Annotated in this window: 53 protein-coding genes, 1 other RNA gene and 1 pseudogene (2 of these 55 cut by a window edge); 45 read left to right on the top strand and 10 right to left on the bottom strand. The window is 65.2% G+C overall.

All coding sequences use genetic code 11. The features are described from left to right. The 11 genes in view from gspD to gspN are tightly spaced (at most 10 nt apart) and all read left to right on the top strand, a layout consistent with a single transcriptional unit that may run on beyond the window. Positions 1-1,356 carry the 3' portion of a type II secretion system secretin GspD gene (gene gspD / locus QZZ02_RS02055; RefSeq protein WP_291841912.1) on the top strand. Its footprint begins 606 nt before the window's first position, so 1,356 of the gene's 1,962 nt are visible here — the last part of the coding sequence; the start codon falls outside the window, past its left edge; it ends in the stop codon at positions 1,354-1,356. After that, complete coding sequence (gspE, locus tag QZZ02_RS02050; protein ID WP_291841911.1) at positions 1,349-2,884, top strand: type II secretion system ATPase GspE; 1,536 nt, start codon at positions 1,349-1,351, stop codon at positions 2,882-2,884. Before gspD ends, gspE begins: the two co-directional genes overlap by 8 nt. Next, positions 2,871-4,106 carry a type II secretion system F family protein gene (locus tag QZZ02_RS02045; protein WP_291841910.1) on the top strand — a complete coding sequence of 412 codons (1,236 nt, stop codon included), beginning with the start codon at positions 2,871-2,873 and terminating at the stop codon, positions 4,104-4,106. The genes gspE and QZZ02_RS02045 overlap by 14 nt, the downstream gene beginning before the upstream one ends. 10 nt (positions 4,107-4,116) lie before the next feature. Then, on the top strand, positions 4,117-4,575 hold the full coding sequence (gspG, locus tag QZZ02_RS02040; protein ID WP_291841909.1) for a type II secretion system major pseudopilin GspG: 459 nt from the start codon (positions 4,117-4,119) through the stop codon (positions 4,573-4,575). Further along, positions 4,575-5,075: a GspH/FimT family pseudopilin gene (locus QZZ02_RS02035; protein WP_291841908.1), complete on the top strand. Its 501-nt coding sequence runs from the start codon at positions 4,575-4,577 to the stop codon at positions 5,073-5,075. The genes gspG and QZZ02_RS02035 overlap by 1 nt, the downstream gene beginning before the upstream one ends. 2 nt (positions 5,076-5,077) lie before the next feature. Beyond that, positions 5,078-5,446 (top strand): type II secretion system minor pseudopilin GspI, encoded by a 369-nt coding sequence (gene gspI, locus QZZ02_RS02030; protein WP_291841907.1) that lies wholly within the window; start codon positions 5,078-5,080, stop codon positions 5,444-5,446. After that, positions 5,443-6,114, top strand: coding sequence for a type II secretion system protein GspJ (locus tag QZZ02_RS02025; protein ID WP_291841906.1), 672 nt, complete (start codon positions 5,443-5,445; stop codon positions 6,112-6,114). The genes gspI and QZZ02_RS02025 overlap by 4 nt, the downstream gene beginning before the upstream one ends. Next, positions 6,111-7,112, top strand: coding sequence for a type II secretion system minor pseudopilin GspK (gene gspK / locus QZZ02_RS02020; protein ID WP_291841905.1), 1,002 nt, complete (start codon positions 6,111-6,113; stop codon positions 7,110-7,112). The genes QZZ02_RS02025 and gspK overlap by 4 nt, the downstream gene beginning before the upstream one ends. Then, entirely contained in the window at positions 7,109-8,335 is a 1,227-nt protein-coding gene (gene gspL / locus QZZ02_RS02015; RefSeq protein ID WP_291841903.1) for a type II secretion system protein GspL, read from the top strand. Before gspK ends, gspL begins: the two co-directional genes overlap by 4 nt. Beyond that, entirely contained in the window at positions 8,332-8,829 is a 498-nt protein-coding gene (locus QZZ02_RS02010) for a type II secretion system protein M (protein WP_291841902.1), read from the top strand. The genes gspL and QZZ02_RS02010 overlap by 4 nt, the downstream gene beginning before the upstream one ends. Continuing rightward, complete coding sequence (gene gspN, locus QZZ02_RS02005) at positions 8,829-9,566, top strand: type II secretion system protein N (protein WP_291841901.1); 738 nt, start codon at positions 8,829-8,831, stop codon at positions 9,564-9,566. The genes QZZ02_RS02010 and gspN overlap by 1 nt, the downstream gene beginning before the upstream one ends. A gap of 10 nt (positions 9,567-9,576) precedes the next feature. On the opposite strand, the gene QZZ02_RS02000 is transcribed toward gspN, so the two are convergent. Beyond that, positions 9,577-10,059: an A24 family peptidase gene (locus tag QZZ02_RS02000; protein WP_291841899.1), complete on the bottom strand. Its 483-nt coding sequence runs from the start codon at positions 10,057-10,059 to the stop codon at positions 9,577-9,579. Between the two features lie 68 nt (positions 10,060-10,127). Between QZZ02_RS02000 and phnC the strand changes: the two genes are divergently transcribed. The 4 genes from phnC (at position 10,128) to QZZ02_RS01980 (ending at position 15,513) form a co-directional block, all read left to right on the top strand. Beyond that, entirely contained in the window at positions 10,128-10,922 is a 795-nt protein-coding gene (gene phnC / locus QZZ02_RS01995) for a phosphonate ABC transporter ATP-binding protein (RefSeq protein WP_291841898.1), read from the top strand. Next, positions 10,922-12,961 carry a phosphonate ABC transporter, permease protein PhnE gene (gene phnE / locus QZZ02_RS01990; RefSeq protein WP_291841896.1) on the top strand — a complete coding sequence of 680 codons (2,040 nt, stop codon included), beginning with the start codon at positions 10,922-10,924 and terminating at the stop codon, positions 12,959-12,961. Before phnC ends, phnE begins: the two co-directional genes overlap by 1 nt. A 239-nt stretch (positions 12,962-13,200) precedes the next feature. After that, positions 13,201-14,400 (top strand): porin, encoded by a 1,200-nt coding sequence (locus QZZ02_RS01985; protein ID WP_291841895.1) that lies wholly within the window; start codon positions 13,201-13,203, stop codon positions 14,398-14,400. A gap of 57 nt (positions 14,401-14,457) precedes the next feature. Then, on the top strand, positions 14,458-15,513 hold the full coding sequence (locus QZZ02_RS01980; RefSeq protein WP_291841894.1) for a substrate-binding domain-containing protein: 1,056 nt from the start codon (positions 14,458-14,460) through the stop codon (positions 15,511-15,513). A 118-nt stretch (positions 15,514-15,631) separates the two neighbouring features. On the opposite strand, the gene QZZ02_RS01975 is transcribed toward QZZ02_RS01980, so the two are convergent. Next, positions 15,632-16,699: a glycosyltransferase family 1 protein gene (locus tag QZZ02_RS01975; protein WP_366511483.1), complete on the bottom strand. Its 1,068-nt coding sequence runs from the start codon at positions 16,697-16,699 to the stop codon at positions 15,632-15,634. A 493-nt stretch (positions 16,700-17,192) separates the two neighbouring features. Between QZZ02_RS01975 and putA the strand changes: the two genes are divergently transcribed. From putA to QZZ02_RS01945, 6 genes and pseudogenes are all read left to right on the top strand, one after another. Beyond that, a complete protein-coding gene (putA, locus tag QZZ02_RS01970) occupies positions 17,193-20,318 on the top strand; it encodes a bifunctional proline dehydrogenase/L-glutamate gamma-semialdehyde dehydrogenase PutA (RefSeq protein WP_291841892.1) in 3,126 nt (1,041 codons plus the stop codon). A gap of 323 nt (positions 20,319-20,641) precedes the next feature. Next, a pseudogene (locus tag QZZ02_RS01965) lies at positions 20,642-22,515 on the top strand (ribonucleoside-diphosphate reductase subunit alpha). 219 nt (positions 22,516-22,734) lie between these two features. Continuing rightward, positions 22,735-23,562, top strand: coding sequence for a lipid A-modifier LpxR family protein (locus QZZ02_RS01960; protein WP_291841890.1), 828 nt, complete (start codon positions 22,735-22,737; stop codon positions 23,560-23,562). A gap of 71 nt (positions 23,563-23,633) precedes the next feature. Continuing rightward, positions 23,634-25,091, top strand: coding sequence for an amidohydrolase family protein (locus QZZ02_RS01955; protein ID WP_291841889.1), 1,458 nt, complete (start codon positions 23,634-23,636; stop codon positions 25,089-25,091). A 197-nt stretch (positions 25,092-25,288) separates the two neighbouring features. Next, entirely contained in the window at positions 25,289-26,323 is a 1,035-nt protein-coding gene (locus QZZ02_RS01950) for a ribonucleotide-diphosphate reductase subunit beta (protein WP_291841888.1), read from the top strand. Between the two features lie 275 nt (positions 26,324-26,598). Then, on the top strand, positions 26,599-27,072 hold the full coding sequence (locus tag QZZ02_RS01945) for a hypothetical protein (protein WP_291841887.1): 474 nt from the start codon (positions 26,599-26,601) through the stop codon (positions 27,070-27,072). Here QZZ02_RS01945 and QZZ02_RS01940 read toward each other — a convergent pair. Next, positions 27,069-29,642 (bottom strand): bifunctional aspartate kinase/diaminopimelate decarboxylase, encoded by a 2,574-nt coding sequence (locus QZZ02_RS01940; protein ID WP_291841886.1) that lies wholly within the window; start codon positions 29,640-29,642, stop codon positions 27,069-27,071. The genes QZZ02_RS01945 and QZZ02_RS01940 overlap by 4 nt on opposite strands. 167 nt (positions 29,643-29,809) lie before the next feature. On the opposite strand from QZZ02_RS01940, the gene QZZ02_RS01935 reads away from it, so the two are divergent. The 4 genes from QZZ02_RS01935 (at position 29,810) to QZZ02_RS01920 (ending at position 34,848) form a co-directional block, all read left to right on the top strand. Further along, entirely contained in the window at positions 29,810-31,276 is a 1,467-nt protein-coding gene (locus QZZ02_RS01935; RefSeq protein WP_291841885.1) for an AMP nucleosidase, read from the top strand. 697 nt (positions 31,277-31,973) lie between these two features. Continuing rightward, positions 31,974-32,744 carry a tyrosine-protein phosphatase gene (locus tag QZZ02_RS01930; protein WP_291841884.1) on the top strand — a complete coding sequence of 257 codons (771 nt, stop codon included), beginning with the start codon at positions 31,974-31,976 and terminating at the stop codon, positions 32,742-32,744. A gap of 14 nt (positions 32,745-32,758) precedes the next feature. Further along, positions 32,759-34,051, top strand: a complete 1,293-nt coding sequence (pabB, locus tag QZZ02_RS01925) for an aminodeoxychorismate synthase component I (protein WP_291841883.1) — start codon at positions 32,759-32,761, stop codon at positions 34,049-34,051. After that, positions 34,048-34,848 (top strand): aminotransferase class IV, encoded by an 801-nt coding sequence (locus tag QZZ02_RS01920; RefSeq protein ID WP_291841882.1) that lies wholly within the window; start codon positions 34,048-34,050, stop codon positions 34,846-34,848. The genes pabB and QZZ02_RS01920 overlap by 4 nt, the downstream gene beginning before the upstream one ends. A 3-nt stretch (positions 34,849-34,851) precedes the next feature. Here QZZ02_RS01920 and QZZ02_RS01915 read toward each other — a convergent pair whose 3' ends face one another. The 3 genes from QZZ02_RS01915 to QZZ02_RS01905 are packed head-to-tail and all read right to left on the bottom strand — an operon-like array spanning position 34,852 to position 36,445. Then, the gene (locus tag QZZ02_RS01915) at positions 34,852-35,394 is read right to left on the bottom strand and encodes a TadE/TadG family type IV pilus assembly protein (RefSeq protein WP_291841881.1); all 543 of its coding nucleotides are present in this window, start codon (positions 35,392-35,394) and stop codon (positions 34,852-34,854) included. Next, the gene (locus tag QZZ02_RS01910) at positions 35,384-35,941 is read right to left on the bottom strand and encodes a TadE/TadG family type IV pilus assembly protein (RefSeq protein ID WP_291841880.1); all 558 of its coding nucleotides are present in this window, start codon (positions 35,939-35,941) and stop codon (positions 35,384-35,386) included. The genes QZZ02_RS01915 and QZZ02_RS01910 overlap by 11 nt, the downstream gene beginning before the upstream one ends. A 45-nt stretch (positions 35,942-35,986) precedes the next feature. Then, entirely contained in the window at positions 35,987-36,445 is a 459-nt protein-coding gene (locus QZZ02_RS01905) for a pilus assembly protein N-terminal domain-containing protein (RefSeq protein ID WP_291841879.1), read from the bottom strand. Positions 36,446-36,716: 271 nt separating this feature from the next. Between QZZ02_RS01905 and QZZ02_RS01900 the strand changes: the two genes are divergently transcribed. From QZZ02_RS01900 to QZZ02_RS01850, 11 genes are all read left to right on the top strand, one after another. Continuing rightward, entirely contained in the window at positions 36,717-36,875 is a 159-nt protein-coding gene (locus QZZ02_RS01900; RefSeq protein ID WP_011642356.1) for a Flp family type IVb pilin, read from the top strand. A 127-nt stretch (positions 36,876-37,002) separates the two neighbouring features. Further along, positions 37,003-37,500 (top strand): prepilin peptidase, encoded by a 498-nt coding sequence (locus QZZ02_RS01895; RefSeq protein WP_291841877.1) that lies wholly within the window; start codon positions 37,003-37,005, stop codon positions 37,498-37,500. Positions 37,501-37,639: 139 nt separating this feature from the next. Then, positions 37,640-38,476, top strand: a complete 837-nt coding sequence (cpaB, locus tag QZZ02_RS01890; RefSeq protein WP_291841876.1) for a Flp pilus assembly protein CpaB — start codon at positions 37,640-37,642, stop codon at positions 38,474-38,476. An 11-nt stretch (positions 38,477-38,487) separates the two neighbouring features. Beyond that, a complete protein-coding gene (locus tag QZZ02_RS01885; protein WP_291841875.1) occupies positions 38,488-39,948 on the top strand; it encodes a type II and III secretion system protein family protein in 1,461 nt (486 codons plus the stop codon). An 11-nt stretch (positions 39,949-39,959) separates the two neighbouring features. Further along, positions 39,960-40,643, top strand: coding sequence for a CpaD family pilus assembly protein (locus tag QZZ02_RS01880; RefSeq protein ID WP_291841874.1), 684 nt, complete (start codon positions 39,960-39,962; stop codon positions 40,641-40,643). Between the two features lie 12 nt (positions 40,644-40,655). After that, on the top strand, positions 40,656-42,170 hold the full coding sequence (locus tag QZZ02_RS01875) for an AAA family ATPase (RefSeq protein WP_291841873.1): 1,515 nt from the start codon (positions 40,656-40,658) through the stop codon (positions 42,168-42,170). Between the two features lie 7 nt (positions 42,171-42,177). After that, positions 42,178-43,701: a CpaF family protein gene (locus QZZ02_RS01870; protein WP_291841872.1), complete on the top strand. Its 1,524-nt coding sequence runs from the start codon at positions 42,178-42,180 to the stop codon at positions 43,699-43,701. Positions 43,702-43,705: 4 nt separating this feature from the next. Further along, positions 43,706-44,701, top strand: coding sequence for a type II secretion system F family protein (locus QZZ02_RS01865; RefSeq protein ID WP_291841871.1), 996 nt, complete (start codon positions 43,706-43,708; stop codon positions 44,699-44,701). A 7-nt stretch (positions 44,702-44,708) separates the two neighbouring features. Then, positions 44,709-45,704 carry a type II secretion system F family protein gene (locus QZZ02_RS01860; RefSeq protein ID WP_291841870.1) on the top strand — a complete coding sequence of 332 codons (996 nt, stop codon included), beginning with the start codon at positions 44,709-44,711 and terminating at the stop codon, positions 45,702-45,704. 62 nt (positions 45,705-45,766) lie between these two features. Next, positions 45,767-46,276, top strand: a complete 510-nt coding sequence (locus tag QZZ02_RS01855; protein ID WP_291841869.1) for a hypothetical protein — start codon at positions 45,767-45,769, stop codon at positions 46,274-46,276. Between the two features lie 83 nt (positions 46,277-46,359). After that, entirely contained in the window at positions 46,360-46,794 is a 435-nt protein-coding gene (locus tag QZZ02_RS01850) for a hypothetical protein (RefSeq protein WP_291841868.1), read from the top strand. Here the strand turns inward: QZZ02_RS01850 and QZZ02_RS01845 are convergent. Then, positions 46,791-47,585: a tetratricopeptide repeat protein gene (locus QZZ02_RS01845; RefSeq protein WP_291841867.1), complete on the bottom strand. Its 795-nt coding sequence runs from the start codon at positions 47,583-47,585 to the stop codon at positions 46,791-46,793. The two genes, QZZ02_RS01850 and QZZ02_RS01845, sit on opposite strands and share 4 nt — an antisense overlap. A 136-nt stretch (positions 47,586-47,721) precedes the next feature. Here QZZ02_RS01845 and QZZ02_RS01840 point away from each other — a divergent pair, with 136 nt between their 5' ends. From QZZ02_RS01840 to QZZ02_RS01830, 3 genes are all read left to right on the top strand, one after another. Further along, positions 47,722-49,086: a leucyl aminopeptidase family protein gene (locus QZZ02_RS01840; RefSeq protein ID WP_291841866.1), complete on the top strand. Its 1,365-nt coding sequence runs from the start codon at positions 47,722-47,724 to the stop codon at positions 49,084-49,086. 63 nt (positions 49,087-49,149) lie between these two features. Continuing rightward, complete coding sequence (locus QZZ02_RS01835; protein ID WP_291841865.1) at positions 49,150-49,521, top strand: MarR family transcriptional regulator; 372 nt, start codon at positions 49,150-49,152, stop codon at positions 49,519-49,521. Further along, positions 49,461-50,312 (top strand): NlpC/P60 family protein, encoded by an 852-nt coding sequence (locus QZZ02_RS01830; protein ID WP_291841864.1) that lies wholly within the window; start codon positions 49,461-49,463, stop codon positions 50,310-50,312. The genes QZZ02_RS01835 and QZZ02_RS01830 overlap by 61 nt, the downstream gene beginning before the upstream one ends. A gap of 113 nt (positions 50,313-50,425) precedes the next feature. On the opposite strand, the gene QZZ02_RS01825 is transcribed toward QZZ02_RS01830, so the two are convergent. Beyond that, positions 50,426-51,100 carry a cytochrome c family protein gene (locus QZZ02_RS01825; RefSeq protein ID WP_291841862.1) on the bottom strand — a complete coding sequence of 225 codons (675 nt, stop codon included), beginning with the start codon at positions 51,098-51,100 and terminating at the stop codon, positions 50,426-50,428. Positions 51,101-51,384: 284 nt separating this feature from the next. Between QZZ02_RS01825 and QZZ02_RS01820 the strand changes: the two genes are divergently transcribed. The 3 genes from QZZ02_RS01820 to QZZ02_RS01810 all read left to right on the top strand — a co-directional run bounded on the left by QZZ02_RS01820 (position 51,385) and on the right by QZZ02_RS01810 (position 53,218). Further along, positions 51,385-51,909 carry a porin family protein gene (locus QZZ02_RS01820; RefSeq protein WP_291841861.1) on the top strand — a complete coding sequence of 175 codons (525 nt, stop codon included), beginning with the start codon at positions 51,385-51,387 and terminating at the stop codon, positions 51,907-51,909. A 216-nt stretch (positions 51,910-52,125) separates the two neighbouring features. Then, positions 52,126-52,338, top strand: coding sequence for a hypothetical protein (locus QZZ02_RS01815; RefSeq protein WP_291841860.1), 213 nt, complete (start codon positions 52,126-52,128; stop codon positions 52,336-52,338). A gap of 307 nt (positions 52,339-52,645) precedes the next feature. Beyond that, positions 52,646-53,218: a carboxymuconolactone decarboxylase family protein gene (locus QZZ02_RS01810; RefSeq protein ID WP_291841859.1), complete on the top strand. Its 573-nt coding sequence runs from the start codon at positions 52,646-52,648 to the stop codon at positions 53,216-53,218. Positions 53,219-53,301: 83 nt separating this feature from the next. Here QZZ02_RS01810 and nudC read toward each other — a convergent pair whose 3' ends face one another. Then, on the bottom strand, positions 53,302-54,222 hold the full coding sequence (gene nudC / locus QZZ02_RS01805) for an NAD(+) diphosphatase (RefSeq protein ID WP_291841857.1): 921 nt from the start codon (positions 54,220-54,222) through the stop codon (positions 53,302-53,304). Next, on the bottom strand, positions 54,219-54,602 hold the full coding sequence (locus QZZ02_RS01800; RefSeq protein ID WP_291841856.1) for a VOC family protein: 384 nt from the start codon (positions 54,600-54,602) through the stop codon (positions 54,219-54,221). Before QZZ02_RS01800 ends, nudC begins: the two co-directional genes overlap by 4 nt. A 122-nt stretch (positions 54,603-54,724) precedes the next feature. Here QZZ02_RS01800 and QZZ02_RS01795 point away from each other — a divergent pair, with 122 nt between their 5' ends. The 3 genes from QZZ02_RS01795 to QZZ02_RS01785 all read left to right on the top strand — a co-directional run. Further along, complete coding sequence (locus tag QZZ02_RS01795; RefSeq protein WP_291841855.1) at positions 54,725-54,973, top strand: hypothetical protein; 249 nt, start codon at positions 54,725-54,727, stop codon at positions 54,971-54,973. Between the two features lie 64 nt (positions 54,974-55,037). Then, positions 55,038-55,135, top strand: an RNA gene (gene ffs, locus QZZ02_RS01790) — signal recognition particle sRNA small type. 67 nt (positions 55,136-55,202) lie between these two features. Beyond that, positions 55,203-56,083: the 5' end (the start) of a DNA polymerase III subunit gamma/tau gene (locus tag QZZ02_RS01785; protein ID WP_291841854.1), read on the top strand. The gene runs 928 nt beyond the window's last position; only the first 881 of its 1,809 coding nucleotides appear in the window; it begins with the start codon at positions 55,203-55,205; the stop codon falls past the right edge of the window.

The raw sequence follows: 56,083 nt of genomic DNA, 5'->3' as shown, positions 1-56,083 counted from the left end.
ACCCGCATCCTGCAACAAATGCGCACCCGCTCCGGCGCGGGCGAGGACGAGACCCTGTTCAATGTCGCCATCGCGCCGATCCCGGCGTCCAACACCGTCCTTCTGCGCGGCAATCGCGAGGCGGTCGACCAGATGATGGCGCTGGTTCGCCGGGTCGACAGTGTCAGCCAGTCCAATCAGAGCTTCCGGGTGATCTATCTCAGCCATGCCGATGGCGAGGGCCTGCTGCCCATCCTGCAGCAAGTGGTCGACACCATGGCCTCGACCGATGGCGTCACCCGCTCGCCTTCCGTCTCGCACCACGCGCCGACCAATTCTCTGGTGATCAATGCCGAGCCCGACGTGCAGCGCCAGCTTGAACTGGTGATCCGCCAGCTCGACATCCGCCGTCCGCAGGTCCTCGTTGAAGGCATCATCGTCGAAATGTCCGACACCACGGCCCAGGAGCTTGGCGTCCAGATGCTGCTGGCGGGCGGCGAGGGTGACACGCCGCTGGCGATGACCCGTTTTTCCTCCAACAATCCGGACCTGCTGGCGCTGACCGGTGCCGTCACCTCGCCGGGTGATGATGACAGCGATCTCAACACCACGCTGCGCCAGGCCGCGATCAACTCCCTCCTCGGTGCGACCGGCGGCACGCTCGGGTTTGGCGGCCAGAACGGCAGCGGCAACCTGTTCGGCCTCGTCCTCAATGCCGTCCAGAGCGATGTGAATTCCAACGTGCTGGCAACGCCCTCCATCCTCGCCCTCGACAATGAGGAAGCCTCCTTCCTGTCGGGCCAGGAAATCCCGGTCACCACCGGCGAGGCGCTCGGCTCGAACAATGCCAACCCGTTCCGCACGGTCGATCGCCAGGAAGTGGGGGTGAAGCTCACCGTCCGGCCGCAGATCACCGAGGGCAATACGGTCCGCCTCTATATCCAGCAGGAAGTCTCCTCGGTCGCCGGTGTGGTCAACGCCGCCTCGACGGACCTGATTACCAACAAGCGTGAAATCGCGACCACGGTGCTGGCCGACAATGGCGAGATCATCGTGCTCGGCGGTCTGATCCGCCAGGAGGACGAGGAGTCCAATTCCGGCGTTCCGGGCCTGCGCCGCCTGCCCGGGGTCGGCCGTCTCTTCCGTTCGGAAGGTACCGAGGTCCGCCGCACCAATCTCATGGTCTTCATCCGTCCGACCATCATTCGTTCGGAAGCCGACATGCAGGCGCTGACCGACAACCGCTACGACTTCATCCGCAGCCAGCAGATCGCCGGCAGCGAAAACGGTACCAGTTCGCTGGAGTCGATCGTCGAGATGATGATGGTCGAGATGGGCCAGGCCGCGCCGGCCACAGCGGAGACCGCGGGTGACTGAGACCCTCGACAGCGCCCCTGACGCCACCGCTGACCGCAATCCGGTCACCTATTCTTTCGCGCGCCAGAAGGGCGTCGCCTACCAGCCGGCCGGTCCGGATGGCGCGGCGGCGGCTTTCCTGCTGCGCAGCGGGGCGGACCGGCGCGCACTTCTGGAGCTGCGCCGGGTTGTCGGGCGGACCTGTCCGGTGCGCGAGATCGCGGCCGATGTCTATGACCGCACCCTGTCCGACCTCTATGCCTATTCCGGGCTCGGGGCGGATGCGATTGACAGTGCAGGCGAGGGCGATGACAGCCTGACCCGCCTGATCGACGAGATGCCGCGCACCGAGGATCTGCTCGACAGTGACAGCGATGCGCCGATCATCCGCCTGATCAATGGCATGATTGCCGAGGCCGTGCGCACGGCCGCCTCCGACGTTCATGTCGAACCCTTCGAGGATCGTGTCTCGATCCGCTACCGGGTCGACGGGGTCATGCACGAGACCGCCTCTGTGCCGCCGCGTCTGGCGCCGCCCCTGGTTTCCCGCATCAAGGTGATGGCCCGGCTCGACATCGCCGAAAAGCGCATCCCCCAGGATGGTCGCCTGTCGATCACGCTGGGCGGGCAGTCCGTCGACGTGCGGGTCTCGACCCTGCCATCGCGGCATGGCGAGCGGGTCGTGTTGCGCCTTCTGGACAATTCGGCGGCGCGCTTCCGGCTTGGTGACCTGGGCATGCCGAGTGCCATGCTGGCCGATCTCACCAAGGCGCTGGCCCAGCCCAATGGCATCATCCTGGTGACCGGCCCGACCGGCGCCGGCAAGACGACGACGCTCTATGCGGGGCTCAACCTGCTCAATGAGCAAACCCGCAACATCCTGACCGTCGAGGACCCGGTCGAATACGCCATCGACGGCATCGGCCAGACCCAGGTCAACGCCAAGGTCGGCATGACGTTCGCGGCCGGGCTGCGCGCCATCCTGCGCCAGGATCCCGACATCGTCATGGTCGGCGAAATCCGCGATGCCGAGACTGCGCGCATCGCCGTGCAGGCCAGCCTGACCGGCCATCTCGTCCTGTCGACCGTCCACACAAATTCCGCCATCGCCGCGATTGCCCGCCTGCGCGACATGGGCGTGGAGAGCTATCTGCTGGCCTCGACCCTGACCGCCATTGTCGCCCAGCGCCTGGTACGCCGCCTGTGCGGGCATTGTCGTGAGGCCTGTGTGCCGGACGCCACCGAGCTGGACCTGCTCGGCCTGGCCGGGCGCAGCGATGTCACCCTTTACCGGCCTGTCGGCTGCAATCATTGCAAGCAGACCGGCTATGACGGCCGGACCGGGCTTTATGAACTGGTCATGGTCGATGACGGGTTGCGCAAGCAGATCCATGACGAGGCCCGCGAGTCCGAGATGGCGGCGCAGGCCTTCGCCAATCGGCCGACCCTGTTCCGCAACGGCGTCGAGCTGGCCCTGGCCGGAACGACCAGCCTGGCCGAGGTGCTGCGCGTCTGCCGCGAGGAGGGCGAGCGCCATGCCGGCGTTTGAGTATGAAGCCCTCGATGCCCGCGGCAAGAAGGCGCGTGGCCTGATCACCGCCGACAGCGAGCTGGCGGCCCGGCGCGCCCTGCGCGGCAGGGCGATGGCGCCGCTCGCGATCCGCCAGGCCGAAGCGCGGCGCACGCCGGGTTCCGGCGAGGCAAGCGGGCTGATGGACCGCCTGCGGCGGCAGGACCTGTCCTCGCGCGAACGCATGCTGGTGACCCGTCAGCTGGCCAGTCTTCTCGGCGCCGGCATGCCGGTCGCGGAAAGTCTTGGCCTGCTGGCCGAGCAGGGTGGTCGCCACCATATGCGCCGGGTGCTGATGGCCGTACGGGCGCGGGTCTCCGAAGGCGAGCGCCTGTCGGACGCCATGCAGGCTTTCCCGAAATCCTTCCCCGCCGTCTATCGCGCCATGGTCGCGGCCGGCGAGAGCGCCGGCGGGCTGGAGCATGTGCTCGCCCGGCTGGCCGATTATCTGGAGAAGGAAGAGGCCGTCGCCAACCGGATCACCGGGGCACTGGTCTATCCCGTTGTGCTTTCGACGGTCGCCATCGCGGTCATCGCCCTCTTGATGACCTTCGTTGTGCCGCGGATCGCCGAGCAGTTCACCGGCATGGGCATGGACCTGCCGGCCCTGACCCGTTTCATGATCGCCGCCTCCGGCGCGCTGACCGCCGGCTGGCCTTTCATTCTGGCCGGACTGGCCGCGCTGGTCATCGGGGGAGGCCTTGTGCTGCGGCAGCCCTCGGCGCGTCTGGCGCTCGATGGCGGGCTGGCCCGACTGCCGGGCCTGGGCGGTTTCCTGCGCAAGTCCGAAGCGGCCCGCTTTGCCCGTACCATGGGCATTCTGATCGAAAGCGGCGCCCTCCTGCCGGACGCGCTGCGGGCGGCCCGGCGGGCGGCGTCGAACCGCGCTTTCGCGATCCGGCTCGACCGGGTGCTGGGCGAGGTCGAGAGCGGCCGGGCGCTGACCGATGCGCTGCGGGCCCAGGCCTGGTTTCCGGTGCTGATGCTGTTCATGGTCGCCGCCGGGGAGCGCTCCGGGGCGCTGGGGGAAATGTTCCGCCGCGCTGCCGACCAGATGGACCAGGAAATTGACGGCGCCATCACCGTCGGCCTCAACCTGCTCGAACCCGGGATCATCCTGGTCCTGGGCGTCGTGGTGGTGGTGATCGTCCTGTCGATCCTGCTGCCCATCCTGCAACTCAACACTTTGGCTCTTGGCTAGGGAGGCGTCGATGACCGACCCACTCGCTCACACCCGACCGGACGATGATCGCGACAGCGAGGCCGGTTTCTCACTGCTCGAGATCATGATCGCCGTGGTCATCATCGGCATCATGGGCACGATCGTCCTGCTCAATGTCCTGCCGGCCCAGGACCAGGCGCTGCTGCAAAAGGCGCGCACCGATATCGCGACGCTGGAACAGGCGCTCGATGCCTATCGGCTCGACATGCGCGAATATCCCAACTCGGAGGCCGGCCTGCAGGCGCTCGTCACGCCGCCGCGCGGGGTTGATGCATCGCGCTATCGCAGCGGTGGCTATGTCCGCCGCCTTCAGGATGATCCCTGGGGCAATCCCTACCAGTACGCCTATCCCGGCCAGCACGGCATGATCGACATCTATTCGCTGGGCGCCGATGGCCGCGAGGGCGGCGAGGGCCTGGACGCTGATATCGGCAACTGGCAGGGCTGATGCGACAAGGCCGGACATATCGCGGCCGCGAAGCCGGACTGTCGCTGATCGAAATTCTCGTCGGGGTGTCGATCCTGGCGACGGTGGCCTTTGTCGTCTCGCTCTCCTTCCAGCCGACCCGCCCGCCGCTGGACGAGGCCGCCGACCGCCTCGCGGCACGGCTGCAGGTCGCCAGCGAGGAGGCGGTCACGTCAGGTGTGCCGGTCGGCCTGGTGATCGAGGAGTTCGGCGCCGGCTATGCCTTCCACCGCTATGTCGACCGGCGCTGGTGGCCACTGACCGATCATCCCGCCCTGCGGGCGCGGCAATTGCCGGACAGCGTCCGGCTGGTCGCCCGCGATGTCATGTTCGCGCGCGACGATGCGGCAGCCGTTCCGGTGATCTGGTTCGACCCGGCCGGTCTGACCGAACCCTTCCGACTGCGTCTTGAAACTGCCGAGGCCGCCATTGATCTCGACTGGCAGCCCGATGGCGGGCTGACCCGGCAGGCAGGACTCTGAGGATGGCCGGGCAGCACAATGACGGCGGCTTCTCGTTGATCGAGATGATGACCGCCCTGGCGATCGTCGCGATCGCCGGCCTCGCGCTGATCAACCTGACCCGCGCGACGACACAGAATACCGCTGCGGTCGAAACCCGCGCGCTGGCGGCCCTGGCGGCGGAAAACCTGCTCAACACCGAATGGTTGCGGGCCGGAGCACCGGAAGCCCGGTCAGGCCGCTACCAGCTCGGCGGAGTCACCTATGACTGGAGCACCCGCATCGCGGAGACCGGTGAGGCCGGTCTCGTGCGCGTCCACATCGAGCTTTCAGAAAGCGGGCAGGACCAGGTCCTCGCCGAGCTGGATACATTCCGGCGGGTGCCCTCATGAGCGTCCTGGTGCTTCCGGCTGACCGCCAGGGCGAGGCCGGATTCTCGCTCACAGAGGTCCTCGTCTCGGTCTTCATCTTCGCGGTGATCGGCACGATCTCGGTCGGCCTGATGTCGACCAGCCTGAATGCCCGCGAACAGAATTCCGATGTGCTCGTCCAGACCGGACAGATCGATCTCATGCGCACGCTGTTGCGCGAGGATCTGGGACAGGTCGTGCTGCGCCCCGTGCGGACGCGCGAGGGACGCCGCGAGACCTTCATTTTCGCGGGCGATGCCGACGGGCTGGCCGGCCCGTTCGCCGCTGGCGGTGATGGGGAACGGGTCCTGCTCAGCCTGACCCGGCGCGGGCGGGCCAATCCCGGCCTGTTGCGGCCACGCTCAAGCCTGGCCCGGGTCGATTATGTCCTGCGTGAAGGCGAGCTGGTTCGACGCGTCCTGCCCTATCCCGACGGCGCCAACCCGGCGGAGGCGTCGCAGACGGTGCTCGCGGCGGGCCTTGCCGATGTTGAACTCGAATTTCTCATTGGCGCCGCCTGGACCCGCCGCATCGGCTATCGGTCCGGCGCGGTCGAAAGCGCCCTGCCGCGCGCCGTCCGCCTGCGCTATGTCGCGCCGCGTCTCGGCGACATGGAACATGTCGTGCTGACCTCGGAGGCCGGGGGATGAGCCGTTCCGACTTGGCCTTCTCGTCGCGCCAGAGCGGTGCCTCGCTGGTCAGCGCCTTGCTGCTGGTCGCCGTGATGGCGTCGATGGCGATGATGCTGGCTGGCGAGCTGCGGGTCGCCATGCGGCGCTCGGTCAATATGGAAGGGCGTGACCAGGCCTATTGGTATGCGGTCGGCGCGCGCGAATATGCGGGCGGGCTGATCGCTACCGCGATGCGCGAGCCGGCCCGGGCGCTGCGGCCTGATGCTGACTGGCTGCGCTCTGCCCGCGAATTCCCGATCGAACGCGGCGCCCTTTCGGGCCGCATTTCGGACGGCAATAATTGTTTCAATCTGAACGCGCTGGTCGTTGCTGACGGACAGGGCGGGCTGATCGCCGATCCCGTCCAGCGTCGCCGTTTTGAACACCTGATGTCGGCGCTCGGCGTGCCGGGCGCCGAAGCCGGCCGGATCGCGGCGGAAGCCAGTGACTGGATCGACAGCGACAATCGTCCGCTGGCTGGCGGCGGCGAGGACGCGGTCTATGCCGATCGTTCCACGCCCTACCGCACGGGCAATACGCTGATGGCCGAGCGCGAGGAAATCCTCGCGCTTGCCTCGATGACACCGGCGATCTACCAGCGCCTCGCGCCGCATGTCTGCGCCCGCCCGGTCGCGGCGCCGCTGCCGCTCAACATCAACACGCTGACAACCGATGACTGGCCGCTGCTTTTCGCCGTTCTCGATGGTGAACTCGGCCGGGTCGCGGTTGAGGGGCTTCTGCTGGGCCGGCCCGCCACCGGCTTTGCCAGTGCTGCGGAGTTCTGGACGCTGGAGACCGTGGCAGCGCTGGCGCCCGATGTGACCCTGCGCGAAACGGTCGGGATCGAGACGCGCTATTTTGACGTCGCCGTCAATGTGCGCCATGACGGCCAGAGCTACCGCCTTGATGCGGTTTACGAATGGCGCGGCGGGACCACGCTCCACCGCCTGACCCAGAGATACGGATACGCTGAATGAGCTGCGACCTGATCCTCAAGCCCGGGCCGCTGGGCGCCGTTGCCTGGTCGGTTGTCGACCGGCGCGATGGCAAGCGTGTGCACGAGGGCCGGCTTGCGGCCGATGAAAGCCTCGATGGGGCGCTCACCGGCTCTGTTGACCGGACTCTCATCCTGTTGCCGGGCGAGCATGTGCATCTGGCCCGGCTGGCGATTCCGGCCCGCTCCGAGCGCGAGGCCCGGCAGGCGGCGCCCTTCCTGGTCGAAGACGAGATCGCCTCACGCCTGGCCGAGACGACGGTGTTGCCCGGTCCGCGTGGCGGCGATGAGCGGCGCTGGATCGCGGCCGTTGACTCGGCTCTGCTGATGCAATGGCGCGACCGGCTGGTGCCGCTGGCCATCCGTCCGGCCCATGTCATCCCCGACAGCCTGGTTGCGGCCGAACCCGGGGCGGCGCTGACACTCTATGATCGCGGCGACGCCGTCCTGTTTGCCCATGATCCGGACAGCGACAGCGGCAGCGGCGCCGGGCCGGTCGCCGGGGTGATGGACACCGCCCTGTTCGGGTCGGTCATCCAGCCGCTGGTGAAGGCCGCCGGATCCGGCGAGATCGCCGTGTCGCGCTCGCTTGGACTGACGGGCGCCAATTTCCGTGCCATCGGCCAGGGCGGGATCGACATGCGGGCGAGCGCCGTGCCAGCCGAGCGATTGGCGACGCTGCCGCGCCTTCTGGGTGATGCCCTGGTCTCGACCTTTGACGGGGCGGCCCTGATCCGCCCCTTGCGTCGCCCGGCGATGATGGCGGCTGGCCTCCTCCTCGCCTTCTGCCTGCTGATCGGTGGCGAAACCGCGTACTTCCGGCTTCAGGCCGATCGTTTCGAGGCGGCAACGATCGACCAGTTCAATCATGCCATCCCCGATTTCGGCCGTCCCGTTATCGCGGCCGAAGCCGAGCGTTTCCTGGCTGACCGGGTGGCGCGGCTGGAGGGGACAGGCCCGTCTGTCTTCCTGCAATTGCTGGCCGCGCTCGACGAGCTGACCGCCGAGAGCGAGCGCGTCCGCGTCGATCATGTCCGCTTTGACCCGGCGCGCGGCGCCCTGTCGGTCGGCGCGACCTATACCGATTTCTCCGATTTTGATGCCCTGAGTGCTCGCGCCGAACGGCTCGGGCTGCGGCTTGAGGATGGCGGCGCGCGCGAAGGCACGTCCGGCATTGAGGGCGAGTTTGTGGTGAGGCTGCCATGATGGCCCTGATGACACCCGTAACGGCCTGGTGGGACGGGCTGAGCCTGCGCGAGAAGATCATGCTTGGCATCGCAGCGGCCCTGGCGGTCGTGCTCGCGGTCACCGCGCTGATCGTCCAGCCGCTGCTGGGTCTGCACGACAGGGCCCGCCAGGATTATGCCGCCTCGATGCGGCTCTATCGGGCGGTTGAGGCGGATGCCGAGCGCTATCGTGTCCTGGCCGCCGAGCAGCCAGCTGGCGCAGCACCCACCCAGTCCCTGCGCGCTGTCGCTGGCGCAATGGCGCTGCGCCATGACATCGCGCTGGCCCGCATGGTGCCCGGCGAGGATGGCCGGCTGACGGTCAATATCGACCGCGCCGAAACCGCCGCTGTCCTGCGATGGCTGGTTGATCTGGAGGAGCGCTACGGCATCCGCCCGCAAGCCTCGACGATGGATCGTGATGCGGACGGCCATGTCTCGGCCGCCTTCGTCCTGAGCCGGGGTGGGTCGTGATGCTGGCGCGGACCGGACTTGTCCTGGCGCTTCTTGTCGTCTGGCTGATCGTGTTGCTGCCGCTCAAGGCCGTTGCGCTGGCCGCTGGTGGCAGTGCGGCACTGGGCTATCGCGATGTTTTCGGGACGATCTGGCAGGGCCGGGTCTATGGCCTCAACCTCAATGGCGTGCCGGTGCGCGAGCTGGAAGTCTCGCTTGACCCGTTCGCGCTGGCGACGGGTCGACTGAGCGGGGACTGGCGGATCGCCGATGCCAGCCTGCGCGGTGACGGCCGGGTCAGCCTGTCACCGGGCCGTCTCCACCTCATTGATACGGATCTCGATCTCAGCCTCGCGACGCTGGGGGTTCCTCTGCCTCCGGGCGTGCGGCCGACCGAACGGATCCGGACCCGGATTGTCGAGCTGGACATGCGTGACGGCGCCTGCATCGCGGCCAGCGGTTCAGCGAGTTCCGGCGCCCTGACCGGTCTTGCCCTGGTTGAGGGCCACACCCTGCCCGTGCTCCACGGCGACTGGCGCTGTGATGGCGACCGGCTGGTGCTCGACTGGTCCGGTGAGGTCGACGGGCTGACCGCCGGGGGCCAGGTCCGCTTTCGCGCGGACGGCTATGACTGGACCGCGCGCATCGAGACCGACTGGCCCGACATGGCCGACGCCCTGGCCCTTGCCGGCATGCGCCGTGACGGGTCCGCCTGGCAGGCCGAGGGGCAGGAAAGCTATGCCGGGGTTGGCGGGTAGGAACCGGTTGTCAGAACGCCGGATAGAGGCCGGGTCCGTAGGCGCGGTGAATCCAGCCGACCAGACATCCCAGCGCCAGCCAGGGCCCGAAGGCAAAGGGCTGACCCGAAGCCGGTGCCTGGCGCCGGATCAGCGCGATCGTGGCAATGAAAAGCAGGGCCGAGAGGGCCCCGACGAGGACGATGATCGGCAGCAACCAGCCGCCACACCAGGCCCCGGCTGCCGCCAGCAGCTTGGCATCGCCGCGCCCCAGCCCGTCGCGCCCGCGCAGTCGCCGATAGGCGATCTCGATGGCGACAAAAATGCCATATCCAAGCCCGGCACCGACCAGTGAGGCCCAGGGCGTGCCAAGAATGATAGCGTTGAGGAGGACTCCAGCGGCGATCAATGGCAGGGTCAACAGATCGGGCAGGCGGAAGCTGCGGGCGTCGATCCAGGCCAGTCCGCCGAGGGCGAGAACGAGGACCACTGTGGCGAGGTGAATGTGAATCATTCCCGTCCTGTCACAAAAGTGTAATACGCGTGGGCCACAAGGTCGAGGCTCAACAGAGGACAGACACAATGACAGACGCCGCGCTGGCGCTCCAAGCCGAAAATCTCCGGATGACATTCGGGGAAACCAGGGCGCTCGACGATGTCAGCCTGGAAGTGAAGCCGGGTGAGATGGTCGCACTCATCGGCCCGTCCGGTTCGGGCAAGTCGACCCTGTTGCGTGTCGCCGCAGCCCTGCAGGTTGCTGACAGCGACAGCGGGCCGGTCTCCGTACTCGGTCGCACCATGCAGCAGCGGGGCAGACTGTCCAGCGGCGTGCAACGCAACCGGATCAAGCTTGGTTTCATCTTCCAGCAGTTCAACCTGGTCGGCCGCCTGTCCCTGTTCCAGAACGTGCTGGTTGGCGCGCTCGGTCGCCTGCCAACCTGGCGCGGCGTGCTCGGGATCTTCCCGAATGCGGTCAAGCAGACGGCGATGGACGCGCTGACCCGTGTCGGTGTCGAGGGCTTTGCCGCGCGCCGGGCCTCCAACCTCTCGGGTGGTCAGCAGCAGCGCGGCGCGATTGCCCGTGCCCTGGTCCAGGGCGCCGAAGTCCTGTTCGCCGATGAGCCGATCGCCTCGCTCGACCCGGTCTCCGCCCGCAAGGTGATGGAGACGCTGCGCGAGCTCAACCAGGATGACGGGCTGACCGTTGTGGTCACCCTGCACCAGGTCGATTATGCCCAGCGTTTCTGCGACCGCATCGTGGCTCTCAACAAGGGTCGCATCGTCTATGACGGACCGGCCGATGGCCTGTCGCGTGACAAGCTGATCGAAATCTACGGCCCCGAATTCGAAACCGCTTTCGAAGGGGGAGAGGCGTGATGAAAACCGTGCTGACCCAGTCTTTCCGCGGCCTGGCCAAGGCCTGTCTCCTGGTCGCCGCCCTGACCCTCACCGCCTGCTCCGGATCGGCCAGTGAGCCGCGCTCGTCGAGCGGTCTGTCCGGCGCGCCCGTCGCGGCAGACGGCGAACGCCGCGTGCTCAATTTCGGCATTATCGCGACCGAGTCCTCCTCCACCCAGGAAACCAACTGGCGCCCCTTCATCGACGCCATGTCGGACTGGACCGGTTATGACATCCAGCCCTATTACGCTTCCGACTATGCCGGCGTGATCCAGGCCATGCGCTATGACAGCGTCCAGTTCGCCTGGTTCTCCAACTTCTCCGGCCTGCAGGCGGTGCGTCGCGCCGGTGGCGAAGTCTTTGCCAAGGCGACCTATCCGGACGGATCGGAAGGCTATCACTCGGTGCTGCTGGTACCGAATGAGAGTCCGATCCAGACCCTGGACGACATACTCGTCTGTGATCGCTCGCTCGATTTCGGCATGGGTGATCCCAATTCGACATCGGGCTATCTCGTCCCCTCGGCCTTCATCTTCGCGCCGCGCGGGATCGATCCGAACGAGTGTTACAACTCGGTCCGCAACGCCAATCACGAGGCCAATGCGGTCGCGGTGGCCAATGGCCTGATCGATGTCGGCACCAACAATACCACCAACATGATCCTGCTCGAGCGCTCGCGCCCGGACATGTATAACCGGCTGCGCGAGATCTGGCGTTCGCCGATGATCGGCACGGATCCGATCATCTGGCGGGCCGATCTCGACATCGAGGCCAAGCAGCGCCTGCAATACTTCTTCATGAATTACGGTCGCATGGGAACGCCGGAAGAGGTTGCCGAGGCGCGGGCCGTGCTCGATCCGCTCTATTTCGGGACCTTCCTGCCAGCGTCGAATGCGCATCTCGACCCGATCGTGCAGCTGGAAATCGTCCGCGATCTCACCAATGTGCGGCACGACGCTGATCTGACGGACGAAGAACGGGCCAGCCGCATTGCCGAGCTTGAGGCCCGGCTGGCGGAAGTCGAGGCCGGCAATTCCGGCCTGACCAGCCAGGCCAATTCCTTCGAGCAGATCACCAGTGAGGCCGAAGGCCAGGTCCATGCCGAGGCCGCCGGCGTCGACTGGGTGATGGGCGGCGTTCTGATGATCGTCGCGGTGGGCGGGCTGGTCCTGCTGCTGTGGGCGTCCGCGCCGCGCGGACCAGGCCCCAAGGTGCCGCTGATGGAACGCATCGCCAATGCGGTGATTGCCGCTGGCGTCGTGGTCATTCTGGTCTGGAGCTTCGACTCCGCTGACATGGACCGGTCCTACCTGCTGGTCGAGAACGCCGGCGATATGGGCGAGTTCATTGGCGGTTTCCTGCCCGATGACATCGCCGACAGCGCCTCCCGCGCGACCTATTGGGAAGCCCTGTCGAACGGCTTCGAGGAAGCCATTCCGCAGATGATCGTGACCGTCCAGATCGCGATCTGGGGGACCTTCATCGCCGTCATCTCGGCGATCCCCTTCGGCCTGCTCAGCGCCCGCAACGTCGCGCCGGGCTGGCTGGTCCAGCCGGTGCGCCGCCTGATGGACGTGTTCCGCTCGATCAACGAGCTGATCATCGCCCTCGTCTTCATCGCCGCGGTGGGCCTCGGCCCGCTGGCGGGGGTGATGGCGCTCGCGGTCCACACCACCGGCGTCCTCGCCAAGCTGTTCTCGGAAGCGGTCGAGTCGATCGATCATGGTCCGGTCGAGGGTGTCCGGGCGACCGGTGCACGGCCGATCCACGAGGTGATCTGGGCGGTGATTCCCCAGGTCGCACCGCTGTGGACCTCCTTCGGTCTTTACCGGTTCGAGTCGAATGCGCGTTCGGCGACGGTGCTGGGCCTGATCGGCGCCGGCGGTATCGGACAGATCCTGTTCGAAGCCGTCCGGGCGTTTGACTACCAGCGCACCGCGGCCATCGTGATTGTGATCGTCATCGCCGTCAGCGCGATCGACATGATGTCGCAATTGCTCCGCAAGCGACTGACCTGATTTTACGAGGATAATCGAAGAAAGCCCGGGGCACTGACGTCCCGGGCTTTTTTGTGCGCGCAATGAAATGCAACAAAGGTGTCACGAGGCTGTAGCAAAACCGTCATCGAGTCGAGGTACGAAAATTCGCGAAACAACGAAGTCGTAGCAAAACCTTCACTCAACGGACGCCTCTTTGACACATTGTGCCTATAGCGCACGGATCAGACAGGTGTCCTGACAACATCAGGAACACCATCGTGACCCGACGTTTTCTTGCGAGCACCCTCTTGGCCGCCAGCGCTGCCCTTGTCGCCACCGCCACAGCAACTGCCCAGGAGGCGGGGGGCTGGGAATTTGACGGCGTACCGTCCTGGTCGAACCCGGACAGCGGTGACAGCTTCACCTTCCGTGGCCGAGTCTTCCTCGACTATGGCGATATCGATTTCACGTCGGGCGGCACCCGCACCGGCTTTAACGACAGCGAGCTGCGCACGGCCCGCCTCGGCGTCACCGGCAGCTTCCGCGGCGTTGACTACGTCGCCGAGTTTGACTGGATCAACGAGGAAATCGCTGCCAACGACGTCTATCTGACGTTCGATGCGGGCAATTTCGACGTGATGGTCGGTCACATGAAGACCACCAACTCGGCCGAGGAAATCACCTCCTCGCGCTACATCACCTTCATGGAGCGCGGCCTCGGCACCGACCTGTTCGGCCTTGATCGCCGGGTCGGCGTCACGGTGATGCACAGCGGTTCCAATTACAGCCTCGCGGCCGGCATCTATGGCGGCCGTCCGGGCGATCTGTCCCAGACCCTGGAGCTTGATGACAGCTCGGCGATCTCGGCCCGGGCCACCCGTGCCTTCGTCGGCGAGGGGACCACGGTCCATCTCGGCGCTTCGGTTCGTCACCTTGATTATGGCGGGGCCGGGACCCGCGTCCGCGTCCGTCCGCAGACCCATATCACCGACCGCATCGTGACCGCCGACTTCCGCCCGGGCCGTCCGCTCGGCGAAGCTGACACCTCCTTCTTCTGGGGCCTCGAAGCCGCGGTCATCCACGGACCCTTCCATGCGGAAGCCGAGTGGATGAACATGACGGTCGACGGCCCGGCCGGTAATCCGGACTTCAACGCCCAGTTTGCCAATTTCGGCTGGTTCCTGACCGGCGAGACGCGCAGCTATTCGGCCGGCTCCGGCAAGTTCGGCCGCACCCGTCCGACGACGACGGTGTCGGAAGGCGGGCCGGGCGCCTGGGAAGTCGCCGTCCGTCTGGACCGCGCCGACCTCGACACCGTCGCGGCCGGCGAACTCACCAATTTGACCCTGGGTGTGAACTGGTACCTTGAGGACCATTTCCGCATCATGGCCAATCTCGTCGATGGCACGCTCTCGGTTCCGGGCGCGAATGACACCGACGTGTCGGGCGCACAAGTTCGACTGCAATGGGATTTCTGATCAACGCGGGCCCGGTCATGCCGGGCCTGCATCGTTTAGTGGCAAGGAATTGAAGACATGAAACTCCAAGCTCAACTCGCGGCCGCGCTTGCGGTCCTGGCGATCGCGGGTGGCGCCGAGGCGCAGCAGCGCGACCAGATCCGCATCGTCGGCTCGTCCACCGTTTTCCCGTTCTCGACCGCCGTTGCAGAAAGCTTCGGGGCCAAGACGGGCTTTTCGACCCCGGTTGTTGAATCGACCGGTTCGGGCGGCGGCCTGCGCCTGTTCTGTTCCGGCGTCGGCACCGAGCATCCCGATATCGTGAACGCCTCGCGCCGCATGCACGGCTCGGAATACGAACTTTGCCAGAGCAATGGCGTGCGCGAGATCACCGAAGTGCGGATCGGCTTTGACGGCATCGTGCTCGGTGCGGCCGACCGTGCTGCCGCCAGCGTCGACATTTCGCGCGAGCAGATCTGGCTGGCGCTCGCGGCCGAAGTGCCGGCCGATGACAGCTGCTCCCGCTTCATCCCCAACCCGAATGAGCGCTGGTCCGATATTGACCCGTCGCTGCCGCGCCAGCGGATCGAAGTGTTCGGCCCGCCGCCGACCTCGGGCACGCGCGACGCCTTTGTCGAGCTGGCCATGCAGGAAGGCGCGCGTGAGATCGCCTGCATGAACGAGCTGCGCAGCAGCGACCGCAACCGGTTCGAGCAGATCGCCAGCCGCATCCGCGAGGATGGCCGCTGGATCGATGCCGGCGAGAATGACAACGCGATTGTCCAGACCCTGGTCAACACCCCGACCGCGTTCGGCGTGTTCGGCTATTCCTTCCTCGACCAGAATTCCGACCGCATCTCGGCCGTCAATATCGACGGTGTCGCGCCGGAGTTCGAAGCCATTGCCGATGGCAGCTATCCGGTGTCACGCTCGCTCTTCTTCTATGTGAAGAACCAGCATGCCGCGATCATTCCGGGCCTGGTGGAATTCGTCGAGGAGTTCACCTCCGAGGATGCCTGGGGCGAGTTCGGCTATCTCACCGATCGCGGCCTGATCCCGCTGCCGGACTCCGATCGCGACGCAACCCGTGACCGTGCCGTCAATCTGACGGCGATGGCCCAGTCGCCGGAATAAGCCTGGTCTTCAGGCGCGAATGTATGCGGGGATGGCCGAGAGGCCGTCCCCGTTTTCGTTGCGGGAGACACGCGGGGGAGACGCGTTAATTGTACCTGTCCCCAAGCCCGCTAACGCCTCAATACAGCGTCTTGCGTTTGCGCAAGCGGCGCCAGAAGCGGCGGCGCTCCGGCTTGGGATGGGGTTTGAGATTTTCGACGAAGTCGATCGCGCACTGGCGCCAGGAATGCTTTTCGGCATGAGCGCGCGGCGCGGCGCGGTCGATGTCGAGACAATCGAGGCAGGCCTGGCGCAGATCATCATTGATGAAGCCGCCGCCGGAGCCGGGGATAATGTCCTTGGGGCCGTGCGCCGGGAAGGCGGCGACCGGTGTGCCGCAGCCCATGGCTTCCAGGTTCACCAGGCCAAACGTGTCGGTCCAGCTGGGGAAGACAAAGACGTCGGCATCGGCGAACCAGCGCGCAAGCTCCTCACCGAATTTCGGTCCCGGGAAAACGGCGTCGGGATATTTCACCTTCAGCTCCTCGCGCTGCGGTCCGTCGCCGACCACCACCTTGGTGCCGGGCAGGTCGAGCTTGAGGAAGGTCTCGATATTCTTCTCGACCGCGATCCGGCCGACATTGACAAAGACCGGGCGGGCGAGGCCGGCATAGACGTCCTCGCCACCGATGAAGCGCTTGTCCGGATTGAACATGTCGATATCGACGCCGCGCGCCCAGGCGGTGAGGTTCCTGAAGCCGCGGGCCGCAAGATCGTCGCGCATTGACGGTGTCGTCACCATGATCCGGCCCGAGGCATTGTGGAACCAGCGCATGAAGGCATAGCCGGCCGCCAGCGGGATCAGCGGGAAGCGGGCATTGATGTATTCGGGGAATTTGGTGTGATAGCTCGTCGTGAAGGGGAGTTTCCACTTCACGCAGATACGCCGCGCCGCCATGCCGAGCGGGCCTTCCGTGGCGATATGGATCGCCTCGGGCTCGAATTCCTTGAAGCGCCGGGCAATGTCCTTGCGGGCGCCGAGCGCCAGCTTGATCTCGGGATAGGTCGGCAGCGGGAAGGTCTTGTAACCGAGCCCCGGATGGATGACCTCGACCTGGTGCCCCATGGCGCGGCATTCCTCGACGGTGCGCGACAGGGTTCGCACGACGCCGTTGACCTGCGGCTCCCAGGCATCGGTCACCAGCATGATGCGCTGGGGACGCTCCTCGCCATTATCGCTGTCGATCTCGGGATCGATTTCGGATTCGGGGGCCTCGGACGGGGGGGCGATTGCGTCGGTCATGGCATCCTGTATCGGTCGGGCGCGTCGCGCCGGGCAGTGCGGGTTGTGATCTGCGGCGTGTAGCCGAGCGAGCTCACAATGTCAGCCTCCAGCATAGCGGTGAATGCCTCGGCTTGAAGCGAAGAAAGCGGTTGCCACCGGGCGGCGGAAAAAAGCAGCGCAGCGGCGCTGGGAGACATCCGCTCCGGCAGGCCCCCGGCGGGCAAGAAATTTGTGATCGCGCGGGGCTTGAACGGGGCGTCGCGCAATGTTTGGCTCGAAGTCGAAGGGCGTTCCCTGTTTGGACCGTTCAAGGCATCTGAACCTGAAGACAAATGAGCGGAAGACTTCGCTTGCCCTTGTCAAAACGCCGGACCATTGTCCGCGCCGTTCATTTGCTGAATAGGGAGTTTCAGCCATGAATGTCCAGGCTCGTGACATGATGCGATGGGATGATCTTGATTCGGCGAAATTCGCCGATGAAACAGCGGCGGTCCGTGACCTCGCCGCGGCGACGGGTCTTGATGATCCGGCGCAGGAGCGCGTGCGCACGGCCGCGATCGAGCTGGTCCGGACGGCGCGCAGGACGACCAAGGCGCGCGGGCTGATGGACAGCTTCCTGCAGGAATTCACCCTGTCCAATCGTGAGGGCCTGGCCCTCATGTGCCTGGCCGAGGCCCTGCTGCGGGTGCCCGATGCCGCGACCGCCGACAAGCTGATCGCGGAAAAGATATCCGACGGCGCCTGGGCCGAGCACATGGGCCGCTCCGAGAGCTGGCTGGTCAATGCCTCGACGCTTGGCCTGATGCTCACCGGCAATCTCATTGATGTCGATCCGGAAGCGCGCAAGAGCCCGGGCACCTATCTGCGCAAGCTGACCCAGAAAATGGGCGAGCCGGTGATCCGCGCTGCCGTCTTCCGCGCCATGGGCATCATGGGCGAGGAATTCGTGCTCGGTCGCTCGATCAAGGAAGGCCTCAAGCGCGCCAGAAAAGGTGAGGGCGAGCTGTGCTCGTTTGACATGCTGGGCGAGGGCGCCCGCACTGCGAAGGACGCGGCGCGCTATCACAAGCGCTACATGGAAGCGATCGAGGCGGTCGGCAAGGCGCGCGGCAAGGGTCCCGTCGAGAGCGTGCACGGGGTCTCCGTCAAGCTGTCCGCCCTGCATCCCAAATACCTGGCCGTGAAGGAAAAGCGGGTGCTCGAGGAGCTTTACCCGCTGGTGCTCGAACAGGCGATGGCCGCCAAGGCCTATGATATCGGCTTCTGTCTCGATGCCGAGGAGGCCGACCGGCTCGTCCTGTCGCTGAAACTCCTCGACAAGCTGGCCCGGGCACCCGAGCTCGCCGGCTGGAACGGCCTCGGCCTTGCCGTACAGGCCTATCAGAAGCGCACCCGCCGGGTCATCGAACAGCTGGTCGAACTGGCCCGCGCCGCCGATCGCCGTTTCATGGTGCGCCTGGTCAAGGGCGCCTACTGGGACAGCGAAATCAAGTTCGCACACCAGAATGGCTGGCCGGACTTTCCGGTCTGGACGACCAAGCCGGCGACTGACCTCAATTATCTGGTCTGCGCCCGCGTCATCCTGGGGGCTCCGGACGCCATATACGGTCAGTTCGCGACCCATAATGCCCATTCGCTGGCGGCGATCCGTGAACTGGCCCAGCAGGCCGGCGTCGAGCGCTATGAGTTCCAGCGCCTGCATGGCATGGGCGAGGCGCTCTACCACGCCGATGCCCAGCTCAATCCGGCGGCGCCGGTGCGGGTCTATGCCCCGGTCGGCAGCCATGAGGACCTGTTGCCCTATCTCGTCCGGCGTCTGCTGGAGAATGGCGCCAACACGTCATTTGTGCACTCCTTCCTCGATCCCGAGGTGCCCGTCGAGAAAGTCGCCAGCGGCCCGTTTGAAATTGCCCGCACCATCGACCGCCACGCCAGGATTGCCCTGCCGAAAGACCTCTATGGCGAGGAGCGTGCCAACTCGGTTGGCCTCGACCTGTCCCAGGCCGCAGCCCGCGAACGGGTTGCGCGGGCTTTTGCGGCCTTCAATCGCGAGGACCAGCTGAACGCCACGCCGCTGGTGGCCGGGCATGAGGTCGACGGGGCCGCCCACCAGGTCATGTCGCCGGTCGACATGGCGCGCCAGGTCGGCTCGGTGGTCGATGCGTCGGTCGATGATGTGAACACCGCCTTCGACAGCGCGGTTGCGGCGCAGCCCGGCTGGGACCGGCGGGGCGGCAAGGCGCGCGGCGCCATCCTGCGGGCCATGGGTGATGCCATGGAAGCCGACATGGACCGCTTGCTGGCAATCATGGCCATCGAAGCCGGCAAGACGCTGACGGACGGCATCGCGGAAGTGCGCGAGGCGGTCGACTTCTGTCGCTATTACGCCGCCCAGGCCGAGCGTGAGTTCGACAGCGCGGTGCGCCTGCCCGGACCGGCCGGCGAAACCAATCATCTCGGCATGAAGGGGCGCGGTGTCTTCGTCACCATCAGCCCGTGGAATTTCCCGCTGGCGATCTTCGCCGGCCAGGTCGCGGCGGCGCTGGCGGCCGGCAATACCGTGCTCGCCAAACCGGCCGAGCAGACCCCGTTGATCGCCTTCGAGGCGGTGAAAATGTTCCAGAAGGCCGGCCTGCCGGCCGACGTGCTTCATCTCCTGCCGGGGCGCGGCGAGATTGTCGGTGCGGCGCTGACCACCGATCCGCGCACGGCGGGCGTGGCCTTTACCGGTTCAACCGAAGTGGCGCGTCTGATCAACCGCTCCCTCGCCGCCCGCGAGACCGCGATCGCACCGCTGATCGCCGAAACCGGCGGGCTGAACGGCATGTTCGTCGATACCACGGCGCTCAAGGAGCAGGTCGTTGACGACGCCATCAGTTCCGCCTTCGGTTCGGCCGGCCAGCGCTGTTCCGCATTGCGCGTCATTTTTCTGCCGGAAGATACGGCAGACGAGATCATTGAAGGTCTCGCCGGTGCCATGGACGAGCTGCAGGTCGGCGACCCGTCGGATCCGGCGACCGATGTCGGACCGGTGATCGACAATGAGGCGCGCGAGATCCTGCTGCGCCATGTCGAGCGCATGGAGGCCGGGGCCAAGGTGATCAAGCAGATCGATGTCGGTGACCGGTTCGACAGCGGTTTCTTCTTCGGACCGACCCTTGTGGAACTGCCCTCGCTCGACCTGCTGGAGCGGGAAGTGTTCGGGCCGATTCTTCACATTGTGCGATACAAGCGCAAGGAATTGGCGGCCATTGCCGCCGAGCTCGCGGACAAGGGCTATGGCCTGACCCTGGGCATCCATTCGCGCCTTGCATCTTTCCACAGGCAAATTCAGTCGCTGGTTCCGGCGGGCAATATCTACGTCAATCGCAACATGGTCGGGGCCGTTGTCGGGGTCCAGCCGTTCGGCGGAGAGGGCTTGTCTGGCACGGGTCCCAAGGCGGGCGGGCCGCACTATCTGCACCGTTTTGCCGGCGAGCGGACGGTGACAATCAACATCGCGGCCCAGGGCGGCGACCCGGAGCTGCTGAACCTCGACTAGGTCCAGGGTTAACGGCTGTTAATCCTTGTTGGTCGCGGAGATGCGCCCCGTTAACGATGTGTGACGGGGCGCATATCTTATTAGGCGTTTGTTAACCAAAAAATCCGCTCAAGGATCATTCTCCCCGTTGACCAGTGCCCCGCCTTTGATCCACTATATGTTGGGTCGGCTGGCGACAGCGGCACACTATACAGATTTTCTAGCGACCTTTGGGTTTGTTCGGTGCGCAGCATTGGGGCTGGCGCAACAGGAATTTTTTGCCTCGGGCTTGGGGAGTAGACTTACCATGACGCCACTGGATACAGCCGCGAACACAACACTGGATACTGTCCGGCAGACCGTCTCGACGACGCGTCGCGGCAAACCCAAAACGGCTGGCGGCAAGTCCGACGGCGCGACCCATCTGCGCGTGGTCGAAAGCGTCAAGGTTGACCGTTCGCGCGATGCCTTCCTGACCGAGTTCGGCAAGAAGACGCTGGAAGACCGCTATCTCCTGCCGGGCGAAAGCTACCAGGACATGTTTGCCCGCGTTGCCACGGCCTATGCCGACGATGCCGAGCACGCCCAGCGTCTCTATGACTATATCTCGCGCCTGTGGTTCATGCCGGCAACGCCGGTCCTGTCCAATGGCGGCGCGGATCGCGGCCTGCCGATTTCCTGCTTCCTGAACTCCGTCGGTGACAGTCTCGACGACATTGTCGGCACCTGGACCGAGAATGTCTGGCTGGCCTCCAATGGCGGCGGCATCGGCACTTATTGGGGTGATGTCCGTTCGATCGGCGAGAAGATCGGCGAGATCGGCCAGACCTCCGGCATCATTCCCTTTATCCGCGTGATGGACAGCCTGACCCTGGCGATTTCGCAAGGCTCGCTGCGCCGCGGATCGGCAGCGGTCTATCTCGACGTGCACCACCCGGAAATCGAGGAATTCCTCGAGATCCGCAAGCCGTCAGGCGATTTCAACCGCAAGTCCCTGAACCTGCACCACGGTCTCAATATCTCTGACGCCTTCATGGAAGCCGTCCGCGATGACGCCGAGTTCGAACTGAAGTCGCCAAAGTCCGGCGACGTGGTGAAGACGGTCAATGCCCGCAAGCTGTGGCAGAAGATCATCGAGCTGCGCCTGCAGACCGGCGAGCCCTACATCATCTATTCCGACACGGTGAACCGCGCCCTGCCGGCCCACCAGCGCAAGCTGGGGCTCAAGGTGCGCCAGTCCAACCTGTGCGCCGAGATCATGCTGCCGACCGGTTTCGACCAGAACGGCAAGGAGCGCACCGCAGTGTGCTGCCTGTCCTCGCTCAATGCCGAGAAATACCTGGAGTGGAAGGACGAGCCCGACTTTATCGAGGACATCTACCGCTTCCTCGACAATGTGCTGCAGGACTTCATCGACCGTGCCCCGGCGGAAATGGACCGTGCCGTCTATTCGGCCATCCAGGAACGCTCTGTGGGTCTCGGCCTGATGGGCATGCACACCTTCCTGCAGAAGATGAATGCGCCCTTCGAGAGCGCCATGGCCAAGTCCTGGAACCTCAAGCTCTTCAAGCATATCCGTACGGCGGCCGATGCTGCCTCGGTGAAGCTGGCCGAAGAGCGCGGCGCCTGCCCGGATGCCGAGGCCTCCGGCGTGAAGGCCCGCTTCTCGCACAAGCTGGCGATCGCCCCGACGGCCTCGATCTCGATCATCTGTGGCGGCGTCTCGGCCGGCATCGAGCCGATCCCGGCCAATGTCTACACCCACAAGACCCTGTCCGGTTCGACCACGGTCAAGAACCCGCAGCTGGAAACCGCCCTGGAAGAAAAGGGCATGAATACGCCCGGTATCTGGGCTTCCATTCTCGAGCATGAGGGCTCTGTCCAGCACCTTGATTGCCTGGACGAGCACGAAAAGGCGCTGTTCCGCACGGCCTTCGAGATCGACCAGCGCTGGGTGATCGAGCATGCTGCCGACCGCACGCCCTATATCTGCCAGTCGCAATCGCTGAACATTTTCCTGCCGGGCGACATCAACAAGTGGGACCTCCACATGCTGCACTGGACGGCCTGGGAGAAGGGCGTGAAGTCGCTCTACTACTGCCGCTCGAAATCGATCCAGCGGGCCGCCTATGCCGGTTCGGAAAAGAAGGCCGAGGCCGTGGTCTCCATGGCTGATGCCGCACCGACCGATTATGAGGAATGCCTCGCCTGCCAGTAGGCGACCCATAAGGCAGCCGGTTCGACCGAGGGGGGAACCGGCCGAAAAGGGGGGCGCGGCAAGGTGCCCCTTTTTTGTGCCCGGAATGGGCCTTTTGCGATGCAGCATGTCTTTCGTTAGACCGCCCCCGCAAGCAGCGTTAACCTTTTCGCCTACGGGGTGAATCAGCATGCGTGAAGCTGGCTGATCTGCTCTTTGTCGCGCCAGGGGAGACGCGTGATGAGTTTGGGACGCACCGCCGAGGTCTTGACTGCCGGTCTTGTGGCACTGGGTGGAGCAGGCTGGGTGATGACGCAGCCCGGCGAGGCCGAGTCTGCCTGGGTTTCGTCCTCGCGCATGATAAACCAGCAGATCGTCGCCGACGGCGACGTCCGTCCGCTGTCTCCGGACGCAGCCCGGGTGGCCCTGTCGGCGCTGGCACTCAGCGCTGATCCGGTCAACGGCAATGCCCTGGCCGGTCTGACACCGGTCGGCGGCAACCGGATCGATCTCGGCGAGGCCGGTGTGATCGAGGTCGCGGTGCTCGACGACCAGCGACCGGACCGGACCCGCCAGCTGTTCGGCGTCCGCAGTGACGCCTATTCGCCGGTGGTCCTCGATCGTGGCCAGCGCGAGGCGACGATCGCCGTCGCCTATGAGCGGGCCTTCGAGACCGCGGGTGCCGGACAGGATCTCGATGTCAGCATCACGCCGCGGGCCGCCATCAGTGTCGGTCCCGGCGGCTCGGCGGCGGGCGCCGGTGCCGAGGTTCGGATCGGGCAGTATCTCAGCGACAACCTGGCCGAAAGCCCGTCCTGGTACGTCTTTGCCGGGGCCGACCGGCGGACCCTGCTTTATGATCCGTCCGCCGGCGTCGACTTCCAGAACGCCATGTATCTGACGCAGCGCGAAGTGGTCGGTGATGCCCAGGCCGGGATCGCGGTGCGGGTGGGCGATGCCGACCTGTCGCTGGCCTATGTGCGCCGCGAATACCGTCACGTCGCCGGCGTGCGCTCGTTCGATGAAACCGAGGAATTCGGAGCCGTCACGGTCAATTGGCGCTGGTAGGCTTTGACGCGGTCCGGCCGGAATGTCAGGCTTGATGTACCGCAATACTGCACCATGATCGGGGGATCATCATGACACGTATCCAGACACTGGCGGGAGCCTGCGTGCTCGCGCTCGCGGGCGCGGCCTGCCAGGCGCAACCATCCGGCGACGGACCCTTGTCCGCCCTGACCGGCGCGACCCTGATCGACGGGACCGGTGCGGCGGCGATCGAGAACGGGGTGATCCTGGTGGAAGGCGACCGGATTGGCTGTGTCGGGACGGTGCTGGACTGTCCGGTGCCCGAGGGGGCCGAGCGCGTCGATCTGGCCGGTCACTACATCACCCCGGGCCTCGTTGATGCCCATGTCCACTTTGCCCAGACCGGATGGCTCGATGGTCGTCCGGATGCGTTCGAGGTGCGGGACGTCTACGCCTATTCCGATGTGGTGGCCGGGCTGCGGGCCAATCCGGATCGCTGGCACCGCGCCTGGCTGTGCTCGGGTATTACTGCCGTCTTCGATGTTGGCGGCCCGGACTGGACCGTGACCGGCGAGCAATCCGTCAACACTGCGCGTGCGGACCGTGTTCACGTCCGTGCGGCGGGGCCCCTGATCACCCATGCCGGACGCAATCAGGCCTTTGTGACCGGAGGCGCAGCCGACCAACCGCTCTTTCTCGATATGCAGAGCGTTGCCGATGTCGAGGCGGATATTGCGCACCTGGTCGAGATCGGTGCTGATGCAGTCAAGGTCTGGTATCTGGCGCCGCGCGAGGACGATCGCGAACGGCTCGACGCCATCCTGATGGCAACCGGCGCGGCGGCTCGCGAAGCCGGATTGCCGATGATTGTGCACGCCACCTCGCTGCGGGAAGCCAAGATGGCCCTGCGGGCCGGCGCCTTCATGCTGGTCCACAGCGTGTCGGATCAACCGGTCGATGCGGAATTCCTTGATCTTCTGACCGGGAGCGGCGCGGTCTATGCGCCGACCCTCGTCGTCGGCGGCAACTGGACGCGGGCTCTCGCCAGTGTGGCCTTCGGCGTGGCGGCGCCGATCGATGATCCCAATGGCTGTGTCGATGCGGCGCTGATGGATCGCCTGATGCATCCCGAACGCATGAGCGACGGAGCGCCGGACTGGTTGACAGGCGATTGGGCCTATCCCGCGCTGGAGGGTCAAAGCGCCGAGATGGTCATCATGCAGGACAATCTCATGGCCGTGCATGCAGCCGGTGGCCGGATCGCCACCGCAACCGACAGCGGCAATCCGCTGACCGTGCATGGTTCCTCCATCCTGTGGGAGATGGAGGCGATGCAGGCGGCCGGTCTCGACCCGGCCGAGATCATTACCCTGTCCACCCGGGGCGGGGCGCAAGCGATGTCGGCGTCCGATGAATTCGGTACGCTGCAGGCGGGGCTGATGGCGGATCTCGTGGTTCTGGCCGAGGATCCGCGGGTGGATATTGCCCATTACCGAAGCCTGACCCATGTCATGCGGGCCGGGGCCCTGCGCAGTCAGGCGGCGTTGCGGGTCCGGCCGGCGGAATAAGTCGCCCGGACAGAAAACGTGATGTCGCCGGGTCTGCCCCTTGCGGCAAGAATCGGGCAGTTTCCACAGTCGCAATTCGTCCGCGCTGATCAAGCTGTAGACGATTTGGAAACCACGAACACAATATGTTGTGTTCGTCGCATTGATTCGGGCGCGCGCCATCCAGGCCGCCAGCGCCAAGCAGGAGAGCTGAGACCATGACCACTGCCACCGAGAACCTGCCAGGCCTCCTGACCACGTCTCATTCCTACAAACCCTTCCGCTATCCCTGGGCCTATGACTTCTGGAAGAAGCAGCAGCAGGTCCACTGGATGCCGGAAGAAGTCCCGCTCGGCGAGGACTGCAAGGACTGGGCGACCAAGCTCAATGATGGCGAGCGCAACCTCTTGACCCAGATCTTCCGCTTCTTCACCCAGTCCGATGTCGAGGTGAACGACAATTACATGGAGCGCTACAGCCGCGTCTTTCGCCCGACCGAGGTGAAGATGATGCTGGCCTCCTTCTCCAACATGGAGACGATCCACATCGCCGCCTACGCGCTCCTGCTGGAGACGATCGGCATGCCGGACAGTGAATTCTCGGCCTTCATGGAATACCAGGCCATGGCCGACAAGCATGACTACATGCAGCGTTTCGGGGTCGAGAACGACGCCGACATCCTGCGCACCGTGGCCATGTTCGGCGCTTTCACCGAAGGCCTGCAGCTGTTTGCCTCCTTCGCGATGCTGATGAATTTCCCGCGCTTCAACAAGATGAAGGGCATGGGCCAGATCGTGACCTGGTCGATCCGGGACGAGAGCCTGCACTGCGAGGGCATGATCAAGCTCTTCCACGCCTTTGCCGAGGAGACCGGTGCCCTGACCCAGGAGGTCAAGGACGACATCACCGAGTGTTGCCGCACCGTGGTCGGTCTGGAAGACAAGTTCATCGACCTGGCCTTCGAGGCCGGCGAGGTCGAAGGCATGACGCCGGACGATATCAAGAATTATATCCGCTATATCGCCGACTGGCGCCTCGGCCAGCTGGGCCTGCCCAAGATCTATGGCGTCAAGGAACACCCGCTGCCCTGGCTGTCGGAAATCCTCAACGGCGTCGAGCACGCCAACTTCTTCGAAGCCCGCGCCACCGAATATTCCAAGGGCGCCACCAAGGGCGACTGGCACGGCGATGAAGGCGTGTGGGGCATGTTCGACAAGATGAAAGTGGAGAAGGCGGAAGAGCCGGCGGAGTAATTCTTCGCCGTTGCCCGGACGCGATCAAAGGCCCTCGGCAGCTGCCGGGGGCTTTTTTGTCTGGAGCGCAGCACGCCTCTTACCAAAACCGTCCTCACTCATTTTTCCCGGACGCGCATCAGCGCGATCCGGCGCTTCCGCCGGGAAAAATCGCGCGTCCACAAGGCGCAATTTTCCCGCTTGACCTTCCCCGCAAATGACCGATTTCATCGGTCACGTCCTTGGCTGATCCTCGGCCTGGCGGAGCGCCGGGTGCGCAAGGGGAGAGACAGGGCATGGCTTTGAAATTCGAGGCGGATATTCGCCGGGACGCAGTCTGTGCCGCCTGCGGCACGGGCTATTACTACTTCCATTCCGTCGAGGTGAATGGCGACGACAGAGAAAAGTTCGACGCCAAGGTGCGCAAGGCGGTCGAGGAGGGTGTCGGCGTCGCGCCCTGTCCCGCCTGCGGCGAACTCAATCCGGAGATGAAGGCCGCGCACGGCAAGGCGCTGCAAGGCCATCTGATCGGCATCGCCGTCTCGCTCGCCATTCTCGCCTTCGGCTGGCTGATGCTGGAGGAAGGCCTCCTGCTCTACATCCTGCTGCCGGTCGGCGGCCTCTCCCTGCTCGGTTATCTCGGTGCCACGATCGCCTGGATGTTCGAGCCGAAGACCAACCGCAAGCATTCCATCATTCCCGGCCGGGAGTCCGAGGCGTCGGACAAGGCCCGCGAAAAGCTGGCAGCCTGGCAGGCGCGTACGCCCTAAATCACCGCCTCACCCGCCGGCTCCCGCATATTGTAGCTCGATGCCATGACGCGGCCATAAGCGCCGCCATTGCCGATCAGGATGACATCGCCTTCCTGCGTTTCCGGCATCAGGCGCTGGGCGCCGAGACGGTCGGCGGTCTCGCAGATCGGGCCAACGATATCGGCGATATAAGCGGCGTCCTCGTCGAGCCGCGTCAGGTTGACGATCTCGTGGCGGGCACCATAGAGGGCCGGGCGGATCAGCGAGTTCATGCCGGTATTGATGCCGACAAAGCGCGCATCCGGCGTCTGCTTGAGCTGGGTCACGCGGGCCAGCAGCACACCGCTCTCGGCCGAAATGTAGCGGCCCGGCTCGATCCAGAGCTGGTATTTCGGGTGCGCGGTCTTCAGGTCGGTGAGGACCTGGTCGAGCGCGTCCATGTCGATCCGGCGCACGCCGGAGGCTTCATCGACCGAGAGACCGCCGCCCAGGTCGAGGATCTCGACGTCCGGCATGTCGCGAGCGGTCTCGACCAGGAAGAGGCCGACGCGGCGCCAGTGATCCGGGTCGGAAATGCCCGAACCGGAATGCACGTGCAGGCCGTTGATGATGGCGCCTGCCTCGGCGGCGAGCGCCTTGGCCTCGACCAGCTCGTCGGCATGCAGGCCGAACTTGGCTTCCGGCCCGGCGGTGCGGACATGCTTGTGATGGCCTTCGGGACGCTGGGGATTGATCCGCAGCGTGATCTTGCGGCCCTTGAAAATCTCCGGCCAGGCGCGCAGCGGGTGCAGGCCGTCGAGGGTGAGATGGACGCCCATCTCCAGCGCTTCGGCATATTCCGCCTTCGGGGCGAAATTGGGCGTGAACAGGATGCGGTCCATCGGCAGGTCGGGCACAGCTTTCAGGGCCGCCTTGACCTCATGGATGGAGACGCATTCCACGCCCAGCCCGGCGTCAACCGCCGTGCGGATCATGTCGGGATGGCCATTGGCCTTCATCGCATACCAGCCGCGGTCCAGCCCCTTGAGACCGGCGACGGCCGAGGCACGGGCTTTCACGGTTTCCAGATCATAGACATAAAGCGCGCCATCGACCGGGCAGAGATCGAGCAGGGCCTGGCGCTTGGCCCGCCACCAGGTGCCGGAGCCAACCGGGGCGGTCCCGGTCATTTTCTCGCCGATCTCGCGCCAGGACGGGCCGAAAGTCTTGTCCATCGGCCGGGGCTGGATGAGCTGGTCGTGCAGGCGGCGGCAGAGCGGCTTGCCCTGGTCGCCATCGACCACAACGGTGAGATTGAGATCATTGGCGGCCTGGCTGACCAGGCGCACCGGATAGTGGGCGAAAGCCTCCATGGCCGGGCCGAACTGGGCCAGCAGGGCGCGCACGCCGCGACCGACGAGGCTGACCGCGGCGCAATTCTCGATGATCTCGACGCGGGCGATTTCGCCGAGATCATCCTCCAGCGCCGCCAGAACGTCCGGGGTCAGACCCGGATCATCGTCCAGCGAGACGGTGACCGAGGTCTCCGAGGTCGAGACCAGGTCGATCGAGACGCCATGGCGGGAGAAGGGCTCGAAGGCACGGGCCAGGAAGCCCGAGGCGCGCCACATGCCGTCCGTCTCCAGCGTAATCAGGCGCACGCCCTGTTTCACCGAGACCGCCTTGAGGCGCGGCGCGTCTTCCGACGGGGTCTCCGAGATTTTCGTGCCGGACATGTCCGGCCGGTGGGTGCACAGCACCTGCATCTCGATGCCGGCCTTGCGGACCGGGCTGATGGCGCGCGGATGCAGCACGCCGGCGCCCATGGAGGCGAGCTCCTGGGCTTCGGCATAGGCGAGCGAGCGGATCTGCCGGGCCGCACCGGTCAGACGCGGATCGGCCGAGAAGAAGCCGGGTACATCGGTCCAGATCTCCAGCCGGTCGGCGCCCAGCTTGGCGGCGAAATAGCTCGCCGACGTGTCCGATCCGCCGCGCCCGAGCAGGGCGGTATCGCCATCCTCGCGGCGGGCGATGAAGCCTTGTGTGACGATGACCGGTGGCAGTTCAGCGCACAGGCGCGACAGGGTCTCGTCGCGGTCATGCGCGCAATCAACGGCGAGGTAGCCGCGGGCGCCGGAGGCGGGCAGGGCGGCGAGATGGTCGCGAGCGTCGAGCCAGATGGAGTCCGTACCGCCCTGGGCGAGCCAGGCCTGTCCGAGCCGGGTCGCCATCAGCTCGCCCTGGGCCATGATGCGGGCCTTGAGCCGCGGGCTGGCATCGCCGGTCAGCGCCAGTCCGGCGCGCAGCCGGGTCAGGGCCTCGAAATGGGGTTCCAGCAGCGCCTCGCCGTTCACGCCAAGCTCGGCGGCGAGCTCGAGGTGGCGCGACTTGATGGCAGCCAGCTCGTCCTCGCCTTCGCCATTGATCGCCCGGGTGACCAGGGCGTCGAGCAGGTTGGAAATGGTGGCAATGGCAGAGTGGACGACAAGGACGCGCTTGCCTTCCGCGCGCACGGCCTCGATGCGTTTGGAGATCACGCGCCAATCTGCCAGCGATTTGACGCTGGTGCCGCCAAATTTCAGGACGACCCAGTTTTGCGCATGTTCCATGTTGAAATCTCCGTATCGCGGCCCTTGTCGGGCAACCGGCGTGCATATCCGCTAAGCGGCGCAAGGCCAATGCCTGATTACGATTGTCACGACGTTTTGGCAGCCTGCATTTTCGGGAAGCGGCTTTGCCCTTTATCCCGGGCGCGAATTCGGGCATGAGAGCGGCGATGAAAAAAGACTATAAGGTTGCAAGAACACCCGCTGAAGCGGTGGAGCAGCTCGAAGCGCTCTACCAATCGTCCGTTGAACGCCTCCAGACCGCGTTGAAATCCTTCCTTGATGGCGGACCGCCGCCATCCCATGACGCGCGCAAGTCTGGCGCGTTTGTCTATCCCGAGCTGCGTGTGACCTATGAGCCGGACGGCCCGCCGCCGCCGATCAGTCGCGCTTTCGGCAAGTTCACCGATACCGGCATTTATGCCTCGACCATCACGCATCCGACCCTGTTTGCCGATTATCTGATCGAACAACTCACCCTGCTGGCCGACCAGTACGAGATCACCATCGAGACCGGACCTTCGGAGACGGAGATTCCCTTCTCCTATGTGCTCGACGGCGCCGATGACCTGGACATGGACGCGGCCTCGCCGGCCGAACTGGTCCGCCATTTTCCCTATGCCGACCTCTCAAAGGTCAATGACGACCTGCCGAACGGTCTCAAGGTGATGCAGCAGGGCGTGGTCAAGCCGCTCTCCCTGTTCGAAGCCCCGCGGGTGGATTATTCGCTGCAGCGGCTGCGCCACTACACCGGCACGCCCTATGAAGACACGCAGCAATTCATCCTCTTCACCAATTATCACCGCTATGTCGACGCCTTCACCGCCTGGGCCATCCGCCAGCTGAAGGAAGACAATCACTACGAGGCCTTCTCGGCGGCGGGCAATGTGCGGGTCGATGCCTCGACACCGAACGCCCATGCGGTGGTCGAGGGTGCGCCCTGGCGCCGCTTCCAGATGCCGGCCTATCACCTGATCGCCCCGGGCGGTCGCGGCATCACCCTGGTGAATATCGGCGTCGGCCCGTCCAACGCGAAGACGATCACCGACCATCTCGCCGTGCTGCGTCCGCAATGCTGGCTGATGATCGGTCATTGCGGTGGCCTGCGCCACTCGCAGCGCCTCGGCGATTATGTGCTGGCCCACGCCTATCTGCGCTATGACGCGGTGCTGGACGAGGATTTGCCGCTGGAAGTGCCGATCCCGCCGATCGCGGAAATCCAGATCGCGCTGGAACAGGGTGTCGCCTCGGTGTCCGGTGACAGCGGCGAAACGCTCAAATCGCGCCTGCGCACCGGCACGGTCGCCACCTATGCCGACCGCAACTGGGAGCTTCGCTACGCCGCCCAGGCCAAGCGGATCAACCAGTCCCGCGCCATCGCGGTGGACATGGAATCAGCCACCATCGCCGCCAACGGCCTGCGCCTGCGTGTGCCTTACGGCACGCTGCTTTGCGTCTCGGACAAACCGCTGCACGGCGAGCTGAAACTGCCGGGCGCGGCCAATCTCTTCTACCAGCGCTCGGTCTCCGAACACCTCGCTGCCGGGATCGAGACCATCGAGATCCTCAAGCGCGATGAGGGGGCCGCCCTGCATTCGCGCAAGCTGCGAAGCTTTGACGAGCCGCCCTTCCGGTAGGGAAGCCGTCGCCATCACTTTTCTTCCCCACCTCGTGGGGAAGTGGCCCTGCGAAGCCGAGACGAAGTCTGGGCGCAGCATCGGGACGATGGGGCGGCGCGCAGCGCCGAAATGAAGCGCCGTGATGCCGCCTCCGGCGTCCCCCCTCCCCATGGCATGGGGAGGAAAGGTGCGGCTGATTTTTGGCGTTTAATCCCAGCGCCTTGGCGCACGCCTGACCTCAAGAACCGGATACGGCCCGCTGGCTGACAAGCGATTCAAGGACGCCTCTGCGCCGGGCGCTGATCTCACCGGTGTCGTCCTTCCGGTTCCTGTCCCACCGCAAGTCTGCTCAGTCTCGTCTGGAACAACACGGGACCTGCCCATGTCGACCACCAATACCCCTCCCTGCCATCCTCGATTGCTTGCGCCTGCGTGGAGGGTGTTTCGATCGTCTTTGCGGTGCGGCTCGACAAAGTCCCCCGGCGCCTGCCGCGCGGTGTGAACGCGCCCCAGCCTGCGCTTCACCCGTATCGGCATTGCCGAACGGGCTTCCCGGGAGCGCTTCCCGATCAGCCAGCATGGGCGCCTGCGGGAGCGGTCGGGCGAAGCGGATGCGCCGTGATCATGCTGATCCGTTGGTGCTGCATTCAGCCGTGAACGGAAATAGTCGGGCTGCAGCCTTGCCGCGGGGCAGGTGATTGCGTACCTCCGATACATGACTCGCATCACACCGCTCGAAGGCGTCCACAATTTCCGGCATTTCCACGGCTATGAAGGCCTGGATGGCGCACGCGTGAAGGACGGGCTTTATCGCTCCGGACATTTCTCGCGTGCCAGTGCTCCCGACTGGGATCATATCGGCGGGCTGGGCATCCAGGTCGTGGCCGATCTGCGCAAGCCGCGCGAGCGCACAAACGAGCCGTCCAACTGGCCCGACCCGATCGCGCCGCGTGTGCTGGCCTCCGACAAGGGCGATGCCGGCGAGCCGCCGCACCTGCGCTTTTTGCGCACCGGGCCGCATACGCCGGAAGGCGTGCGCGACTACATGCTCTCGGCCTATCGCCGCATCCCGATGGAGGCCGGCAATCAGGACGTCTATCGCGACGCCTACCGGGCCCTGGCCACGGGCGATGCCGACAGCGCTTTCCTGGTCCATTGCGCGGCCGGCAAGGACCGGACGGGGATCTTCTGTGCCCTCATTCTCGACGAGCTGGGCGTTGATCGCGATACCGTCATCGCCGACTACGAGATGACCAATCAGGCGGTCGATTTCGACGCCATCATTCCGCGCATTCGCGAGCGTGTGCTGGCCGATCACGGTCAGGCGATGGAGCCGGGCATGATGCGCATCTTCCTCGGCGTTGACGGCGATTACCTGCGCCAGGCCTTCGAGACGATGGGCGGTGTGGATCATTATGTGCGCGCCCATCTCGGCATTTCCGAGGATGAGCGCGCCGCCTTGCGCGCGCGCTGGCTGACCGGCTGATCCGGCCGCGCCCGATGGCCGATTCCGTCTCCGAAACCTGTCTGCCCTGGCGCGATCCGCTGGACCTCTTCGCGCCCTTTGCGGCGACCCCGAATTCACTCCTCCTGCATGACGGGCGACAGGGGCGGGCGCGTCTCTTCATCCAGCCGGACCGGGTGCTGACCGGGCAGGGGCGGGTCGAGTTCGATGCGCTTGCAGTCGAGGCGCGACGTTCGGGCGGGGTCTGGGCCGGCCTGTTCGGCTATGACCTGGCGGCCGCCTTTGAACGCCTGCCGCATCTCGATCCGCGCTGGCCGCCACTGGCGCTGGCCCGCTATCCGGCCTGGGCCGAGTTTGACCGTGACGCTGCGACGATCCGGGTGCGGGGGGGCTCGAGCGAGGCCGTTGGGAGCCTGGTCCGGACGCTTGGCGCGATACCGGCTGCCCGGACCGATCCGCCAGTGTCAGCCAGAGTGGCTGACTGGGCACCGCGCTGGGATCGCGAGACCTATCTCGCAGCGGCCCGGCGGGCGCGGGACTATGTCCACGCCGGTGATGTCTTCCAGGTCAACCTGTCGCAGGCTTTTGACGTCCGCCTCGATCCGGCAGAGACACCCTGGCAGGTCTTTGCCCGCCTGTGCGAGGCGTCGCCGGCGCCGCACGCCGCCTATCTCTGCCTCGATCCCGATCATGTCGTGCTGACCAATTCGCCGGAACGTTTCCTGCGGGTTGCGGCCGGCCATGTCGAGGCGCGACCCATCAAGGGCACACGTCGCCGGGCCGCGGATGCGCGCGAGGATGCGGCCCTTGCGGCCGAGCTCTCGGCCAGCGCCAAGGACCGGGCGGAAAACCTGATGATCGTCGATCTGATGCGCAATGATCTGTCGCGGGTCTGTGAGCCGGGCTCGGTCACCGTGCCCGTCCTGTGCGAGATCGAGACCTATGCCAATGTCCATCACCTGGTCTCGGTGGTCGAGGGACAACTGGCCGACGGTCTGGACGTGTTCGACCTCCTGGCCGCCAGCTTTCCGCCCGGCTCGATCACCGGTGCGCCCAAGGTGCGGGCGATGGAGATCATCTCCGAACTCGAGGGCGAGCCGCGCGGTGCCTATTGCGGCGCGCTGGGCTGGATCGATATGGATCGCGGCGATATGGACCTGAATGTCATGATCCGCACCGCCGCCCTGCGCTGCGATGATGGCAGCTGGCGCGCCAGCCTGCGCTCGGGCGGCGGCATTGTTGCCGACAGCGAACCGGTCGCGGAATATGAGGAAACACTGACCAAGGTCTCGGCCCTGCGCCGGGCGCTGGGGGCGGGGACATCATGAACGGGATTGCCTTCAAGGATGGCGACTGGATCGAAACCGGCCGCACCGGGTGGGGCCTTGCTGATCGGGGTGGACTGCTGGGCGACGGCCTGTTCGAGACCATGCATGTCATCAAGGGCAAGGCGGTACGCTTTGACCGCCACATGGCGCGCCTGGCGCGCAGCGCGGCGGAGCTGGGCCTGCCCGGTCCGCGCGATCCGGACGGCATGGCCGGCCTGGTCGAGGAATTGGTCGCCCGCAATGCACTGAAAGAGGCCATGGTCCGCCTGACCCTGACCGCCGGTCCGGGACCGCGCGGTCTGGAACGGCCGGCGGAACTTGTCCCCTCGCTGACGCTGACCGCCTCGCCACGGGCCGCGCCGCCGGCTTCGGTCGCGCTGGCCCTGAGTGAGATCCGCCGCTCGCCGGCCAGCGTCGCGGCTCGCCACAAGACCCTGTCCTACATGGACAATGTCCAAGCCCGGCGGCAGGCGCGTGGCCAGGGGGCCGACATGGCCTTGCTGCTGGATACGCGTGGCAATGTGTCGGGGGCTGACAGCGCCAATGTCTTCTGGCTGATCGCGGGCGACGTCTACACGCCGGCAACCGCCTGCGGCGTGCTGGCCGGCACGGTTCGCGCGGAGATCCTCGACTCGATGCCGGTGGAGGCCGGCGCCTTCGGACTGGATGTGCTGGAGGGCGCCGAGGCGGTCTTTGTCACCAATGCCGCTTTCGGTGCCGTCCCGGTGACCTCGCTGGATGGCCGGTCGCTTGGCTCCGGCGAGCTGCCGGCGCGGATCAGGGCGCTTTTCGGCTAGCGGCTAGCCCCGCGAGACCACGATCGAGCGACGCGGGCGCAGATAGAAGATCTCGGAAATATTGAACTGGCTGACACCGAGTTCGCCGAACATCGTGTCGTACTGATAGTCGACCTCGACCATGATCACCGAACGATTGCGTTCGAGAACACCGGACGGGATTGTGATGGTGCTGCCCTCGGAATAGGGCGCCATGCCGATCGCGTCGGACCATTGCACTTCGACATTATTGCTGCCGTCCATCAGCACCGATGTGATGCGGATTTCCAGCGGCGTCGGGTCGAAGGGCGCGACGATAACTGCGCCGGCATTGAGAATGTCGGTCATCTCGTCATCGGTGATCACATCATCCTGGGCCACCAGGTCGGCCAGGGCGCTGGAGATCGAGGTGATCTTGCGGTCGATGGACAGGGCCAGGCTGATCTCGACCGAGCCGAGATAGAGCAGGATCATGAAGGGCGCGATCAGCGCGAATTCGACCGCAGACACGCCGCGGCAATCATCGAGAAAGCGTCCGAGTTTCCGGATGAGCGGCTTAATCATCATAGGGCTCGTTCCGGAATACGGTCGCGGCCGTGATCAGGCGCTGGTTGTTTTCCATGTTGGACAGGGCGCCGCCGAAATTCGGCGTCATCAGAGACCAGCGATAAAAGACGCGGACCAGGACGATGTCGCCGGCATCACCGGGTTCCCAGCCAAAATTCGACGTGTCCATGGCGCCATTGCCGTCGACCGGGCTGGACTGGTCGACCCCGTCGAAATCCTCGAACACCTGGACGTCGATCTCCAGATTGTCGCAATCGGCGACGGCGGAGATCAGGTCGCAGACTTCCTGGCGGAAGCCGGCCTGCGACATGCCGCCGGTCTGGGCCTCACCCGTGCGGATCTTGCGCGCGGCTTCCAGCACCGCGTTTTCCAGCACCGTGCCGGTGAAAAAGACCGCGGCGATTTCGATCATCGCAAACAGCAGGAGGAAGAAGGGCGCCCCGATCATCGCAAACTCGACCGCCGTGGCGCCGGAGCGGGCGCGGCAGAAGCGGGCGAGACGGGAGGTCGTCCCGGTTCGTGAGGCGGTGGTCGACGCGGTGGTCATCTGGTGTCCCCTTGTGAGGCCTGCTCGCAAGCGGGCCGGTCCTTGCTACTGGGGATTGTCGCCGGACATCGCCATGTCGGCGGTCGACAGGCGGCCACGCTGCTGGTCGGTCAGGGCTTCGGCGCGGGCGGTGTCGCTGCCGACGCGCGGGATCTCGTCACAGACGGCGCCGCAGGACAGGGTCGACTGGTTCGGGCCGCGGAACAGGGCAACCTGGCCGGCGACGGGATTGGACACGACAATGTCGCGCTCATAGATGATGCGGCCGACGCGATCGATGGCGATCACATTGGTGCGGCCCTGCAGGCGGCCCGTGACGACGAGCGTGCGGCCGTCATGGACAAGGGCATCGGCGATCGACGGATTGCCGACCACGATGGCGGAGGCCTCGGCGGGCAGGCGAATGACTTCGGCGTGCTCGACCGGGACGGCCAGGTCGTGGGCCGCAGCAGGGGCGACGCAGACAATCGCCAGGGTGAAGGCTGTCGCAATCCGGTTGAACATCGCAGGCGCTCCGTGCCGCTGTGTGAATCTGGAGCCCATCCTCGCGCGCGCGTCTGAATCTTTTCTAAACGGGGCTGTATTTATTTGAATGCTTTGGTGGAGGGAGGTGTTATTCGAATGTTAACTATAGCGACCGTTCCGGCAAATATATACTTTGGTAACCACGAATTTTTACTCGGATGAAATCCTTCTCGTGTTTATTGGTCAGCGTTCAGGAGAGGTCGGGACGGATCGGCTCCTGATGGTTGGGTACCTACACGGGAGTAAACAAATGAAAATGATTTCTCGCTTCTTCAAAGACGAATCCGGCGCCACCGCGATCGAGTACGGCCTCATTGCCGCCCTGATCGCCGTCGTGATCATCGGTGCCGTGACGGCGCTCGGTACGGGCGTCAGCGACAACTTCAACACGGTTGCCGGCGCGCTCTAAGCGTCCGTCACACGTGAGACGAATGGCGGGGTCGCTCCACACGGGGCGGCCCCGTTTCGTTTTGCCAACCCCTCATTAAGTCTTCGCGGTCACTCTGCGCCGCACTGACGAAGCGGGGGAAGCGCGCATGGTGATGCAGATCACGATACTGGTTCTGGCCGGGCTGATGCTGGCGGCCGCCATGTTCGACGCGAGCAAGTTCATCATTCCCAACTGGCTGTGCGGGCTCGTCGTGCTCACCTTTCCGGTCGCCGTGCTGGCCGCCGGACTTGGCTGGCCAGAAATCGGCAATCACCTGCTCGGTGGCGGGATCGCCCTGGTCATTGGCTTCGCCCTGTTTGCGCCGGGCTGGATCGGCGGCGGTGACGCCAAGCTCTTTGCCGCCGCAGCCCTGTGGTTCGGCTGGCCCGAAATCCTTGCATTTCTTGTCCATACCGTAGTGGCAGGCGGGGTTCTGGTGATCATCCTTCTGGCCCTGCGATGGCTGGCGCCGCGCATTCCGTCGCTGGACGGTCGGCTGGAGGGCACGGCCTTGGCGAAAAGCGCCCCGGTTCCTTACGGAATCGCGATTGCAGCCGGGGTTTTCTGGAGCCTGCCAAACACGGTCTTCTGGAGCGCGTTTTAAGCGCATTTGAGCGGTGTTTTACGGGCCCTGAAAAAAGGTTCCGTTAGAGGGCATTGTCCCAATAGCATTAACGTCACTTTGAGGAATTCAGCGTCTCCTAGCACATGTATTCGTGTGCCTGAGAGGTTCGAGACGCCTGATGAATGCCGTGCGCATCGCCATTCTTGCTGCCGCCGCCATCGCTGCGGTCGCGGTCGCCTTCTTTGTCCGCCAGGCCATGTCCAGCAATGATTCCCCGCAAGTCGTGCAGGTCGAGGAGCGGCCCGCCGTCCGCATCCTCGCCGCCCGTCGCGATGTCGCGATCGGCGAGCGAATCAATGCCGCCGACTTCTACTGGCAGGCCTGGCCCGACGAGGCCGTGGCGCCGGGGTATATTGTTGAAAACCGCGGTCAGTCGATTGCCGACTTCGCCGGCTCGGTGGTTCGTGCCCCGATCAGCCAGGGCGAGCCGATCACCGGACGCCGGCTGGTCCAGCCCGGCGATGCCGGCTTCATGGCCGCGGTGCTGACGCCGGGCATGCGCGCCGTAGCCGTTCCGATCTCTGCGGAAACAGGGGCGGGTGGTTTCATCCTGCCAAATGACCGCGTCGACGTGATTGTGTCCTTTGAAGAGGAATCCGAGGGGCGCCGCGGTTCGAGCCGCAGCTTCGTGGCCCGGACCATTGTCGAGAACGCCCGCGTCCTGGCGATTGACCAATCCTTCTCCAGCGATGGTGAAGACGAGGTCGCGGTCGGCGAGACCGCCACGCTGGAACTTACGCCGGACCAGGCCCGCGCCGTCTCCGTCGCCGTGGCTCGCGGCGAGATCGCGCTCGTCCTGCGCAGCCTGACGGACAATACCGGAGCGCCTGTCCTCGTCTCCGGCGGCGACTTGCCGCAAGTCCCTGACCCGTCTTTCCAGGAGCGCCGTTCGAGCTCCGTCACCCTGATCCGCTATGGCCGCTCCCAGCAAGTTGCGCTGGGTGGGGACGAATGAGGACCGCGATGATGATCCGCACCCTGCTCCTTCTGGCCAGCCTGGCCGTTGCTGCTCCGGTCGCCGCCCAGCCAGCGGGAACCGAGCGCGGCAATACCATGCAGGTCTATATCCGCGAGCCGGGCAATGGGCCGGTTTCAGAGAGCCTCGACCTGCCGCTGTCCAAGGCCGCCGTCATTCACCTGCCGGTCGATGTCGCCGACGTGCTGGTGACCAATCCCTCGATCGTCGAGGCGATCGTGCGCACGCCGCGCCGGGCCTACATCATGGGCATGGGCACCGGCCAGACGAATGCCTTCTTTTTCGACGCCGACGGCCAGCTGATCCTCGATCTCGACCTGCGGGTCGAGCGCGATCTCTCGCCCCTGCAGGAATCGATCGACCGTTTCCTGCCGAATGCGCGGGTCGATGTTGAAGCCATGAATGATCATATCGTGCTGTCAGGCCGGGCGCCGAGCGCCGCCGACGCCGATGCTGCGCTGCGCATCGCCCAGCGCTGGGTCGACAATCCCGAACACATCCTGTCCATGATCACGGTCGAGGCCCGCGAGCAGGTCATGCTCAAGGTCCGCATCGTGGAAATGCAGCGCACCATCGTGCGCCAGCTCGGCGTCAACCTGTCGACTGCCGGCAGCTCGGGCGAGTTCGGCTTCGACATTGCCACCTCGCCGGACTTCTCCCGCGTTGGCCGCTTCCTCGGCGGAACCTCGGCGGCGATTGACTGGGTCAGCGGCAATGTCGGCGGCGTCGAGAGCGTCTCGACCCTGTTGCAGGCGATGGAACGGGTCGGTCTGGTCCGCACCCTGGCCGAGCCGAACCTGACCGCCATCACGGGGGAAAGTGCAAACTTCCTCGCCGGCGGTGAGTTCCCGGTCCCGGTCGGGCGCGACCGTGACGGCAATATCATCATTGAATACAAGCCCTTCGGTGTCGGTCTGGGCTTCACGCCCGTCGTCCTGTCGGAAGGCCGGATCTCGTTGCGCATTTCGGCGGAAGTGTCGGAGCTGACGAGCCAGGGATCGCTGACCTTCCAGTCGAACAATGTCACGGATGACGACGGAAACATCATCGGCACGGTGCCGGGCCTGACCATTCCGGCCCTCAATGTGAACCGGACCGAGACCACTGTGGAATTGCCGTCCGGTGGCAGTCTCGTCCTGGCGGGTTTGATCCAGGAAGAAACGCGCCAGAATCTCGACGGGGTTCCCGGTGTCCAGAACCTGCCGGTGCTGGGTTCGCTGTTCCGCTCGCGGGATTTCGAGAACCAGGAAACCGAACTGGTCGTGCTGGTGACGCCCTATCTGGTGGATCCGACGAACCCGAACCAGATGCAGACGCCTGCGGACGGATTCCGCAATGCCAGTGAGGCTTCGAGCCTGCTCTTTGGCCGCATCAATCGTGCCTATTCGGTCCCCGGATCGGATACGGGCGAGCGCGGCTGGAGCGGCCCGGTCGGCTTCCTGTTCGAGTAGTGGAGTTGGTGATGGTGGCATACAGAAAAACAATCGGTGCCCTGATCGGTCTGGCCGGCCTCGTATCGCTCGGCGCCTGTGCCTCGACGGCCCCGTCGGGCCTCGGTGTGCCACAGGCCAGCGCGGTTGCGGAAACCTATCGTGCCGAATTTGCAGTCGATCCGCGTGACAATGGTCTGACCTGGGCGCAGCAAAACCTGCTGGCCGCCATAGCGAACGAGTACAAGGCCCGCGGCCACGGCCCGCTGGTGATCAGCTATCCGCAGGGCGCAATCAATGAGGACGCCGCCATCGGCGCCATCGCCGAGGCGCGCACCTTCTTCTACGAGCAGGGCATCGACTGGCGCCTGATCGCCGGCGGCGCCTACGATGCGCGCGGCCAGCACAATGGCGAGCTCATCTTCTCCTTCACCCGCTATGCCGCCCGGGCGCCCGCCGAGTGCGATGGCAGCTGGGACAATATGGCGATGGAGTTCGACAACCGGCACCACACGAATTTCGGCTGTGCGATGGCTGTGAACCTGGCCGCCATGGTCGCCGATCCGCGCGACCTGGTCGCACCGCGGGACATGGAGCCGGGCGATACCGGTCGCCGCCAGACGGTGATCGACGGCTATCGCGCCGGTGAATCCACCACCAGCGAACGCAGTGATCATGAAAGCGGCGCGGTCTCTCGCGTCGGCAACGGAAACTAGGGAGGGCCAGCCATGACCGATGCCAGTCGCGCAATGAAGCAGGACCCGTTCCTCGATGGCGATGATCCCTTCCTGGATGCCGCCGATGTTGAACGCCTTCTGCTGGGTGAAGCCACCCGCGAGGAGATGAACCGTGCACCGGCGCGCCAGGCGCCGGGCGAGGATATCGCCGATGATTTCGGGGACGACGACCCCTTCCTGTCCGATCCGGAGCCGGCCCCGGCACCGGTCAGGCAGGAACGTGTGGTCGATCCGGTCTTCGAGGACCTGCAGGAGGAAGTGGCCTCGATGTCGGTCGGCGAGTCGCTTTATGGCGAGGTCGATAACGACGTGTCTGACCAGCCGGTCCCGCGGATCTCGGTCGGTGCCTTCTGCGAGCGTCCGGAAACCGGCGCGCTGATCCACAATGCGGCCAATGATCGTCGCCTCGCCAAGGCGCATGTGACGGTCGAGCTGGGTGGTCTGCCGGCGGCTATCGAGCGCTATCATGACGAGACGACGCCGAACCTGCTGATCATCGAGAGCGGCATGCGCGGTCGCGGCCTGTTCGATCAGCTCGAAGAACTGGCCGGCGTCTGTGATCCCGATACCAAGGTCATCATCGTCGGTGCGGCCAATGATATCAGCCTCTATCGCGAGCTGATGAAGCGCGGTGTCAGCGAATACCTGGTGCCGCCGATGACGCCGATGCACGTCATCCGCACCATTTCCGAGCTTTTCCTCGACCCGGACCAGCCCTTTGCCGGCAAGACGATTGCCTTCATCGGCGCCAAGGGCGGCGTCGGCTCGTCGACGATTGCCCACAACTGCACCTGGGCGATGACCGAAGGCATGCAGTCGGATGCCGTGCTGGTCGATCTCGACCTGTCGTTCGGCACGGCCGGTCTCGATTTCAACCAGGATCCGGCACAAACCCTGGGCGATGCCCTGGCCGAGCCGGATCGTCTCGATGATGCACTGCTCGACCGTCTCCTGGTGCGCTGTACCGACCGGCTGAGCCTGTTTTCCGCCCCGGCCACGCTCGACAAGGAATGGGACTTCAACGCCCAGGACTATGAGACCGTGCTGGAAAAGGTGCGCCGCCAGGCACCCTATGTGGCGCTCGACCTGCCGCACATGTGGACGCCCTGGGTCAAGCAGACCCTGCTCGGGGCCGACCAGGTCGTGGTCACTGTAGCACCGGATCTGGCCTCACTGCGCAATGCCAAGAACCTGTTCGATCTTGTGGCGGGCGCCCGTCCCAATGACGAGCCGCCGCGGGTTGTCATCAATATGGCCGGCATGCCGAAACGCCCGGAAATCCCGATCAAGGATTTCGCCGAGGCGCTGGGTACGCCGCCGACCCTGGTTCTGCCCTTCGAGCCGCAATTGTTCGGGAAGGCCGCCAATAACGGCCAGATGATCACCGAACTCGATCCCAAATCGAAAGCGGCGGAAGGCTTCTCGCATCTCGCCAGCCTCGTCTCCGGCCGGACACCTGTGGCGATGCCGAAACGTAGCTTCATCTCGAAATTGTTTGGAGGCTAGTTAGCCCATGTTCGGCAAGCGTGCCGGAGGCCCGACACCCACGACCGCACCGCTGACGCCGCCCCCGGCTGCGCCGAAGGCGGAGGCACGTCCGGAAAAAGCGTCGCGGCGTGAGGCGCTGTCGGCGCCGGCACAGCGTCCGGCCGCGAAACAGGCTGCCCCGGCGCCCAAGCCCGTCGCCAAGCCGGCCCCGGGTGCCTATGCCGGTCCGCAAGCCGCCAAGCGCACGGTGCGGGCCGCTGAGCCGAACGGTCGCTCGGAAGAGTATTACGCCATCAAGACGACGATCTTCAACGCCCTGATCGACACCATCGATCTGGGACAGTTGGCGCGTCTGGACAATGAAACCGCGGCCGAGGAAATCCGCGACATCGTGACCGAGATCATCTCGATCAAGAATGTCGCCATGTCGATCGCCGAGCAGGAACAGCTGCTCCAGGACATCTGCAATGATGTCCTCGGCTTCGGCCCGCTGGAACCGCTGCTGGCGCGCGATGATATCGCCGACATCATGGTCAACGGCGCCGACAAGGTCTTCATCGAGGTCAACGGCAAGCTCGAGGAAACGAATATCCGTTTCCGCGACAATGCCCAGCTGATGAATATCTGTCAGCGTATCGTCAGCCAGGTCGGCCGCCGGGTCGATGAAAGTTCGCCGATCTGTGACGCCCGCCTGCTGGACGGCTCGCGTGTCAACGTGATCGCCCCGCCGCTGGCGCTGGACGGTCCGACGCTGACCATACGCAAGTTCAAGAAAGACAAGCTGACGATGCAGAACCTGGTGGAGTTCAACTCCATCACGCCGGAAGGCGCCAAGGTTCTCTCCATCATCGGGGCTTCGCGCTGTAATGTGCTGATCTCGGGCGGAACCGGCTCGGGCAAGACGACGCTGTTGAACTGCATGACCGGCTTCATCGAGGAAGACGAGCGCGTCGTGACCTGCGAAGACGCCGCCGAGCTCCAGCTGCAACAGCCGCATGTGGTGCGCCTGGAGACCCGGCCACCAAACCTGGAAGGCTCCGGCCAGGTCACCATGCGCGACCTGGTCAAGAACTGTCTGCGCATGCGTCCGGAACGGATCATCGTGGGTGAGGTGCGTGGGCCGGAGGCGTTCGACCTGCTGCAGGCCATGAATACCGGCCATGACGGCTCGATGGGCACGCTGCACGCCAACTCGCCGCGCGAAGCCATGTCGCGGATCGAGTCCATGATCACGATGGGCGGCTACAACCTGCCCGCCAAGACAATCCGCGAAATGATCGTCGGTTCGATCGACGTCATCGTCCAGGCGGCCCGCCTGCGCGACGGTTCGCGGAAAATCACCCACATCACCGAGGTGGTTGGCATGGAGGGCGATGTCATCGTCACCCAGGACCTCTTCCTCTACGAGATCAAGGGCGAGGACGAGCACGGCAAGATTGTCGGCCAGCACGCCTCGACCGGGATTGCGCGCCCGAAATTCTGGGATCGCGCCCGCTATTTCGGCCTGGAGCGTGAGCTCGCCAACGCGCTCGACGCATCGGAGGTGTGACGCGATGAACGGTGACATGGCCTTCATCTTTGCCGCAGCGGCGGCCTTCATGGCGGTCGGCGGTGTCGGGTGGGTCGTCGTCGGCGCGGCCGGCGATGCGCAATCAAAAAAGCGCATGAACCGCGCCGTCGGGACGGGCGGGCTGCAGCGCGGGCGACGTCAGACTTCGGCGCTCGACCAGGCCGCCCAACGCAAGCGCCAGGTCCAGGAATCGCTCAAGGACCTCGAGCAGCGCCAGCGTGACCAGCGGAAGAAATCCCTGTCGATCAAGGCGTTGATCCAACAGGCGGGCATGTCGTTTACCCCGACCGTATTCTGGATGGTCTCTGGCGGTATGGCGATTGCCGGTCTGGTCATTGCCTTTGTCACGGGCCAGAATCTCATCGTGACCGGTGCGATCGGACTGATCAGCGGCCTCGGCCTGCCGCGCTGGTATCTCGGATTCCTGCGCGGGCGTCGCCAAAAGAAATTCTCCGGCGAATTTGCCAACGCGCTCGACGTCATCACCCGGGGTGTGAAGTCCGGCCTGCCGCTCAATGAGTGTCTGAAAATCCTGTCGGTCGAGAGCCCGGAGCCCGTGCGCACAGAGTTCGAGAAACTGGTCGAGGGCATCGCCGTCGGCGTGGCGTTGCCGGACGGCCTCGACCGGATGTGCGAACGCATGCCGCTGCCCGAGCTCAATTTCTTCCGCACCGTGCTGATCATCCAGCAGAAGACCGGCGGCAACCTGGCCGAGACTCTGGGCAATCTCTCCACCGTGCTGCGATCGCGCAAGATGATGCGCGAGAAGATCGGCGCCCTGTCGTCGGAAGCCAAGTCATCGGCCGCCATTATCGGCTCGCTGCCGCCGGCCGTACTCGGCATCGTCTATGCCACAACCCCGTCATACATGAGCCAGATGTTCACCCACCCGACCGGTCAGCTGATGCTGCTGGGCAGTGTGACCTGGATGTTCATCGGCATCATGGTCATGCGCGGCATGATCAATTTCAAGATCTGAGGCGGGCATGTTCGGCATCGGCTTCACCGACATACGCGACTTCCTGACTGATCCGGAGAGTCTGATCGCCTTTTTCGCGGCGATCCTGGTCTTCGCGACGATCGTTACCCTGTCGGCGCCGGCCTTGAGCTCGGACAAGCTCGACAAGCGCATCAAGTCGGTCAACAACCGCCGCGAGGAGCTGCGGCGCAAGAGCCGTGAGGCGATGGAAGCCAATGCGCGTGGCGCCAAGGGTTCGATCCGCGGAGCCGAGGCCAAGGGCCTCGTGCGTTCCATCGTCGATGCGTTGAACCTGCAAAAGGCGTTCGAGGATCCCGCGCTGCAGGAAAAGCTGGCCCAGGCGGGCATGCGCGGCAGCCGTCCGGCGGTGACCTTCTACTTCTTCCGCCTGCTGTCGCCCTTCATCCTGTTTGGCATGGCCCTGTTCTACGTCTTCATGATCAATGATTTCGGCCTGCCGCAGATTACCCGGGTCTGTTTCTCCTTCGGGCTGGGCCTGCTGGGCTATTACGCGCCGAACCTCTACCTCTCCAATCTCGCGGCCAAGCGGCAGCAATCGATCATGGGGGCCTTCCCCGATGGCCTCGATTTGCTGCTGATCTGCGTCGAGAGCGGCATGTCGATCGAGGCCGCCTTTCACAAGGTCTCCAGCGAAGTCGGCTCGCAATCGATCGAGCTCGCCGAGGAGTTGTCGCTGACGACGGCCGAGCTGTCCTATCTGCAGGACCGCCGGACCGCCTACGAGAATCTCGCCAAGCGGACCAATCATCCCGGGGTGAAGGCTGTGTGTACCTCTTTGATCCAGGCCGAGCGCTATGGCACCCCGCTGGGTCAGGCGCTGCGGGTCATGGCCAAGGAAAATCGCGACATGCGCCTGTCCGCTGCCGAGAAGAAGGCAGCCTCCCTGCCGGCCAAGCTGACCGTGCCGATGATCGTCTTTTTCCTGCCGGTCCTGTTCGTGGTCATCCTTGGCCCGGCCATCATCCGCTTCAATAGCATGTGACGAATCCGTTCTGGCGCGCTACTTGAATGGTATCGTGCATGTTGAACAGGTGGACACAGCCCATGTTTTCCGGGCGCAAGACAGCCGACAGGCTCCGCGAGGAAATCCGCAGCGCTGATTCCGCCGTGGGTGAAGCGATGAGCGCGCTTGCGTCCGACCGCATCGACGCGGCCCGGCAGGCACTGACGCATGCGCCCAAGACGCATTTTGTCGACATGGGCTGGAAGGTCGGTCTCGCCGGCGCAATGATCGAGCTCAAGGCCGGCAAGCGAAAGCAGGGTCTGCAGAAGCTGATCGCCGTGTGCTCGCGCCTTGATGACACCTCCCTTTCGCGTGACGACAAGAATTACCTGCGTCTTTATGCCCTTTACCGCGGTAGCGAAGCCTCGAAGGACGGTCGGGCTCCGGTCGAGCTGCGCGAGCTGGTCGAGGATTTCCGCTTCGACCACACACTGGTTACCCCCTTGTTGCGCAAGGATTTCCCGCTCAAGACTCTGGAAGATGCGGAGATCGCACCGCCACCGCCACCGCCACCGCCGCCGCCACCGCCCGTGCCCAGCGAGAGCAGCTGAATATTTGTATTCCGTCTGTCTGCCGTGCCGGTCTACAAGTGTACCGGGAGCGAGACGACGACGCGGTTGAACGGGATCACAAGATGAAATTTTCGCGCGACGTTGCGCTTTACTGGGCGACGGTTCTGTTGTGCGGCTATGGTGCCTTCACCTATGGTCGCTGGGGTGTGCTTGATCTCATGGTCCGGACCGGGACCTGGCCCAGAGACCGGTTTCAGTTCGACGCCTATGGCTATGTCGCCAGCATGTCGTTCCTGCAGGAAACGGTCTTCCTGCTGGCCCTCTTTGTTGCCCTGGTCGCGTGGTTCATGCTGCTGATGCGCTCGCGCTGGTCCGCCTATGCCTATGGCGCCTTTTTCCTTGCATCCATGACCGACTGGCTGCTTCTGGTCGGCAATCCGTTCATCGGCATGGGCATGAATGGATATTTTGGCGTGACCGTGAATCTCATCGCCCTGTCGGCGGTGATCCTGATCACGACGATGGGGCTTTTGACGGGACGTCCGGTCCGGCGCTAGTTCTCGCGTACCGCGTCATAGCGACGATTGGTGGTCAGCATGGCGCGGATATAGGCCATGTTGGCTTCCGCCATTTGCGGCGACACGTCGACCCGGGCCAATTCCTCGGCTTCCCCGAAACGGCCCTGCAGGGCGATCACGAGGGCCAGGTTCTGGCGGACGGTTGCGTCGGCACCCGGGCGGACCATGGCCTCGCGCAGCATGCGTTCGGCGGTGTCGGGCTCGCCGGCGGTGACGTAGGACATGGCGAGATTGGACAGGATGGCCGGCTCGCCGGGCGACAGGTTGAGCGCCTGGCGGAAGGCATTGCGGGCGGCCTCGCTCTGACCGGCCTGTTCGAGGGCGATGCCGAGCGCGTTGTGGATCTGCCAGCGGGTTCCGTCGATCTGGCTGGCCCGGCGCAGCGATTCAATCCCGGCCGCACCGCGACCGGCGGCGGCGAGGGCGCTGCCATGGGCGAGCAGCAGGTCTGCATTGTCCGGGTAAAGCGCGAGCGTCTGGCGGGCGACCTCGCTGGCGCGCTGGTGATTGCCCAGCTGGCGCAGGGCGCGCGAGAATTCCAGCGCGGCTTCCAGATCGGACGGGTTGAGGTCATAGGCCTCGGCCCAGAAGGCGGCCTGGGTCAGCATGTCCTGGCTGCGTACAGCCTGGCGTTCGCTGGCCGAGGCCGGCACGATGGTGTTGGCGTTCATCGTGTCGATGACGGCCTGTTCCTGTTCGGTCGGGGCAGTGGTCGCACAGGCGGCCAGCAGAAGGGCGCCTAGCGGGGCGAGAAGGAAAAGATTACGCATGGTCAAACCGGGCCACTGTCAAGCATGGCTTGAATCTGCGCTGCGCCGGTCAAGAATGGGTTAACCCGCCCGTCCTCTCCGGATCTGCGACATGATCCCGTCCGGAGCCATGACCGGAGCCATGAAAGGAATACCCATGACCGCCCTTATCGCCACCGCTTCGGACGCCCGGATACTGCGCCTCGTCGACGAGGCGGGTGCCGATGCCGCGATTGCGCAACTGGCGCCGGAGCACCGCAGCCTGGCCGCCGGTTTCAAGGGCAAGCCGGGTCAGTTCGTATTGCTGCCCGACGGTGCGGATGCCGGTGCCCTGTTCGGAACCGGCAAGGCAGAAGACGCCTTTGTGCTGGGCGCGGCGGCGCTCACCCTGCCGGAGGGAAACTGGCAGCTTGAGACACTTCCCGGGGCCTGGGACGCAACGCTGGCCACTACCGCCTGGGCGCTCGGCAGTTACAGTTTCACCACCTACAAGCCGGCCCCGCGCGCGGCCGCCTGTCTGGTCGCGCCGGAGGGGGCCGACCTTGACGAGGCCAAGGCGATCGCCGAGGCGGTGCACCTGACCCGCGACCTCGTCAACACGCCGGCCGACCGCATGGGCCCGGAAGGCCTGGAAGCAGCATTCCGCAGACTGGCCGAGGAATTCGGCGCCGCGGTTCATGTCACGCGCGGCGATGACCTCCTGGCGCAGAATTATCCGATGATCCACGCCGTGGGCCGTGCCGCAGCCGAATCGCCGCGCCTGCTCGAGCTGGAATGGGGTGATGAAACGCATCCCCGCCTCGCAATTGTCGGCAAGGGTGTATGCTTTGACACCGGCGGTCTTGATCTCAAGGCGGCGCAGTTCATGCGCCTGATGAAAAAGGATATGGGCGGCGGTGCCAATGCGATGGGGCTCGCCCGCCTGGTCATGGCGATGAATCTGCCGGTCCGTCTCCACCTTCTCGTCCCTGCGGTTGAGAATGCGGTCGGCGCGGGCGCCTTCCGGCCCGGCGACATCATCGACTCGCGCAAGGGCCTGACCGTCGAGATCGACAATACCGACGCCGAGGGACGGCTCGTCCTGGGCGATGCGCTGGCCCGCGCGACCGAGGTGGACGTCGATCTGTTGCTCGATTTTGCGACCCTGACAGGTGCCGCACGGGTCGCGCTCGGCCCGGAGGTCGCGCCTTTCTACACCGATGATGACGATGTCGCCGCGGACCTTGCCCGCTGCGCCAGGGCGGTCGCCGATCCCTTGTGGCGCATGCCGCTCTGGGACGGGTATGAAAGCGAAATGGACGGCGAGATTTCCGATCTGGTCAACAGCGCGGCCACGCCGATGGCCGGCTCGATCACGGCGGCGCTCTTCCTGCGCCGTTTTGTGGGCACCGCGCGCTGGGTCCATTTCGACATTTTCGCCTGGAACCCGAAGCCGCGACCCGGACGCCCCAAGGGCGGCGACATGCATGCGGCACGCGCCGTTTACCAAATGCTCAAGGAGCGGTTCCAGAATAGGGGCTGATCAATCGGATCAGACTGATTCTTGGAGACCGGTATGCCGTCACAGGCGATGACATCGCTTGAGATGATGCGACGTGTGTCGGCGGATGCGGTGCGAGGCGCTGCGGCCGACCTGACCGCGCGACAATTCGCACTCCTGCTGTCGATCTTCATGAAGCCGGGTCCGCACGCGATCCGCGACCTGGCCCGTCAGCTGGACCTGCCCAAGCCGGCCGTCACGCGGGCGCTCGACGTGCTCGAACGCCAGGGCTTTGTGCGGCGCAAGCGCGACCGCGACGACAAGCGTGATGTCTCGGTGCATCGCACTGTAAAGGGGGCGGTTTTCCTGTACGATTACGGCGAAGCCGTCGCTCATCGTGCCGAGGAAACACGCACATGTCCCAGCTGGATCCCCGCATCACCGCCGCCAGGCCCGACCTCGCATCCTCTGAACTGAAGGGGCGGGTCGAAGCCGACCATTTCGTCGACCCCGTCGAATACCAGGCCATCGTCCCGGCCGCGCCGATCCGTCGGTCGCCGGAGCCGAACGGGGCGATGGACGACCAGCTTCTGGCGGGTGATCTCTTCGCCGTTCTGGAAACGCGTGACGGCTGGGCCTGGGGTCAGGCGCGCAGCGATGGCTATGTTGGCTGGGTCGATCTGGCCGGCCTGTCGCGCGAGATCCATCCGGTCGACCACCGGATTGCGGTATTGCGCACCTACGCCTTTTCGGAACCGAACATCAAGACGGCGCCGAACCATCTGCTCAGCCTCAATGCCGGTATTGCGACCGGGCGCCGGGACGGCCGTTTTGTCGAGGCGATTGGCCTGGGCTGGGTGATCGCCGCGCATGTCGCGCCTCGCGGCGAGACCGCGTCGGATTTCGTGGCCGTCGCCGAGGCATTTCTTGGCGCGCCCTATCTGTGGGGCGGCAAGGAGAGCCTGGGACTGGATTGCTCCGGCCTGGTGCAGATGGCGCTGCAGGCCGCCGGCCAGGACATGCCGCGCGATGCCGACCAGCAGGAGGCCCTGCTCAAGGCGCGCTGGCGCGATGTCACCGGCGAGGCCGAGCGCCAGCGTGGTGATGTCGTCTTCTGGCCGGGCCATGTCGGCATCCTCACCGACAGCGAACACCTCCTGCATGCCAATGCGTCGAGCATGGATGTCACGCTGGAGCCCTTCGCGGCAGCCGCGGCCCGCATCCGGGCCGCCGAGAATCCGGTGCGGGCAATCTACCGGCCCGTCTGATCAGGCCTGACAGCCTCGCAGCCTGACAATCTCACAGGCAGACAATCTCACAGGCAGACAGAAAAAAGCCCCGGACGATGCCGGGGCTTGATCTGTTTGAAACCGGGTGGCGCCTAGTGCTCGCCCTCATGGTCTTCGCCGGCGTCATCGGCATGCTCGACGACCTCTTCGACGGCCTCCATGGCTGTTCCCATGGCATCATCGACAGCGCGGAGCGAGGCGGTGTCGGCAAGCGGGGCCGGGAGCGGCGCCGGATTGTTCGACAGCGACCGCATATAGGCGATCAGCTCGAGGCGGGTATCGTCATTGCCCAGGCCGCGGAACGACATGGCCGTACCCGAGGCATAGCCGGACGGATTCTCGATGAAGGCGTCGAGTGCCGCATAGGTCCATGCACCTTCCAGGCCCTCAAGTGCGGCGGAATAGCTGAAGCCCGCATGGTTGGCGATGTCCGCATTGACGATGCCCCAGAGGTTGGGGCCGACGCCGTTGGCGCCACCTTCATTGAAGGTGTGGCAGGCGGCACAGCGACGGGCAGCGCGTTCACCGGCACCGATATCGGCGGCAGCGAGAACCAGACCGTAATCGGTCGGGCCTTCCTCGACCACTTCGGTGCTGGGACCGGAGCCGATGGCCGCCCAATCCACCGGATAGGCGGTGTTTTCAGCGGTAAGTTCGTGCGCGGCATGCGACGGAACCAGAAGATGGCCCAGCTCGGTAATGGCCAGGACACCCAGTACTGTTGCCAGCACGACGCCGGCAACCTTGTTCCAGAAGAGTTCGCCCATGGACGCCCCCAAATTCATTCAGGTTGAAAATCGATCCGTGTTTGGCACGCGCCGCGCGCGCAGGCAACACCGCAACGCGTTCAACTGCATGCGGTAACACGACGCACGGGGTTTTTCGGACCGCGCGGGTGTGTGCGCGAAGCGCCAGTCGGTGCCCTGTGCATGCCGGACTGCAGACCGGGCTGGAGCGGCCTTGATCCGGCCCTGTCTGCTCACCAACTACCAGACGGCTGGGGGGCGCCAATGGCGTACAGCTAACAATTACCAATCAAGGTTGATCCAAAATGTTCCGTACAGTGCTTGTCTCCTCCCTCTCCGTTCTCGCCCTCGCTGCCGGTGCCTCGGCGCAGGACGGTCAGTTCCGCGTCGGCGTTGGCTATGAAGCCGCCGACTTTGACGGTGCGAATTTCGATACCGTTGTCGCGCGCGGCAGCTATGACTTCACCCGGTATCTGGGTGTCGAAGGTCAGCTCAATATCGGCCTAGGCGATGAAAGCGTCACCGTTGGCGCCGTGACCGGCGATGTCAGCCTCGACTATGTTGCTGGCGTTTTCGGTGTTGTACGCCCGTTCTCGAATGAGAATGGCTCCGTCTTCCTGCGGGCCGGTTATACAACGACCGAAGGTGAAGCCTCGGCCGCCGGCCTGAGCTTCAGCGCCGATGACCAGGCCTGGGCCTATGGCGTGGGTGGTGAATACTATTTCGATGCCCGCAACGGCGTCCGCGTCGACTACACCCGCTATGATTATGACGATGGTGGCGAAGCCGATTTCTACGGCATCTCCTACGTCCGTCGCATCGGCGGCTGAACCGGTTGCCTCCGGGCCGGGAAGGGGCTGCGGCGCATCAGCGCCGCGGCCCTTTTCATTGCCGAGCCGTCACAGGATTGGCGGCATGCAACCGAGATGAACCCGGCATCCAGACCGGGATCAGCGGTCAGGCCCCAGTCTTCTCGTGAGAGGCATTTACCAGAAATATCAGGATGTTGCGTGAGGCTTCGCTTGACTGCGGCAGGGCGGCTGGCCATGCGCGGTTCAGCCGGGGCACAGGACAATGTCTCTGACGATTTCGGTCTCGACGCCGCGGTTTCGGCCTGTCCGGACCGCAAACTGGCGGGGCCGAGCTGTCGCAGACCCGGCCTCGCGCGTTTGCGCGTCGCTTGTATCCGGACCGACCCTGACGGGCTTGGCGAGGGCGATGCCTTGGACCTTGCCTGGGTCCACCGCTTCGATGGCTGACCGGACCCGGACCCGCACCGGGACCGGGACCGGGGCCTGGATCACGGTTCCGGCTACCGCTGACCATGCGTCCGATTCGGTTGCGTGGACCGTCTGTGTTATGGTTTCGTTACGGTACGATGCGTGCGCTGCATCAGATCGGCATTTGCGTTCCAGTGCCACACGAATGAGGGCGGCCGCTCCGGTCCTACCACCCGCAGCCGCGACCGAAAGGCACCCGGTTTGATGACGGCACACCCTGGGCCCGCATGCGCAAGCATGCTCGCTCGGGCGGTTATCCGCTTGCAGCAAAACGAAGGGCAACACCATGACCAAGCTGATGATTTTCGACGAAACGACCGCGCCGGCCAAGGCCAAGCCGATCCTCAGATCGGTCCGCTCGAAATACGGCTTCATCCCCAATCTCATGGGTGAACTGGCGGCGTCGCCGGCGGCGCTGGAGTCCTATGCCACCCTGTCCAGCCTCTACGGGCAGAGCGGGCTGACCCCGGCCGAACAGCAGGTCGTGCTGCTGACCACGAGCCGCGAGAACAATTGCGGCTATTGCGTCGCGGCCCATTCGACGGTGTCGCTGAACACTGATCTCGACCGTCAGGTCCTGTCAGCGCTGCGTGAAGGGACGGTGATCGACAGCGACCCGCGGCTCGAGGCGTTGCGGCAATTCACGGCGTCCATCGTGCGCAATCGCGGTCTCGTCGAGCGCCACGATATCGACGCCTTCCTGGCCGCCGGCTTTACCAGGGCCAACATTCTGGACGTGATGACAGGCGTGACGATGAAAACGATGTCCAACTACGTCAATCACATCGCCGAGACCGAGCTGGATGACGCATTCCAGGCCATGGCCTGGTCGAAGCCCATCCTTCAGCATGCCGACTGAGCACGGGCGTGTCGCCCGGTGCGGGGCCGGCTCTCCGGCTCCCTCCGGCTTACTCCGGCTGCCGGCGGCAAGGTTGCGCCTGATCAGATCGCGCCGTCGACCCAGAGCTCCGAGAGGCGGCGCGCAATCGCGATCGAGGGGGGCATGGCCGCATCGGGATGCGTGCCGGCGAGCATGGCGCGAACCTCGTCGCGGCTGAACCAGCGGGCCTGTTCGAGCTCGTGCGGATCCACAGTCACGGTGGCATCGCTGACCGGGGCGACCAGCCCGATCATCAGCGAGGAAGGGAAGGGCCAGGGCTGGCCCATGACATAGCGGATCTGCGCGATGTCGGCCTTGACGCCAGCCTCTTCCTCGAGTTCGCGGGCGCACGCCTCTTCCAGGGTCTCGGCCGGTTCCACAAAACCGGCGAGTGCCGACCACATGCCTTCCGGCCAGGCTTCCTGGCGTCCCAAGAGGCAGCGGTCGCCATCGGTGGCCAGCATGATCACGACCGGATCAACACGCGGAAAATGCTCGGTTTCACAAGCCGGACACTGGCGCCGCCCGCCGCCGGACCTGATCAGGGTCGCGCTTCCGCATGCGGCGCAGAAGCCGTGGCGCGCATGCCAGGCGAGCAAGGCCTTGGCCTGGGCATAGATCGCGGCCTCGTCATGGCTCAATGCCATGGCTGCCTGGCGGGCCGGCGTGACCTGCGTGCCAAGCGGCAGGCTGTCGGGCGCGGTGATGGCGGCCGCGAAGCAGGGCGATCCCCTGTAATGGCCAAGGAAAAGGCCGCATTCCATATCCGCCAGGGCGGCGATCTCATCGCGCCGAAACCAGAACAGGCCACCCTGGCCCTGCAGGACCGGATCGCCCTCGACCAGGCCCAGCCACCAGCCCTCATTGCCGCCCAGCAAACCGGCGACCCGGCTTTCATCGCGGCGCAACAACTCGCCCCGATCGAGCGGTGATCCGGCAAAGACGAGCGGGTCTCGGTCGGCCAGCAGGGAGCGGTCATTCATGGGCAATATCCGAATACGATGCGGTGGCCGTCCGGATCGTGGACGGCGATCTCCGTGCAGCCATAGATACGTTTGACCGGGCCTTCAACAAGGGGTGTTGCACGGGCCGCAAGGTCTTCGGCGAGGATCGCGATGTCGCGAACCCAGACATCGGCATCGAATAGGTCGAGACCCGGCGTGTGGGTGCGCAGGGGTGGCGGCGCAGTGTCGGCCTGCCGGAGCATGATTGCGGCGCCGTCTCGCTCGGCGATGGCAAAGGCCTGGTTTGTGGCCGGGTCAAAATCGCAGGCAAAGCCCGGCGCGGACCGGTACCAGTGCACGGCAGAGGCGAGGCCGGGCGTCAAAAGGATGGCCGCGCTTCCAAGCAGGTTGGCGGTCATGGCGGTCTCCCGGAGCGATGGCGTGCCGACAAACTGCCCGCGGCAGGTTCGGCTGTCATCCTGCCCTTGCTATTGAGAATGATTCGCAATTAAATGGCGGGGCTGATCCGGAGGTATTGCCCATGTCTGCTTGTTCCGACCCGTCCCTGCTTCAGGCTAACCAGGCCAGCCTCGTCGTGCGCGACTGGCTGGAAACACAGTCGCGGGTCACCGATTACTGGCGCGACCTCCTCTTGTCCTCCGGCGGCGACGAGGCGCTGATCGCGGCGCTCGATGCACATGCCATGTTTCTGCGCGCCGCCGCCCATATCGGCGAGGGTGAAATCAAGCCGTCAACGAGCCTGTCCCCACGGTCCGGACGGTCGGCCTGACGCGGCGCCGGAATGTCTGCCGCCATCCCTTGCACCCCAGCCTCAGGCACGCGATATAGGGGGTGGAAGATCGGCGGTGGACGAGCGCCTCGCCAACCCGGTCAGGTCCGGAAGGAAGCAGCCGTAACGAGTTTCGCTCGGGTCGCTGTCCGGTCTTCCACTCTATCGTGCGCCCGTGACCGCCGTGTTTCGAGGCCGCCGCCGGCAACCGCAAACCCGATGAGCTGTCATGGATGATACGCCGCTCCCGAACGATGCCGACGGAGCGGGCGACGTCCTGATGCCCGGGCTCGACCTGCCGGACACCGGTCCCAAGCCGGGTTACCAGGTGCTGGCCCGCAAATACCGCCCGAACACGTTCGAAGACCTGATCGGCCAGGACGCCATGGTGCGCACCCTGACCAATGCCTTCGCCGCCGGTCGCATCGCCCATGCCTACATGCTGACCGGGGTGCGCGGGGTCGGCAAGACGACAACGGCCCGCCTCATCGCGCGGGCGCTGAACTTCCAGACCGACAGTATCGACGCCCCCTCCATGGCTCTGGCCGAAACCGGCCGTCATTGCGAGGCCATTGCCCGCTCGGCGCATGTCGATGTGATGGAGATGGACGCCGCCTCGCGGACCGGTGTCGGCGATATCCGCGAGATCCTGGAAGGCGTGCGCTATGCCCCGGTGTCGGCGCGCTACAAGGTCTACATCATCGACGAAGTGCACATGCTCTCGACCTCCGCCTTCAACGCCCTGTTGAAGACGCTGGAGGAGCCGCCCGAGCACGCCAAGTTCATTTTCGCGACGACCGAGATCCGCAAGGTTCCCGTGACGGTGCTGTCGCGTTGCCAGCGCTTCGATCTCAAGCGGATCGAGCGCGAAGTCCTGACCGATCATCTCGACCGGATTTGCGGCCTCGAGGGCGCGTCGGTGGAGCGTGACGGACTGTCGCTGATCTCGCGTGCGGCTGAAGGGTCGGTGCGTGACGCCCTGTCGCTTCTGGACCAGGCGATCGTCCAGGGCAGCGACGCCGACGGACCGGTCAGCGCGCCGCAGATCCGCGATATGCTGGGGCTGGCCGACCGGGCCCGCGTGCTCGACCTGCTGGAACAGACGCTGAC

Source organism: Maricaulis sp. (genome assembly GCF_015665295.1).
In the GTDB taxonomy this organism is placed as follows: Bacteria; Pseudomonadota; Alphaproteobacteria; order Caulobacterales; family Maricaulaceae; genus Maricaulis.
This window is presented reverse-complemented; position numbering and strand designations above follow the sequence as displayed.

Coding starts and splice junctions, on each gene's coding strand:
- gspG (WP_291841909.1), top strand. CDS start 4,117: ATGACCGACCCACTCGCTCACACCCGACCGGACGATGATCGCGACAGC.
- QZZ02_RS01945 (WP_291841887.1), top strand. CDS start 26,599: ATGGCTTTGAAATTCGAGGCGGATATTCGCCGGGACGCAGTCTGTGCC.
- QZZ02_RS02045 (WP_291841910.1), top strand. CDS start 2,871: ATGCCGGCGTTTGAGTATGAAGCCCTCGATGCCCGCGGCAAGAAGGCG.
- gspI (WP_291841907.1), top strand. CDS start 5,078: ATGGCCGGGCAGCACAATGACGGCGGCTTCTCGTTGATCGAGATGATG.
- QZZ02_RS01820 (WP_291841861.1), top strand. CDS start 51,385: ATGTTCCGTACAGTGCTTGTCTCCTCCCTCTCCGTTCTCGCCCTCGCT.
- pabB (WP_291841883.1), top strand. CDS start 32,759: ATGGCCGATTCCGTCTCCGAAACCTGTCTGCCCTGGCGCGATCCGCTG.
- putA (WP_291841892.1), top strand. CDS start 17,193: ATGAATGTCCAGGCTCGTGACATGATGCGATGGGATGATCTTGATTCG.
- QZZ02_RS02035 (WP_291841908.1), top strand. CDS start 4,575: ATGCGACAAGGCCGGACATATCGCGGCCGCGAAGCCGGACTGTCGCTG.
- QZZ02_RS01935 (WP_291841885.1), top strand. CDS start 29,810: ATGAAAAAAGACTATAAGGTTGCAAGAACACCCGCTGAAGCGGTGGAG.
- QZZ02_RS01840 (WP_291841866.1), top strand. CDS start 47,722: ATGACCGCCCTTATCGCCACCGCTTCGGACGCCCGGATACTGCGCCTC.
- QZZ02_RS01825 (WP_291841862.1), bottom strand. CDS start 51,100: ATGGGCGAACTCTTCTGGAACAAGGTTGCCGGCGTCGTGCTGGCAACA.
- QZZ02_RS01845 (WP_291841867.1), bottom strand. CDS start 47,585: ATGCGTAATCTTTTCCTTCTCGCCCCGCTAGGCGCCCTTCTGCTGGCC.
- QZZ02_RS01905 (WP_291841879.1), bottom strand. CDS start 36,445: ATGTTCAACCGGATTGCGACAGCCTTCACCCTGGCGATTGTCTGCGTC.
- phnE (WP_291841896.1), top strand. CDS start 10,922: ATGAAAACCGTGCTGACCCAGTCTTTCCGCGGCCTGGCCAAGGCCTGT.
- QZZ02_RS01815 (WP_291841860.1), top strand. CDS start 52,126: ATGCGCGGTTCAGCCGGGGCACAGGACAATGTCTCTGACGATTTCGGT.
- QZZ02_RS01875 (WP_291841873.1), top strand. CDS start 40,656: ATGACCGATGCCAGTCGCGCAATGAAGCAGGACCCGTTCCTCGATGGC.
- QZZ02_RS02000 (WP_291841899.1), bottom strand. CDS start 10,059: ATGATTCACATTCACCTCGCCACAGTGGTCCTCGTTCTCGCCCTCGGC.
- QZZ02_RS01980 (WP_291841894.1), top strand. CDS start 14,458: ATGAAACTCCAAGCTCAACTCGCGGCCGCGCTTGCGGTCCTGGCGATC.
- QZZ02_RS01940 (WP_291841886.1), bottom strand. CDS start 29,642: ATGGAACATGCGCAAAACTGGGTCGTCCTGAAATTTGGCGGCACCAGC.
- QZZ02_RS01975 (WP_366511483.1), bottom strand. CDS start 16,699: ATGCTGGTGACCGATGCCTGGGAGCCGCAGGTCAACGGCGTCGTGCGA.
- QZZ02_RS01870 (WP_291841872.1), top strand. CDS start 42,178: ATGTTCGGCAAGCGTGCCGGAGGCCCGACACCCACGACCGCACCGCTG.
- QZZ02_RS01855 (WP_291841869.1), top strand. CDS start 45,767: ATGTTTTCCGGGCGCAAGACAGCCGACAGGCTCCGCGAGGAAATCCGC.
- QZZ02_RS01900 (WP_011642356.1), top strand. CDS start 36,717: ATGAAAATGATTTCTCGCTTCTTCAAAGACGAATCCGGCGCCACCGCG.
- QZZ02_RS01885 (WP_291841875.1), top strand. CDS start 38,488: ATGATCCGCACCCTGCTCCTTCTGGCCAGCCTGGCCGTTGCTGCTCCG.
- QZZ02_RS01795 (WP_291841855.1), top strand. CDS start 54,725: ATGTCTGCTTGTTCCGACCCGTCCCTGCTTCAGGCTAACCAGGCCAGC.
- QZZ02_RS01835 (WP_291841865.1), top strand. CDS start 49,150: ATGATGCGACGTGTGTCGGCGGATGCGGTGCGAGGCGCTGCGGCCGAC.
- QZZ02_RS02025 (WP_291841906.1), top strand. CDS start 5,443: ATGAGCGTCCTGGTGCTTCCGGCTGACCGCCAGGGCGAGGCCGGATTC.
- QZZ02_RS01895 (WP_291841877.1), top strand. CDS start 37,003: ATGGTGATGCAGATCACGATACTGGTTCTGGCCGGGCTGATGCTGGCG.
- QZZ02_RS01830 (WP_291841864.1), top strand. CDS start 49,461: ATGTCCCAGCTGGATCCCCGCATCACCGCCGCCAGGCCCGACCTCGCA.
- QZZ02_RS01920 (WP_291841882.1), top strand. CDS start 34,048: ATGAACGGGATTGCCTTCAAGGATGGCGACTGGATCGAAACCGGCCGC.
- QZZ02_RS01850 (WP_291841868.1), top strand. CDS start 46,360: ATGAAATTTTCGCGCGACGTTGCGCTTTACTGGGCGACGGTTCTGTTG.
- cpaB (WP_291841876.1), top strand. CDS start 37,640: ATGAATGCCGTGCGCATCGCCATTCTTGCTGCCGCCGCCATCGCTGCG.
- nudC (WP_291841857.1), bottom strand. CDS start 54,222: ATGAATGACCGCTCCCTGCTGGCCGACCGAGACCCGCTCGTCTTTGCC.
- QZZ02_RS02010 (WP_291841902.1), top strand. CDS start 8,332: ATGATGGCCCTGATGACACCCGTAACGGCCTGGTGGGACGGGCTGAGC.
- QZZ02_RS01960 (WP_291841890.1), top strand. CDS start 22,735: ATGAGTTTGGGACGCACCGCCGAGGTCTTGACTGCCGGTCTTGTGGCA.
- gspN (WP_291841901.1), top strand. CDS start 8,829: ATGCTGGCGCGGACCGGACTTGTCCTGGCGCTTCTTGTCGTCTGGCTG.
- QZZ02_RS01800 (WP_291841856.1), bottom strand. CDS start 54,602: ATGACCGCCAACCTGCTTGGAAGCGCGGCCATCCTTTTGACGCCCGGC.
- phnC (WP_291841898.1), top strand. CDS start 10,128: ATGACAGACGCCGCGCTGGCGCTCCAAGCCGAAAATCTCCGGATGACA.
- QZZ02_RS01860 (WP_291841870.1), top strand. CDS start 44,709: ATGTTCGGCATCGGCTTCACCGACATACGCGACTTCCTGACTGATCCG.
- QZZ02_RS01950 (WP_291841888.1), top strand. CDS start 25,289: ATGACCACTGCCACCGAGAACCTGCCAGGCCTCCTGACCACGTCTCAT.
- QZZ02_RS01810 (WP_291841859.1), top strand. CDS start 52,646: ATGACCAAGCTGATGATTTTCGACGAAACGACCGCGCCGGCCAAGGCC.
- gspK (WP_291841905.1), top strand. CDS start 6,111: ATGAGCCGTTCCGACTTGGCCTTCTCGTCGCGCCAGAGCGGTGCCTCG.
- gspL (WP_291841903.1), top strand. CDS start 7,109: ATGAGCTGCGACCTGATCCTCAAGCCCGGGCCGCTGGGCGCCGTTGCC.
- QZZ02_RS01955 (WP_291841889.1), top strand. CDS start 23,634: ATGACACGTATCCAGACACTGGCGGGAGCCTGCGTGCTCGCGCTCGCG.
- QZZ02_RS01915 (WP_291841881.1), bottom strand. CDS start 35,394: ATGATGATTAAGCCGCTCATCCGGAAACTCGGACGCTTTCTCGATGAT.
- QZZ02_RS01865 (WP_291841871.1), top strand. CDS start 43,706: ATGAACGGTGACATGGCCTTCATCTTTGCCGCAGCGGCGGCCTTCATG.
- QZZ02_RS01880 (WP_291841874.1), top strand. CDS start 39,960: ATGGTGGCATACAGAAAAACAATCGGTGCCCTGATCGGTCTGGCCGGC.
- QZZ02_RS01930 (WP_291841884.1), top strand. CDS start 31,974: ATGACTCGCATCACACCGCTCGAAGGCGTCCACAATTTCCGGCATTTC.
- QZZ02_RS01910 (WP_291841880.1), bottom strand. CDS start 35,941: ATGACCACCGCGTCGACCACCGCCTCACGAACCGGGACGACCTCCCGT.